Genomic DNA, 56,553 nt, shown 5'->3' with positions numbered 1-56,553 from the left:
GTCGCCGTCCGCCCGCCGCGTCGCGCGTCCCGCCACGCGGCGGCCGCGCGCTCCAGGGCGGCCTCCGGCGCGCCGCGGGCCTCGTCGAGCAGGGCGGACGTGATCGCGACGGCGGGGAGCCCGAACTGTTCCGGCACGTCCGCGGCACGGTCGAGCACCCCGGCCGCGGCCGGGAGGTCGCCCCGGTCGAGCTCGACACGCGCCCGGCCGGCGAGCGCGAGCGAGATCCAGCCGGTGCCGGTCCCCGCGGCGGCAGCGAGCCCGGCGTCCATCGCGGCCACGCCGTCGGCCCACCGGCCGGCGATCACGTGGATCCGCGCGGCGACGAAGTCGTGGTACGGCCCGAGCCAGAGGTGGCCGGCGCGGGCGGCACGGTCCCGGACCTCGCGGGCGTCACGGTCCGCCGCCCGGGGCCCCTCGGCCAGCAGCCGGCACCAGGCCGGCCACACCGTCGCCGTCGCCGCGTCCGCCCACGACTCCCCCGCCCGGGCCTCCACCGACGCGACGGCGAGCTCGGTCGCGCGGACCGTCCGCCCACGCAGGAACGCCGCCATGGCCGCGTTGAGCAGGGCCGTCGGGTTCCCCGCGACCGGGTCCGGGTCGGGCAGCGGACCGTCGCCGGCCAGCAGGTCGACCCAGGTCCGCAGGTGGGCCAGCCGCTCCTGCTGGTCGCGCGGCAGCGGCAGGGCGAGGACGGCGTCGATCTCCGCGCGGGCGTCGTCCACGCGCGCCGCACTGATCAGGGTGAAGATCAGGAACGAGCGGATGCGGGCCCGGACGGCGGGGTCCTGCGTCGCGGCGAGCTCCCCGCGCGCGACCCGGACCGCCTCGTCGACGCGGCCGGCGGCCGCCAGCGTCCCCGCCCGCGACAGCGCGTCCGCGCTCTCCAGCGCCGCCGCGTGGGCGGCGAGCAGGAGCCGGCGCAGCGGCGCGGGCACGTCCTCGGCCGCGGCCTCCCGGTCGGCGGCGTGCACGAACTCGAGCCGCTCGTCGTCGCGCCAGAGCAGGATCCCGGACCCGGTCGCCTCGCGGACCGCGCGCAGCATCGCCCCGGCCGGGAGCCCCGACACGGCGGCGAGGTGGTCGACCGGCGCGGCCCCGCCCCAGACGGCCAGGGCCGCGACCAGGTCCGCCGCCGGCCCGTCGAGCCCGCGGACCCGGTCGGGGGAGGACCCGCCGTCGGGAAAGGGCATCCCCCGATCCTGACGGGACGGGCGAGTTCCGTCAGATCGGTCACCCGGTCGGGCTAGCCCGGACGATCAGCCCGCGCGGCCCTCGCTGCGCGCCTTCACCGTCGCGAGCGTGCGCGCCATGCCCTCGCGGTTGTGCGACGGGCTGTCCGAGGTGCGGCCCTTGCCGACCAGCGACGCGATCGGGGTGCGCTTGTCGACCCAGCGCTGGGTCACCTTCGTCCCGGTGCCCTCGGGCTCGAGGGTGAAGCTCCAGCGAGCCACGGCCTGGCCGAGGACGTCGACGTCCCAGCTGATGTGGGAGGCCGGGTCGTACTCGGCGACGGTGCTGGTGGTCGGCCAGCGGAGCAGGCCCTTGCGGTTCCAGCCGATGAAGCGGGCTCCGGGCTTCGGGCCGGTCGCGCCGCCGAGCCAGCGGGTCGAGTAGCACTCCGGCGAGATCTCGCCCATGCGGGCGGGGTCGCCGACGAGCTCCCACACCTTCTCCGGCGGGGCGTCCACGGTCTCGCTGACGACGACGTCAGGCGCCTTCTCCGGCACGGTCGACCTCCTTCGGTACACGGTGGTACCGCTCGGTACCACCGCGCACCCTAGAGGATCAGTTGACCTTGACGAGGTCGACGACGAACACGAGGTGGGCGTTGCCCGGGATGACCCCGCCGGCGCCCTGCGGGCCGTAGCCCTGGTGCGGGGGCACGACGAGGATGCGGCGGCCGCCCTCACGCATGCCCGAGATGCCCAGCTTGAAGCCGTCGATGACCTGGCCGAGCGGGAACTCGACCGGGGTGCCGCCACGGCTCCACGAGGAGTCGAACTCGCTGGAGTTCGACACCAGCCGGCCCTCGTACTGCACCTGCACGGTGTCGCGGTGGCTCGCCTCGGCGCCGCCGCCGACCACCAGGTCGGTGATGTCGAGGTCGTTCGGGAGGGTGTCGGGGGTGACCGACGCGCCCGGGGCCCGGGTCAGGTCGTCGGCGTTCTCCACGGTGACTGCCATGCATCCACCGTAAGGGCCGCGCCCTCAGTGCTTCGTCGGGAGGCCCAGCAACGACCGGGCCTTGGCCCCGACCGTCTCCTTCACGCCGTTGGCGATGATCGAGAGCGCGTCGGGGTCCCCCGCGACCTGCGAGCGAGCGGTGTTGAACGCCTGCTGCAGCGTCACGTGCGGGGGAACCAGCGGGATGTCCTTGTCGACCTTCGCGTCGACGACGAACGGGCGGTCGGCCGCGAGCGCGCGGTCCCACACCGACCCGATCGCGTCCCGCTCGGTCAGCGTCGCCCCATCGAGCCCGAGCAGCGTGGCCCACTCCGCGTAGGGCACGTCGGGCACCGCCTGGGACTGCGGGTCGGGCGCCTCGCCGAGCATCCCGCGGGTCTCCCACGAGACGTAGGAGAGGTCGTCGTTCGACAGCACGAGGATCACCAGGCGCGGGTCGGCCCACGTCCGCCAGTACCGCTGGATCGTGATGAGTTCGTTGACGCCGTTCATCTGCATCGCTCCGTCGCCGACCAGCGCGACGACGGGCCGGTCCGGATGCGCGGTCTTGGCCGCGATCGCGTACGGCATCGCGCCGCCCATGGACAGCAACGTGCCGGAGAGCGAGCCGCGCTGACCGGGGCGCAGCGTCAGGTCGCGGGCGTACCAGGAGGTGGCGGTCCCGCAGTCGACCGCGATCTGGGCGTCGTCGGGCAACCGGTCGGAGAGTTCCCGGACGACGAGCTCCGGATTCAGCTTCTCCGTCCGCTCGTGCGCGCGCTGCGCGGAGTAGTCGTCCCACGAGGCCGTCCACCGCTCGACGTGCGCGCGCCACGTCGGGTCCGTCTTGTCCTCCAGCAGCGGGAGCAGCGCCTCCAAAGTGATCGCGGCGTCGCCGGTGAGGTTGACGTCGGTGTCGTAGCGGATGCCGCAGCGCGTCCCGTCGACGTCGATCTGCACCGCCCGCGCCTGCCCCGGGGCCGGGTAGTACTCGGTGTAGGGCATCGTCGAGCCGACGATCAGCAGGGTGTCGCACTCGCGCATCAGGTGCCACGACGCCGTCGTGCCGAGCAGGCCGATCGCGCCGCAGTTCCAGGGCGAGCGCTCATCGATCACGCCCTTGCCGAGCAGCGCGGTGGACAGGCCGGCGCCGAGCCGGTTCGCGACCTCGGTCAGCTCGGTGGAGGCCCCGAGCGCCCCGGCACCGGCCAGGATCGCGACCTTCTCCCCCGCGTTCAGCACCGCCGCCGCGGCCTCGAGCGCGGCGGGGGCCGGGGCACCCGGGTCGGACGACGGGACCGCGGAGGTCTGGTAGTAGCCGTGCGCGTCCGGCGGCTCGGGCACCGCCTTCTCCTCCAGCACGTCGCTGGGCAGGATCACGACGGCGACGGTGCGGTCGGCCAGCGCGGTGCGGCACGCCCGGTCGACGACGTGCCGCACCTGCGAGGGGTCCTTGACCTCGGCGACGTAGCCCCCGACGCCGGCGAACAGCGTCGGGAGGTCGACCTCCTGGTAGTAGCCGCCGCCCTGTGCGGTCTGCGCGGTGTGCCCGAGGAGGGCGACGACGGGCTGGTGGTCGAGCTTCGCGTCGTAGAGCCCGTTCAGCGCGTGGATCGCGCCCGGACCGCCGGTGACGACGCAGCACCCGATCGGCGACCCGCCGTACTTCACGTCCGCGCACGCGGCGAACGCGGCGGTCTCCTCGTGCCGGACCTGCACGAACTCGGCGTCGTCGCGCTCCGGCAGGGCGGTGAAGATCCCGCCGATGCCGTCGCCCGGATAGCCGTAGAACCGGTGGACACCCCAGGCGGCGAGACGGTCGAGGACGTGCTCGGCGACGTTCTTCGGTGTGCTCACACCGGTCGGCTACCCACTACATGTCGATCGGGCCCAGCGGTCGCAGGGGGCGCTCGAGCGGCTCCGGGGCCGTGCCCTCCGGTCCGAACGGCGAGCCGCCGAGCTCTTCGCGGTGGTGCGGGGTGAGCCAGACCGACGGCTCGGGCCCGAGCGGGACGATCTGCGTCGGGTTGATCGTCGTCTGGACCTGGTGGTAGTGCCGCTTGATGTGGTCGAAGTCGACCGTGTCGCCGAACCCGGGGGTCTGGTAGAGGTCGCGGGCGTAGGCCCAGAGCGCCCCGAACTCCGCGAGCTTCTGCCGGTTGCACTTGAAGTGGCCCTGGTAGACCGCGTCGAAGCGCGCCAGCGTGGTGAACAGGCGGATGTCGGCCTCGGTGATGTGGTCCCCGACGAGGTAGCGCTGGTTCTCCAGCCGCTCGTCGAGCTCGTCGAGGCGCGCGAACAACGCGGTGTAGGCCTCCTCGTAGCGGGACTGCCGCGTCGCGAACCCGGCCTTGTAGACACCGTTGTTCACGTCGTGGAAGACGCCCTCGTTGACCTCGTCGATCTCGTCGCGCAGCTCGTCGGGATAGAGCGTCGGCGCCACGGCGCGCTGGTGGGCGGTCCACTCGCGGCCGAGGTCGAGCGTGACGTTCGGGAAGTCGTTCGTGACGAGCTGTCCCGACGGCACGTCGACGATCGCGGGCACCGAGACGCCGTTCTCGGTGCCGTTCTCCGGGTCACGGGCGAGGTAGGCCTGCTCGAGGTGGGTGTAGCCCAGCACCGGGTCCACGCCGCCCTCGTCGAGGGAGAACCGCCACGAGCGGTCGTCCTGCAGCGGGTCGGTGATCGCCAGTGAGATCGCGTCCTCGAGGCCCATCAGCCGGCGCACGATCACCGACCGGTGCGCCCACGGGCACGCCAGGGAGACGACGAGCCGGTAGCGCCCGGGCTCGGCCGGCCACTCCCCCTCGCCGGTCGGGTTCGCGACGATGCGGTCGGTGAAGCGGGGCCCGCGACGCTTGAACGAGCCGCTCGAGTCGGCGTAGGCCTTCGTGTTGCCGGCAGTGGTGCTCACGGGATCCGAGGTTCCCGTCGACGGAGCTGTCGATTCCCGCGATCGGTCCGCGTCGACATGATGTGGGCCCCGGAGACGCCGGGGCCTCCTCCCCGAAGGAGCACCCATGGCCGGCTACCTGATCCTGTTCTACGTCGACGAGGCCGCCTACGCCGCCGACGCGCCCGCCGACCTGCTCGCCGCCCACCAGAAGTTCCAGGCCGCGCACGGCGACGTGCTCCGGGGCGGCGGCCAGCTCGCGCCGAGCACGACCGCCACGAGCCTCCGCGGGGGTGGGCGGTCGCCCGACTACGCCGCCGGGGACGACGCGGAGGTGACCGACGGGCCCTTCGTCGAGACCAAGGAGGCCCTCGGCGGCTACTACCTCATCGACGCCCCCGACCTCGACGCCGCGCTCGCCGTCGCCCGGGAGGTCCCGGCGGTGTTCGGCGGGGTCGAGGTCCGGCCCGTCATCTACCCCTGAGATGGGGCCGGCCGACGCGGCCCTCGCGGACGCGCACCGTCGCGAGTGGGGCCCGGTTCTCGCCGCGACGGTGCGCGTCACGCGCGACCTCGACGTCGCCGAGGAGTGCGTCGCGGACGCCTTCGCGCGGGCGGTGGAGTCCTGGCGCGCGGACGGCGTCCCGGCCCGGCCCGGAGCCTGGCTGACGACGGCGGCCCGGCGCCGGGCGCTGGACCGGCTGCGGCGGGACGAGGTCGCGGCCCGGGCGCTGCCGTGGCTCGTCACCGACGAGGTCGCTCCCGATGATCCGACGCCGGGCGAGACCGACCTGCTCGCGCTGGTCTTCACCTGCTGCCATCCCGCCCTGGCCGGCCCCGCCCGCGTGGCTCTGACCCTGCGGCTCCTGGGCGGCCTGACCACCGGGGAGATCGCGCGGGCGTTCCTCGTGCCGGAGGCGACGATGGCGGCCCGGATCACGCGGGCCAAGAAGAAGATCGCGGCCGCCCGCGTGCCCTACCGCGTGCCCGCGACGGCCGAGCTGCCCGAGCGGCTCGCGGCGGTCCTGTCCGTCGTCCACCTGGTCCTGACGACGGGTCACACCGCGCCCGAGGGCGACGCGCTGCTGCGCCGCGACCTCCTCGACCGGGCCCACGACCTCGCCCGCCTGCTCCGCACCCGCTTCCCGACCGATCCCGCCGTCACCGGCCTGCTGGCGCTGGTCCTGCTCACCGACGCCCGGTCGGCAGCCCGGACCGGACCCGACGGGGAGCTCGTCCTGCTCGCCGACCAGGACCGGACGCGCTGGGACGCCGGGATGATCACGGAGGGCACCGCGCTGACGAAGGAGGCGCTGCGCGGCCGTCCGGTGTCGCGGTACGCCGTGCTCGCGGCGATCGCGGCGGTGCACGCCGAGGCCCCGAGTGCTGCGGACACCGACTGGTCCGAGATCGTCGGGCTCTACGACGAGTTGCTCGCCCGCTGGCCGTCCCCCGTCGTCGCGCTCAACCGGGCCGTGGCGGTCGGGTTCGCCGAGGGTCCGGCGGCCGGTCTCGAGGCGCTGGAGCCGCTGCGTGCCGAGCCCGCCCTGGCGACCTACCACTACCTGGCGGCGGCCCGGGCGCGGTTCCTGCAGGAGCTCGGCCGGTCCGCGGAGGCGGACGCGGCCAGGGCCGAGGCGGCGCTGCTCACCGGGAACGCCGTGGAACGCGACTTCCTCGGACGTGGGTGAGCGGGCCCCGCACGATCATGTCGCGCTGGCCACGCGCGCGTTGCGTCCCGCACACGGCCGGCGCAGGTCGCACCCCGCCATACGCGCGTTGCGTCCCGCACACGGCCCGAGGGCCGCACGCCGAGCGGGCACCCACTGCTCCTCCGGGTGCGTCGGGGCCGCACTCGGGCGACGCCTACTATGGTGCGCGACGCAACGGCGCTCCGCCGCAGGACGACCCGCCCGAACCGTGCGCGCGAAGCAACGCCGAGCCGCCGCAGGACGACCCACCCGAACCGTGTGCGCGACGCAACGCCGACGCACCCCGGCACCGCCCCGCCGAGCCATCCGGCCCCCGTTGGTCGGCCCCGCCGTCGGGAAGGTTGCTGCAGCCAGGTGTAGCGGCACACCCCGTCGGGGCAGACAATCGGCCACGTCCCCGGTGCCGTGGGCGTCCCGAGCCCCGAGCCTCCGAGGAGATGCGCCAGATGAGCACCGGCCGTCGTTCCGATTCCGTGCCGACCGAGGGCAGCGTCTCCTCGGAGTCCGAGCACTCCGCGCTGCGCACCGACATCCGCCGGCTCTCCACGCTGCTCGGGCAGACCCTCGCGCGGCAGAACGGCGACGAGATGCTGGAGCTCGTCGAGCAGGTCCGGGCGATGGTGCGGGAGGTCCCCGAGCGGGGCGACACCGAGATCCGCGACCTGCTGGCCGACCTCGACCCGGGCACCGCCGCGGTGCTCGCCCGCGCGTTCGCCACCTACTTCCACCTGGCGAACGTCGCCGAGCAGACCCACCGGGCCGCCGAGCGCCGGGAGGTGCACGAGCAGGGCGAGGGCCCGATCCACCTGCTCGCGCAGCGGCTCGTCGACGAGGCCGATCCCGACGAGCTGCAGACCGCGCTGTCCCGTCTGGAGCTCAAGCCGACGTTCACTGCGCACCCCACCGAGGCGCAGCGGCAGTCGGTGCTGGGCAAGCTGCGCTCGATCGCCGCCATCCTCGGCGACGGGCTGCCCCCGGACGTCGCGGAGACGAAGCTGGAGCGCCTCGTCGACCTCATCTGGCAGACCGACGAGATCCGCCCGGAGCGGCCCACGGTGCTCGACGAGGCCCGCTCGGTGTCCTACTACCTCGAACAGCTCGGGCGGCACGCGGTGCCCGAGGTGCTCACCGTCCTGGACGAGGAACTCGCCCGGGTCGGCCTGCGCCTGCCCGACGGCGCCCGCCCGCTGGTGCTCGGCTGCTGGGTGGGGGGCGACCGCGACGGCAACCCGAACGTCACCGCCGAGCTGACCCGGGACGCGATGACGATCTACGCCGACCGCGGGGTCCGCATCCAGATCGGGCTCATCGAGGAGCTGGTGCAGGAGCTGTCGGTCTCGACCCGGCTGGCCGGGGTCTCCGACGACCTGCGCCGCAGCCTGGCCCGCGACCGCCGGCACCTCCCGGAGGTCCACGACCGCTTCGTCCGGCTCAACGCCGAGGAGCCGTACCGGCTGAAGTGCTCCTACATCCACGCGCGGCTGGAGAACACCCGCGCCCGCTACGCCGACGGGTCGGCGCACGTCCCCGGCCGCGACTACCTCGGCAGCGCGGACTACCTGCACGACCTGGAGGTCATGGACCGGTCGCTGCGCACCCACGACGGCGAGCGGATCGCCGACGGGATGCTGCGCGACGTCATGCGCTCCGCGAACGCCGTGGGCCTGCACCTGGCCTCGATCGACGTGCGCGAGCACACCAAGTTCCACCACACGGCGCTCGCGGCCCTGTTCGACCGCCTCGGGGAGCTCGAGACGCCGTACGCCGAGCTGGACCACGACGGGCGCATCGAGGTCCTGTCCACCGAGCTCGCCGGCCGCCGCGCGCTGACCCCGCGGCGGAACTGGCAGGAGATCGGCGACGACTCGTTCCGGGAGACCCTGGAGGTCTTCGACACCATCCGGTCGGTGCAGGACACCTACGGCGAGGAGGCCCTGCACACCTACATCATGTCGATGGCCCAGAACGTCGACGACGTCCTCGCGGTGGCCGTGCTCGCGCGCGAGGCCGGCCTGATCGAGCTCACCGTCGACGGGGCGCGCTCGTCGCTGGACATCGTCCCGCTGTTCGAGACGGCGACCGAGCTGAAGATCTCCGGTGACCTGCTGGACGGGATGCTCTCCGACCCGTCGTACCGCGCGATCGTGGCGGCCCGCGGCGACGTGCAGGAGATGATGCTGGGCTACTCGGACTCCAACAAGGGCGCCGGGATCACGACGAGCCAGTGGTCGATCCACCAGGCCCAGCGCCAGCTCCGCGACGTCGCCGCCAAGTACGGCGTGCGGCTGCGGCTGTTCCACGGTCGCGGCGGGTCCGTCGGCCGCGGCGGCGGCCCGTCCGCCGAGGCGATCGCGGCGCAGCCGCACGGCGTCGTCGACGCGGTGATGAAGGAGACCGAGCAGGGCGAGGTCATCTCGGACAAGTACTCGCTGCCCACCCTCGCCGAGGACAACCTGGAGATCATGCTCTCGGCGGTGCTCGAGGCGACGCTGCTGCACCAGACCAGCCGCGTGCCCGCCGACCAGCTGAAGCGCTGGGACGAGGCCATGGACGTCATCTCCGACGCCGCCCAGGCCGCCTACGAGGAGCTCGTCGGGCACGAGGGGCTGCCGAACTTCTTCACCCAGGCCACGCCGGTCGACGAGCTGTCGATGCTGAACGTCGGGTCCCGGCCCGGCAAGCGGCCGGGGGCCGGGGGCGACGCCTCGCTCGACGACCTCCGCGCGATCCCGTGGGTGTTCGGCTGGACGCAGACCCGCATGATCGTCCCGGGATGGTTCGGGCTGGGCTCGGGCCTGCGCGCCGCGCACGAGGCCGGGTACGGCGACGTCATCGACGAAATGCGCGACTGGGCGTTCTTCGCGAACCTGCTCTCCAACGTCGAGATGACGCTCGCGAAGACCGACATGCGCATCGCCGGGTTCTACGTCTCCGAGCTCGTCGACCCGGAGCTGCAGGACGTCTTCGAGATCATCAAGGCCGAGCACGCGCGGACCCTGAAGGAGGTCCTCGCCCTGTCCCCCGGCGACCAACTGCTCGCGGGCAACCCGCTGCTGCGCCAGACCCTCGAGGTCCGCGAGAGCTACCTGGAGCCGCTGCACCACCTGCAGGTCCACGCGCTCGCGGAGCGCCGCACGGTCGACGAGCCCGACACCGATCTGCAGCGCGCCCTGCTGCTCACGGTCAACGGCATCTCCGCGGGGATGCGCAACACGGGGTAGACCGCGCGAATCCTCGTCCGGACCTGTCCTGTCGACCCGTTGTGTTCGCCGGTGATGCCGATCACCATCGTCGGCGATCACATCATGTCGTACACATCGTGGCGATCAACGGCTCGGCGAGGAGCGCCTGCATGGAATCGATCATCCTGTTCGTCATCGGGATCGCGGTCCTGGTGTTCAGTGCCGAGAAGTTGATCGAATACCTCGTCGGGGTGGCGAGTCGCTGGACGATCTCGCTCTTCCTGATCGCCGTGGTGTTCACCGGGATCGAGTTCGACGATCTCGCCTTCGGGATCGTGCTGAACCTCGAGGACCTCAGCGAGGTCGCGCTCGGCACGGTGATCGGGACGACGGTCGCGATGACGGGCATCGTGCTCGCGATCGCGGCGATCATCGCGCCGTGCGCGGTCGACGTGCCGAAGGACTACCTCGCGCTGTTCGTCGCCGCCCCGATCCTCATGCTCGCGTTCGCGCTGACGGGCTTCCTCACCGTGGCCGCCGGGGTCGTGCTGCTGCTGCTCTTCGTCGCGTTCGTCGGCTACATCGCCTACCGCGAGTACGCCGCCCGCCGACCGGTGTTCCGCAACGCCGAGGTCTACGAGCAGCTGGAGAAGGTGGGCGCCGGGGTCGGCGGCGGGTCGACCGGTTCGGCCGGCCTCGGCGGCGACCGGACGACGACGGGCGGGACCGGTGGCGGCTTCGACCTCCCGCCCGACCTCCGCGTCGACCAGGGGTTCCTGCGGGCCCGCTCGCACTCCCCCGGCGTCGGGCTCGGGCTCGCCGTCCTGGCGCTGCTCGGGCTGATCATCGGCGCGGTGGCGGCCGGGCAGGCGACCGAGGGCGTCATCGAGACCCTCGGCATCGAGGGCACCGTCTTCGGCGTCACGATCGCGACGCTGGCCCTCTCGCTCGAGGACATCTTCCTCACCGCCGAGCCGCAGCGCCGCGGCGCCCCGGAGATCGCCGTCGCCAACGTCGTCGGCAGCGTGGTGTTCTCGGTGACCGGCAAGCTCGGGATCATCCTGCTGGCCGGCGGGGAGATCGAGGTCGACGACGACGTCCTGGCCTGGCACCTGCCCGTGCTCATCGTCATGACGGCGATCGCGGCCGGCTTCCTCGCCACGGGCCGCCTGCGCCGGTGGCACGGCATCGTCCTGCTGGCCTTCTACGTCGTGTACTTCGTGGTCAGCCTGGTGGCCTTCGGCGGGGTCCCGCTGGACGACTAGTTCCGCTGCCGTTCGCGGCGGGGCACGAGCGGCAGGTCGACGGGGGTGCGCTCCTCGTTGGCCTCCGCCACCGCCGCCTCGACGATCCCGTGGTCGGGGCTGAGGTGGCACACCGGGTCGGTGCGGGTGGCGTCGCCGGTCAGCGCGAACGCCTGGCAGCGGCACCCGCCCAGGTCGACCTCGCGCCGCGAGCACGACCGGCACGGGTCCTGCATCCAGTCCGTGCCGCGGTAGGCCGAGAACATCGGCGAGTCCTGCCAGATCCACGCGAGGTCGTGCTCGCGCACGTTCGCCGACGGCAGCGGCAGGCCGTGCGCGGCCAGGCACGGCAGGGCGTCGCCGGTGGGGACGACGACGAGCTGGCGCGCGCCCCAGCCGCCCATGCACGGCTTCGGGTACGTCGCGTAGTAGTCCGGGATCACGTAGATGATCTCCATGCGCCCCCGGAGCCGTTCCTTGGCCTCGCGGACCACGACCTCGGCCTCCGCCAGCTGCTCGCGCGAGGGCAGCAGCGCCGCCCGGTTCAGCGCCGCCCACCCGTAGTACTGGGTGTTCGCCAGCTCGATCCGGTCGGCCTCGAGCTCCTCCGCCGCCGCGAGGATCTCGGGGATGCGGTCGATGTTCTGCCGGTGCAGCACGACGTTCAGCGTCAGCGGCCAGCCCAGCTCCCGCACCCGCCGCGCGGCCTCGATCTTGCGCCGGAACGACGGCAGCCCCGCGATCCGGTCCGAGAGCGCCGGCTCGTCGGCCTGCAGCGACACCTGCACGTGGTCCAGGCCCGCGTCGTGCAGCTCGGCCGCCCGCTTCTCGGTGAAGCCCAGCGCGCTCGTGACGAGGTTCGTGTACAGCCCCTGCTCGGCGGCGGTCCGCACCAGGTCGGCGAGATCGCGGCGCAGCAGCGGCTCCCCGCCCGAGAGGTGGCACTGCAACGCGCCCAGCTCGGCGGCCTCGGTGATCACCCGCTGCCACTCGGCGGTGTCCAGCTCGTCGCGGTAGGCGGCCAGCTCGGTCGGGTTCGAGCAGTAGGCGCACGCCAGCGGGCAGCGGTAGGTCAGTTCCGCCAGCAGGCCGAGGGGTCCGTCAATCTCCATCGGTGATCTCCAGGTGTCGGCGCTCCGCGAGCTTCGCCAGGTACGCGACGACCTGCCCCTCGGGCACGTCCGCGTACTGCTCACGCAGCGCGGCGACGATGTCGGCCACGGTCCGCTGCCCGTCGCAGAGCTCCAGGATCGCGGTGCCGGTGGCGTTCAGGACGACGACCGTCTCGGGCAGCAGCAGCACGTGCCGCTCCCGCGAGCGGTCGAAGCGCAGCTTCACCCCGCGGGCGAGGCGGGGCACGCCCGACGTCGTGATCGGAGAGGTCATGTCGGGTAGGCCGCGTCGATGGCGTCCATCATCGACCACAGGACGTCGTTCTTGAACGCCAGCGCGTCGTAGGCCGCCTGCTCCGCCTCCGGCGTCCGGCAGTGCTCCAGGACCACCTCGAGGGCGTGCTCGGAATCGCGCGGCGCCTGGTGCAGACGGTTGCGGAAGTACTGCAGGCCGGCCGGGTCGATCCACGTGTAGTACTTCTCGAACGCCGCGAGCCGGGTCGCCATGAGGTCCGGCGCGAACAGCTCGGTCAGCGACGACGCCACCGCGATCGGCCAGGGCTTCGTCCGCGCGAAGGTCACGTAGGCGTCGACCGCGAACCGCACGCCGGGCTGCAGGTGGCGGTGGTCGGTCATCTCCTCGCGCGGCACCCCGCACGCCTCGCCCAGTCGCAGCCACGCCTCGATGCCGCCCGGGTCGTCCCCGACGCCGTCGTGATCGGTGATCCGCCGGATCCACCGTCGCCGCACCGCGACGTCCGGGCAGTTCGACAGGATCGCGGCGTCCTTGATCGGGATGGACTCCTGGTAGTGGAAGCGGTTCGCCACCCACCCGCGGATCTGGGCCGGGGACAGCTCGCCGTCGTTCATGCGCACGTGGAAGGGGTGCGCCGCGTGATAGCGCGAGGCCTGCGAGCGCAGGCGCTCGGTCAACGTCGTCTCGGCGACCGCCGTCATGCCTCGATCTCCCATCCGTCGTGGCCGATCTCCACCCCGGCCTTCCCGACGACGGGTGCCTCGTCGGAGTCGGGGAGCAGGATCGGGTTCGAGTTGTTCATGTGGACGAGCACGATGCGCGGCACGCCGAGCTCGGCGAACCGGTCCAACGAGCGTTCCAGCGCCACGTGGCCCATGTCCGCGGCGGTCTTGCGGCCGAGCCCGAGCCGGACGAGCTCGTCGTCGTGGAAGCAGGTGCCGTCGACGAGCAGCACCGACGCGCCCGCGCAGGCCGCCTCGAGCGGGGCGAGGTCGGCGACGCCGGGGGCGTACACGACGCTGCCGCCGGTCGCGTGGTCGTGGAACCGGAACCCGACCACCCGGCCCTCGGCGGGCCCGGAGGTGGCGAACCGCGGCGACTTGCCGGTGGGCAGGTCGAACGCGGTGTAGGACAGGGTCGGCGTGAGTGCCCGGGCCACGCCGACCTCGACCGGGACGACCTCCACGGGGCAGTACGCCTCCAGCGTCGTCAGGAAACCCGTTCCCTCCCGCAGGGTGGCCTCGGTCGCCGCCGTCGCGTGCACCGTCACCCCGGAACCCTCGCGCAGGATCAGCAGGCCCAGCGTGTGGTCGATCTCGGCGTCGGAGAGCAGGATCGCCTCGACCGGGCTCCGCCGGGCCGAGCCGGGGTGCAGGTCGGGCGCGGCGGCGAGCTGCTGGCGGACGTCGGGCGAGGCGTTGACCAGGAACCACGCGTCCCCGTCGCCGACCGCGATCGACGACTGCGTGCGTGGCGCGACGGTGCCCTCGCGGGCGCCCGTGCACCCCGGGCAGGAGCAGTTCCACTGCGGGAGCCCGCCGCCGGCGGAGGACCCCAGGACACGAACCCTCACGAGTCCTTCACCAGAACTTGATGCCGACGGACTTCAGCCGGCGCTTGTGCAGCTGCTCGACCTTCTCGATGTCCGCCCGCTCGATGAGCTCGCCCCAGGCGTTCGCGGCCTTCATGCCCTGCTGCAGCAGTTCCTCCATCTCGTCGGACACGACGTCGGCGCTCTGGATGACCCGGGACCCGAAGCCGATGTGCCAGCGCTCGTCACGCAGCACCAGCTCCATGCCCTTGTGCACGCCGGGCAGGCTCACCGAGCAGCGGTCGAGCGCGGCGAGCAGCGCGTGCTGCCCGGCCGTGAGGACCACGCCCTCCAGGATCATGTGGTAGAGGCTGACGGCCGCGGTCAGGTCCTTCTCCCCGGCGGCGAGGTCCGCGGCCAGGGTCGGCAGGCGCTCCTCGAACAGCTCGAGCAGCTCGGGGCTCACGCGGTCGCGGAGCGTCTCCAGCCGGTCGGCCAGGTTCTCGCCGGGAACGCCGACGACCTCGCCGGCGACCCGGTCGAAGAACCGGGCGTGGCGTGCCTCGTCGCGGGCCTGCGCCGCGAAGCAGCCCGCCATGGAGTCGTCCGTGGTCGCCTTCTCCTCGAACGAGCCCAGGTGGGTGGCGACCGACATCTCGCCCACGCAGAACCCGGCGATCAGGCCGAGGACCCGGTCACGCTCCTCGGACTCGAGCTTCTCCCACGCCTCGACGTCGGCGGTCAGGTCGATGTCCTGCTCGTCCCACTGCAACGACTCGGCCAGCTGGACGAAGTGGCCGTACCCGGTGATCATAGATCGAGATCCTCTCCCGGTTGCACCTCGCGGAAGTCCGCCTTCTCGGCGCCGCAGATCGGGCACATCCAGTCGTCGGGGATGTCCTCGAAGGGCGTCCCGGGCGGGATGCCGCTGTCGGGGTCACCCTCCTCCGGATCGTAGATGAGCCCGCACATCTCGCAGATCCACTTGTTGGCCACGGGCGGCGCACTCATCGGGTTCCCCGTTTCTCGTCGTACACGCCGACCAGGGGCGCCGGAAAGTGATTCCGACGCCCCTGGCGGCATTACTCGATCAGTCGTCCATCTGGGCGACGTACATCGTCACCTCAGGGGCGACACCGATTTCGGTGAACTCCGGGGTCTCCCACTCCATGTCCAGACCTCCCTTCCTCGAATTCGGCGGTCCGATTGTCCCGCGGACTCAGTCCTCGGGCAGTGCGAAACAGAACAGCGCGTCACCCGCGGCGGCACCGAGCAGGCCGGGCAGGAAGCCCTCGACCCAGCCGCCCCAGCCGGTGGGCACGGCGATGTACTGCCGGCCGTCCACGCTGTAGACGGTCGGGCTCGAGTGGTGCCCGCTGCCGCACTGGAACTGCCAGAGCTTCTCGCCGGTCTCGGCGTCGAGGGCCACGAACTCGCCGCTCGGCGTGCCCTGGAAGACGAGCCCGCCCGCGGTCGTGATGTTCGACGCGCACATCGGGTACTCGTGGTTCCAGCGCCACTTCTCCTCGCCGGTCGTCGGGTCGACCGCGCTGACGAAGCCGTAGTGGTCGTCGAGGTCGACGGCCACGCCCGCTCCCCAGTAGGGAATCGACTCCTTGAACTCCCGACGACGGCGGGTCGCGGTGGCCCCGACCTCCTGGACCGGGATGTAGATCAGCCCGGTCTGGGGGCTGTAGGACATGTGCGTCCACTCCTTGCCGCCGGCCGGGCCGGGCCAGAAGTGGACGGGGACGCCCTCCTCGTCGGGGTAGATCTTCGGCGTCACCTTGCCGTCGGGCGTGATCTCGCCCCAGGTGATGCGGTCGACGAAGGGGAAGACCCGCACGAGCTCGCCGTTGGTGCGGTCGAGCACGAAGAAGTAGCCGTTCTTGTCCGCGTGGGCGAGCAGCTTGCGCCCGTCCGGTGCGTCGAAGAGCAGGTTCTCCATCGTCGAGTCGTAGTCCCACAGGTCGTGGGGCGTGAACTGGTAGTGCCAGCGGATCTCACCGGAGTTCACGTCGATCGCGACGACGGAGTCGGTGTAGAGGTTGTCGCCCTCGCGGACGCCGCCGTCGAAGTCCGGCGCCGGGTTGCCCGTGCCCTGGAAGAGCAGCTCGAGGTCCGGGTCGTAGGTCGGGGTGATCCAGCAGTTCGCGCCGCCGCGCTGCCAGGCCTCGCCGTCCTCCGGCCAGGTCTCCGAGCCGGGCTCGCCCGGCTTCGGCACCGTGTAGCAGCGCCAGCGCCGCTCACCGGTCTGGGCGTCGAAGGCGTCGAGGTGACCGCGGACGCCGAACTCGCCGCCGGCGCTGCCGACCACGACCATGTCCTTGACGATCAGCGGCGCGGCCGAGCCGCTCTCCCCGGCGCGGACGTCACCGTTGGTGGTGTCCCAGACCTTCTCGCCGGTCGTCGCGTCGAGCGCGATCAGGTGGGCGTTCAGGGTGTACATGTACACCTTGCCGTGGCCCACGGCGACGCCGCGGTTGACGTTGCCGCAGCACAGCGAGGTGTCGAACGGCGACGCGTGCTTGTAGCGCCACAGCTCGTCACCGGTGGTGGGGTCGATCGCCCACACCTTGCCGTCCGGGCCGGAGACGTACATGACGCCGTCCACGACGAGCGGGGACGCCTCGAAGGAGTAGGTGGAGGCGCCGGAGTGCATGCCGGTCGACCCCGCCTGGAACACCCACGCGGGCGTCAGCTTGCGGACGTTGCTCTTGTTGATCTGGTCCAGGGGCGAGTACCGCTGGCCGTCGTAGCTGCCGTAGTAGGTCAGCCAGTTCTCGGGCTCGTTCTTCGCCTGCTTGATGCGGTCGTAGTCCACGTTCCGCGTCGCGGGCGCCTCGCCCTTGACGTTGGACAGTGTGCGGTGCGCGACGGCTTCGCCGGCGTCGACGTAGTCGGTCATGGTGTGCTCCTCTCGGGCGTCAGGGACGGGGCTGCGGCGGGCGGTCGAGCTTGGCCGAGTCGGGGACCTCGCCGCCCATGACGAGGGCGGCCGTCAGGCCGCGGCCCTCGTCGTTGCCGGTCGTGGAGCCGTACCAGTAGGCCCCGGGACCGTCGAGGTTCAGCCGCGCCGTGCCCTTGGAGTGGTTGACCAGCCAGATGATCTTGGGGTCACCGTTGTGCGGCAGGAGCGCGCAGTGGGTGTTCTTGTCGTCGTTGATGATCGTGAGCTCGATGTCCCCGCCGTGCGGGAACACGATGATGCTCGGGCTGAAGATCAGCTGGTCCTCGGGGATGGTGACCGTGGCGCGCATGACGCCGTCGTCGCCCTCCTCCGCGTAGCCGACGTCGCCGGTGCCGAGCATCCGCCCCAGTGCGGTCCGGTTCTGGCCGTCCAGACCCGCTTTGTGGAGGACATCCGCTCGTTCGTCTGCCGTGGCCGTCACTGGCCGTCCCCTCCTCGTCACGACTGCTTTCCTGACCTCCCCGCGCCGTCGGGGCGCGGTGGAGTGGGCGGCGTCGACCCCACGAGGCGCCTCGTGGACGTGGTCGTGCCTGCGCAGAGTCCCGGGAAGTGCGCGCACTGCCGCCACCGGTCGGAATCGACCGCTCGGCCGTCTGATACGGCCATTCGGCGGCAGGACACGTCGTTCAGCGCGACGACCGTGGGAGATCGGACGCCGAACGGTGTGTGCTGAGCCACTTCCGACCATAGATACCGGACCGGACGTCGGCAAGTCGATCGTCCGCGACCGCTCGATGTCGATCACGGCGATCCCCTCCACGTGACCCCGGACACCCCCTAGAGTCGGCCACGACGCGTCGACGACGACCGGACGTCGCGCGCCGGGTGCGGAGGTGCTCCTCGACGTGGCGAGATTCGGCCCGCCCGAGGCGCTGCTGCACCTCAGCACGCAGACCGCGCTCGCCGACAGCGTCGAGCTGAAGACCTCGCTCTCCTCCGCCGCCGGCCCCGCCGCGGAGGCGCTCACCGGTCGCCCCGCGCCCACCTGGAGCACCCGCGCGAGCTACCTGGTGGACACCGCGGGGCTCGACCTGCTGCGGGCCGGGATCGAGGTGCGCCTGCGTCGGCGGACCCGGGGCCGCTACGACCTCGCGGTCTCGGCCCGGCGCACCGGCACGGCCGCCCGGTGCCGCGCGCCGAAGGGCGGACGGGTGGAGCTCGACGTCGTGCCGGGCGGGTTGTGGCTCGACGTGGAGGTGCGGAGCGAGGTCGACCCCGCGGCCGCGGCCGAGGCCATCGAGGGGGCGGTGGCGTGCGGGCGCCTGCTCTCCTCCGCGCAGCGGGCGTGGGCGTGCCGCGGCGGTGAGGGCGCCGTCGACCCGGCGTGCCTGCGCGACCTGCGGGTCCACGGGCCGCTGGTGGTCAGCCGGGTCAAGGTCGCCTCCGCGCGGTGGGGGCTACCCCGGGCCGACCTGGAGCACTTCCGCTTCCCGAGCGGGCGCGAGCTGGTCGAGCTGTCCACGCACTGCGGTCCGCGCGACGTGGCCGCGACCCTGCCGGCCTTCGAGCGGATGCTCGACGAGCAGGCCGTGGACGTCGCCCCGGACTACCGGCACCGCACCGCGGTGTGGCGCGACGACCTCTCAGCGTCCTGACGGCTCCGGGGCCGGCAGCCCCTCGCACGCCGCGGCCAGCACGGCGGCGGCGCGCCGGACCTCCGGACCGCTCCCGGGGTGCGCGCCGAGCCGCTGCCAGGCGGCGCGCTGCTCGCGGGCCACGCGGGTCACCTCGCCGGGCCCGGCGGCCAGGTCGAGCCCGAGACGGGTGCGGGGGTCGGTGCCCGCGAGCAGCCGGACGGCCGCCTCGTGCCGGGCCGCGGGCAGCACGACGCGGCCGTTCCCGAGGTCGTCGGCCAGGGCGGCCTCGGCGAGTTCCTGCCTGCCGCCGGCCCGCACCCGGTCCACCTCGACGCCCAGCCACCGGCGCCACGGACCGTCGGCGTCGCGGGCGAGCAGGTCCGCGGTGGCGGCCAGCGCGTCCAGGGCCCGGCGGCGCGCCGCCCGCGGGCGGCCCTGCTCGACGACCGCCGCGGCGAGCCGCCCCAGGTTCTTCCCGCCGGTCGCGCCCGGCCCGGGCAGCGCCACCCGGACCACCCCGGTCAGCGGGTCCTCCACGCTCGCCGACACCGCGGGCACCACCCGGGCGCCCACGGTCGGGACGGCGGCGAGCCAGTCCGGCACCCGGGTGCCCTCGTCGTCCTCGGCCAGCAGGACCAGGACGTCGACGACCTCCTCGGGGTCGAGCGGCCCGAGAGCGGCCCGGCCCGCGAGGTCGACGACCACCCCGGGGCGCTCGACGATCCCGGCGAGCGCGGCGGTGACCGCGGCGGCGTCGACCGGCGTCGGGCCGGTCACCCCGAACCGCCACGGCGCGGCGAGCCGCGCCGCGATCCCCTGCACCCGGGCCGCGGCCCGGTGGCCGACCGGCACCTGCTCGACGGCCCGGCGCAGCAGGGCCTGCGTGGCCTCGAACAGGCCCGAGCCGGGCGGCGGCAGCGGCGGCGGGACGGGTGGCGGCGGGCGGTGTCCTCCCGGTCCGAGCGCGGGCACGACGGCGAGCAGCCGGGTGTCCGGCGGGGGCGGCGCCGGGAGGCCGGTGGGCGGGGTGGGTGGCTCCGCGCGCGTCACCTCGTCGATCAGCGCGCGGGCGCCGGCGGCGACGCGGTCCTCGGAGGCGCCGCGCTCCTCGCGGGCGAGCGTCCCGGCGTGCGCGACGAAGGCCGTGACGAGTCCGGTGGCCGCCTCGGTGCCGGGGCTCTCGGGGCTCTCGGGGCTCCCGGCGATCTCCGGCAGCGGGATCTCCCCGCGGACCACCGTGCCCTCGCCGGGGGCGGAGGTGACCGTGACGTGCCCACCGACCCGGGCCAGGCGGGCGGAGAGGTTGCGCATCCCGCGCCCGGGGCCGTCCCCGGAGACGACGAAGCCGGGGCCGTCGTCGGCGATCTCGAGGTGCAGCGACGGCCCGCGCCCGCTCAGCTGCACCCGCACCGCAGCGCCGTCGGCGTGCTTGCGGGCGTTGTTCACCGCTTCCAGGCACACGAAGTACGCGGCGGCCTCGACCGCCTCGTCGTACCGGTCGACCCCGTCGGCCACGACCGTCACCCCGGCCGCGTCCGCGAGGTCCGCCCGCAGCGTCGCCACCGGCCCGAGCCGCGCGAGGGTCGCCGAGGACACCCCGGTGGCGGTCTCGGCGAGCACCGCCTCGGCGGTGTCGAGCTGCTCGCCGAGCCGGGTCAGCTGCTCGCGGGCCTCGGCGAGCCGGCCGGCGCCGGCGAGGTGGACGACCAGCCCGAGCGTGAGGCGCAGGGACACGAGGTGGTGCTGCGCGCCGTCGTGCAGGTTCCGCTCGATGCCCCGGCGCTCGGCGTCCATCTCCGCGACGAGCGCGCGGCGGGCCACCGCGATCCGCTCGGCGTCCGCGGCGGCGGCGCGCAGCTGGCGCTCCAGCTCGATCTCGACGCGGTGGGCGGCGAGCACCGGGCCGAGCCCGTCGGCCACGTCGGCGACGAGCCGGTGGCGGTCGCCGGCGCCGTCGAGGGCCTCGGCGTCCACGGCCAGCGACCCGACCTCGACCCCGGCGTGCCGGATCGCGACCTCGACCTCCTCGGTGCCCGCCCCGGCGACCGACCAGCGCAGGACGCGGTCGCGCATCCCGTCGCGGTGCACGGTCAGGCGGACCGCCCGGGCGCCGAGGGCCTCGCCGAGGGCCTCGGGGATCCCCTCGATGGTGGCGTCGCCGCGGGCCAGCGCGGAGACCCGGGCGAGCACCCCGGCCGGGGTCGCGCGCCGCCCCGAGAGCAGCAGCTCGGCGAGGCGGTCGGTCGCGCCGGAGACCGGGAGCCACAGCGCGGCGACGACGACGGTGGCCGCGACCCAGCCGGCCACCGCACCCAGGAGGGTCCCGACGGTGGTCGAGACCAGCACCGCGAGCCCGCCGAGCGCGACGACGGCGAGCAGGGCGGCCAGCCCGCGGTGCAGGCCGCGTTCCGCCGACCGCGCCCGCCGGGCGGCGAGCACGGCCAGCGCGAGCACGGCGGCGGTGATGCGGGCGAACCAGAACAGCAGTGCGAGCGGGGCGTCCGCGCCGAGGCCGCCGTGGCGGGCGGTCGGGTCGTCGAGCGTCAGACCCGGCCGGCCGAGCAGCGCGAGGACCAGCGTGAGCAGGGCCAGCACGACCGCGACGCCGAGCGCGGCCACCAGCACGCTGGTCAGCAGCCGGGCGCGGGCCCGGGCCTCGGGGGTCGGCGCGCGGCGCACCGCGGGCCCGATCGCGACCACGCCGAGCAGCGGCACGCCGAACCCGAAGAACACGACGCAGCTGACCGTGTGCGGGAGCAGGGCGGTGCCGAACCCGGCCACGAACAGCGCGGCGCCCACCACCGGGACCAGCACCCGCCGTCGGGACGAGGTCCCCGTGACCAGCAGCAGCCCGCCGGCGTACGCGGCGCCGGCGACGCCGTGGAGCAGCACCTGGTGCAGCTCCCCGATCTCGAGCCCGGTCGCGTCGCGGACCGCGAGGGTCGCGGCGTGCGCCTGCAGGTTGAACGCCCCGCCGGAGCCGACCATGGCGAGCGCGAGCAGCCGGGTGGGCCACGCCGATCCCCCGAGGCGCAGCAGCACGACCGCCACGACGAGGTTGACCGCGCTCGCGAGGTAGTCGACCGCGGCCTGCCCGGGCGGCTCGTCCAACGGCGTGCTGACGAGCGCGCCGACGACCAGCCAGACCACGGTCATCGTCGTCACGACCGCGAACACGACCCAGTACGCGATGCGGGTCGCGGCGGTGCTCACCGGGCCTCCACCGCGGGCGAGAGCTCGACCGGCAGCCAGGCGCGGAGCCCCTCGGGATCGGCGTCGAGGGCTCCGCCCAGGGCGGCCAGGCGGTCGGCGTCGTCGGCGAGTGCGTCCCGGACGTCGTCGGCGTTCTCCGGCACCGTGACCGCGACCGAGGCGCGGTCGCCGGCCTGCGCGAGCACCAGCTCGAGCGGGTCGTCGCCGGGCACGGCCGACAGCGCGGCGACCGCGGCGTAGTACAGCCCGGACTCGACCTCCCACGGCAGCCGCGGGAGCCGGCCGGTGAGCGACACCGGCCGCGGCAGGTCCGCGACGACCTCCTCGAGCGCGGCCCGCAGCCCCTGGTCGCGCAGCACGGCGGGGTGCACGCCGCGGGCGATCAGCCGGAAGCGGTCCAGCAGTTCCTCGAGGCGCTCGCGGGCGGTGTCGAGGTGGTGGGCGGCGAGGTCGGCGGCCTCGGCCCGGTCGGCGTCCGTCGAGTCGTCCTCGAGGCCCTCGTCGACCACCTCCGTCGCGTCCTCCACCGCGCGGCGGAACGCGGCGAGCCGGTCGGTCGTGGCCTCCGAGAGCTCGCCGACCAGCCGCCGCCGCTCGAGCTCCCGGGCCCGTCCCAGGCGGCGTCGGGACTCCTCGGTGCCGCGGGCCAGCTCGGCGGCCCGCGCGACCCGGGCGCGGAGCTGCTCGCCGCGGGCGAGGCCGCGCACGAGCAGGCCGGCCGCGTCCGCGACGTCGGCGACGAGGGCCCGGTCCGCCGCGCTGACCGCGCGACCGGGCTTGCCGAGGGTGAGCACGGCGCGCAGCTCGGGGTGGTCGCCCGCGTCGGTGTCGAGGACCGGGTGGGCGTGGTCGACGTCGTCGCGCGCGAGCAGGGCCGCGAGGGTCCCGGCCCGGTCCGTGCCGGCCTGTGCGGCCAGTCCGTCCGGACCGGCGAGCCACACCTCGGCGTGGTCGGCGCGCGTGCCCTCGCGGAGCACCCCGGCCAGCGTCGGCAGGGAGTCCGTGCCGCCGGTGGCGGCGGCCAGCACCGCGGACTGTCCGGCAGCCGACGTCCCGCGGTGCCCCGGCCGGGCGAGCCCGGTCGCCGCGAGCACCGCGGCGGCCAGCCCGGCCCCGGCGAACGGGGCGAGCACCGGCCCGGCCGCCCCCAGGACGAGGTCGCCCGCCACCACGGCGGCCAGCAGGCACGCGCCCACCACGCCGCCGACCGCGAGCGCCCGCCCCGCCACGGGTCAGCCCTCGCCGCGCTGCGAGCGCAGGTAGGTCAGCACCGCGAGCACGCGCCGGTTGCTCTCGGTCGCGTCCGCGTGCAGCCCGAGCTTGTCGAAGATGCTGGCGATGTGCTTCTCGACGGCCTTGCCGCTGACGTAGAGCTCGCCCGCGATCGCGCCGTTCGCCCGGCCCTCGGCCATCAGCTTGAGGACGTCGCGCTCGCGCTCGGAGAGGGACGCCACCACGTTCGCCCGGTCGTTGCGGGGCTTCTCGACGAGGCGGCGGGCCAGGACCGGCTCGATGACGATCTCGCCGTCGGCGATCCGGGTCAGCGTGTCGGACAGGACGTCGACGCTGCCGACCTTCTCCTTGAGCCGGTAGCCGATGGCTTCGGTGCCGATCTCGAGGATGCGGACCAGGTAGTGCGACTCCGCGTAGTGCGAGAGGAACAGCAGGCCCGTGTCCGGGTGGCTCGCGCGGAGCCGCTCGGCGGTGACGAGCCCGCCGTCGGGTTCCGGGGGCATGCGGATGTCGAGCACCGCGACGTCCACCGGCTGGTCGGCGAGCGCGCGCAGCAGCTCGTCGCCGCCCGGCTCGCACGCCACCACCTCGTGCCCGGCCGCCTCGAGCAGCATCACCAGGCCCTGCCGGAACAGGGCGCCGTCCTCGGCCAGCGCTACCCGCACGGGAACCTCGCGACGATCGTGTCGGGCCCGGCCTCGACGGTCCCGCCGAGCGGGGCCGCCTCGTCGCGGACCACCGCGGCCAGCGCCGGGTCGGCCCCGCCGATCCGGACGACGAGCTCGGTGCCGTCCCGGTGGGCGCCGACCGCGAGCGGCCCGGGCGACCCGGTGAGGACCTCGACCAGCGCGAAGTACGCGGCGCCCTCGGCGGCGGGGCCGCAGCGGTCGTCGGCGACGTCGAGGGCCACGTCGGCACCGGTGGCGCGCACCCGCTCGAGCAGGGCCGGACCGAGCCCGGCCTCGTGCAGCAGCGGCGGGTAGATCCCGGCGGCCACCGCTCGCAGCTCGTCCAGCGCGTCCGCCACCTCGCCCTGCAGGGCGTCGATCTGCTCGCGCGGCGCGTCCAGCACCCCGAGCCGCAGCGCCAGGGAGGAGATGCGCAGCGCCGCGCCGTCGTGCAGGCGGCGCTCCAGCCGGCGGCGCCGCTGCCAGTGGTCCCGCCGGCGCTCGCGGCCGGCGGTGGCGTCGGTGGCGTCGGTGGCGTCGTCCGCCGTCGTCATGACGGCGAGTGTGCGGCGGCCGCCGGGCCGGCCGCGAGGGGGCGCACCCTCCCGCGAGGTAGGGCTGGCCCCCTTGACGCGGGGAGGCGATGACGATCCGTGGCGCATGGAGGGATCGTGCCCCAGATCCTCGCCCGTCCGCACCATCGATGGTTACGATCCGTCGAGATCGACATCGTGGGTGGGAGGCGCCGTGCCGTCGTACGTCCTCGGGGTCGACCTGGGGACGACCACGATCGCCGCCGCGGCCGGCGACGCGGACCGGGTGGACATGGTGCCGCTCGGCGACCGTGCCGTCCTCGCCCCCGCGGTCGTGGCCCGCCGTCCGGACGGGGCGCTGCTGACCGGCGACCGGGCCGCCCGCCGGGTGGTCACCGAACCCGACCGCGTCGCCCGCGAGGTCCGCCGCCGGCTCGGCGACCCGACCCCGGTCCTGCTGGGCGAGCGCGGTGAGCCCGCCACCGACCTGCTCGCGGCCATGCTGCGCGGGGTGCTCGACCGGGCCGTCGCCGTGCGCGGCGACCGGCCCTCGCGCGTGGTGCTGACGCACCCCGGGTCGTGGGGTCCGTACCGGCGCGGGGTGTTCGAGGAGGTCGCCGCCGCGGCGGGACTCGCGGACGCCCTGACCGTGCCGGACGCCCAGGCGGCCGCCCGCCACGTCGGCGCCGCCCGCCGGCTGGACGCCTCGGCGCCGGTGGCGGTGCTCGACCTCGGCGGGACGTCGTGCGAGGCGTCCGTGATGCGCGGCGGCGCGGTGGTCGGGACGCCGGTCGCGGACGAGCGGCTCGGCGGCGCGGACCTGGACGAGGCCGTGGGCGCCCTGGTCGACGAGGCCTCCGGCGGCCTGCTCGCGGAGTTCGACCCGGAGGACCCGTCGTCGGGACCCGCCCTGGCCCGCTTCCGGGCGGACTGCGTCGCGGCGAAGGAGGCGCTGTCGGTCGACGACGAGGTGCCGGTGCCGCTGCTCCTGCCCGGTCGCCACGTCGACGTGACGCTCACCCGGGCCGCGTTCGAGGCCCGGGTCGCGCCGGTCGCGGCCCGGGCGGTCGCCGCGCTGCGGGAGGCGCTGGACGGCGCGTCCCTGCGGCCGGACGAGCTGGCCGCGGTCCTGCTGGTGGGCGGGTCCGCCCGGGTGCCGCTGGTGGTGTCGGCGGTCCGCGAGGCCGTGGCCGCGCCGGTGGTGGTGGAGGCGAACCCGGACCACGTCGTCGCGCTCGGGGCGGTCCGTGTCGGGGCCGGGGCCGCCGCCGCGCCGGCGGCCGCCCCGGAGCCGATCGAGGACGGCCGGACCACGCTCACCCCGCTGCGCCGGGACGCGGACGCCGAGGACCGCACCACCGCCGTGCGGCGTCCCGCGGCTCCGCCGCCCCGGGCCCGTGTCGCAGGTCCGCCTCCGGGACGCCCCGGAGCGGCGCCGCCACCGACCGGGCCCTTCCGGCCCGGGCCACCTCCCGGGTCGGTGCCGGGGCCGCCGGCGTTCCGCCCGCCGGGGCCGCCGTACCCGTACCCGCCCCGGCAGGGTGTGCCGCCGCCGTCGCCACCGGCCGGCCCGCGGCGGTCCCGGCGGGTCGTGCTGCTCGTGCTCGTCGTGCTGGTCGTCGTCGTGGCCCTCGGGGCCGGGCTCGTCCTCCTGCTGGGGGGTTGACCCCACCCGGGAGGAGGGTTCGCTCCACCGCGGCGCAACCCGGAGGTCGGCCACGCTTCTCTCACCACAGCAGCACTCCCCGAGGAGCCCGCCATGAGCACCGACATCACCCCCCGCGACCGCGCCGTCCTCGCCGCCCTCGCCGCCGGCCGCGGCACGATCGTCGCCGGCCGCATCCTGATCGACGGCGTCCCGCTGGCCGACCAGTTCGTCGCCGCCCGGCTGCGGGCCGCCGGCCTGCTCGTCGAGCCGCGCCGGGCCGCGTGATGCTCCCCGCGGCGCTCGAGGAGGCCCGACGCGGCGGCGCCCGGGTGCTGGTCCTCTCCCCCCACCTCGACGACGCGGTGCTGTCCTGCGCCGGTCTGCTCTCCGGTCTCACCGACACCACGATCTCGGTCCTGACCCTGTTCACCGACTGCTCGCCCGGCCCCCACACGCGGGCGGCCCGGTCCTTCCTGCGCCAGTGCGCCCACCCCGACGCCGCGACCCTCTTCGCCGCCCGCCGGGCCGAGGACCTCGACGTGGTGGCCCGGCTCGACGCCCGCGCCGAGCACGCCGGCCACACCGACGCCCTGTTCCGGCGGCGGGCCGTGCCCGAGGCCGTCGGCCGGGTGCTGCCCGAGCTCGCGCACCGCTACCCGACCTACCGCTTCGACATCGCCCGGGGCCGGGTCTCGCGCGGTGACCGCGCCCTGCGCCGCGCGCTCGCCGACGACCTCGCCTCCCGGGCCCCCGACGTCGACCTCCTGCTCGCTCCCCTCGGTGTGGGGCGCCACGTCGACCACCTGATCACCCGCGACCTCGGCCCGACGTGGCCCGGGCGGGTCGTCTACTACTCGGACTTCCCCTACTCGCTGACCCACGCCCCGGACGCCGCCTTCGTGCGCCGCGAGGGCCTGCGGCCCCACCAGCTCGACGAGCGGCCGGGCGTGAAGGAGTCCCTGGTGCGCGGCTACCGCACCCAGGTCGACGCCCTCTTCCCCGGCGGCGACGTCCCGCGCGCGCCCGAGACGTACTGGAGCGCCTGAGCCGGTTCCGCCCGCCTGGGCCCGCTCCCGAGTGCTCCACCACGCAGCTTCCGCGGCGCCGCAACCTGCGCCACGTCGCACTCGCCGAACGACCACTCTGGGGATGGTGGCGCCGCCCTCCCGAGTGCCACACCACGCAGCTTCCGCGGCGCCGCAACCTGCGCCACGTCGCACTCGCCGCAGGAGGTCGACCAGGTGCGCCACGCAACGCCGCAGCGTCACCGGACGACCAGCACCGACCGTGTGCGCCACGCAACGCGCCCCGCCCATGGGGGCCAGCCGCCTCGACGCTTCCACGCCCGCTCCCGAGTGCTACACCACGCATCTTCCGCGGCGCCCGGACCTGCACCACGTCGCACTCGCCGAGCCTCCGCGACGCCCCCTCACCCCCGCGCCCGCCCCGCGAACGCGGCGAGCGGGAGCGTGCCGTCCCAGAGCTGGCGGCCGTGGGCCCACGAGAGGGTGCGCAGCCCGCACGACCGGGCCTGCCGCCACGCGACCGCCGCCATGCCGTCGTCGGACTCGTCCCGGTACGCGGCGTCCAGCTCCGGGGAGGACCCGAAGCCCGGGTTCTCCCCCGTGACCGCGAGGCCGTTCGCCGCGGCCACCCGCGTGATCCACCGGGTCGCCGACCACGAGGACACCGTCGGGTCCGACAGCGCCACCCCGGCATCGTCGGGGGTGCACGTGTCGTTGTCGCCCGACCCGTCGGCCACCGACGTCACCGACGCGACCACGCGCCGGTCGCGACCGAGTCCCGCGTACACCGTCGCCCACGCCGCGCCCGTCCCGAGCTGTCCGCGCGGCAGGCCGCGGTCGACCGCCGACGCGTAGGCCGAGGGCACCACCCCCACACCCGGCGTCAGGACCTCGAACGAGCCGCCGAACCCCAGGCGCGAGAGCGTCGCCATCTGCCACCGGACGACGTCGACCAGCGCCCCGACGTACCAGTCGGCCCACGCCCGCACGCCGTCCTCGGACAGGCCGCCCGACCCGGGCACCCAGCCCGGGGCCGGGTTGCGCGGCATCGAGGGCGGCAGGTCCGGGCCGTTCTGCGCGTTGCGGTCGAAGGCCCACCAGCCGCCGCCGTCGGGGTAGAGCACCTCGCCCAGGCCCCCGGCGCCGAGACGCACCGTGGCGAACGACCCCAGATCCACGACCCGGGCGACCTGCGCGAGATAGTCCTCCGCGAGCTCACGCAGCCGCTGGTCGAACACCAGGGAGGCGTACGGGGAGTCGGTGCCGGACTCGTCGACCAGCCGGGCGTCGGGCAGGGCGAGCACCCACTCCGGGGTCTCGTGCAGCCCGAGCCCGAGCGAGACCGTCCGGCCGTCGCGGCGCAGGGCGGCGACGTCGGCGGCGAACGCGCGCAGGGCGGCCGTGTCGACGCGTCCGGGGGCGGGCTCGATCCGGGCCCAGGACAGTTCCACCATCGCGCCGCGCACCCCCGCGGCCGCCTCGGCCGGCGAGCGCTCGACCACCGAGAGCAGGGTCGCGGGCACGGGCGCCCCGGCGACGGCGGGCGTTCCGACCACCGCGGCCCCGCAGCCGACGAGCATGCACCCGGCGAGGAGCCCCGCGAGCAGCCAGCGCATCACTTCCCCCGCACCGACGCGTAGGCGCCGTCCGACCCGCCGACGGCGTCGCTCACCGCGGCGAGCGCGCGGCGCTGCTCCGGGGTCAGCTTCGCGGCCTCGGCCGGGGTGAAGCGGGCGGCCACGTCCGCGGCCGGGACCCCGCGCACGAGCTGCACCATCCCGGCGAGCACGACGACGGGGCCGTCGCCGGTGTCGTCGTGCAGGAACACCGGGCCGGGCAGGCCGAGGACGGTGTCGAGCTGGGCCGGCGTCGGCACGCCGTCGCGGACCCCGAGCTCGACCAGGCGCAGCCCGAGGGCCTGCGCGGTCGCCTGCTCCTCCGCGCTCGCGCGGCCGACCGCGACCACGGTCCGCACGCCGAGGGAGTCCCGGAGCAGGACCAGGTCGGACTCGCCGGGCGCGGTGGCCCGGACCATCCCCGGCACGACGACCGCGCCACCGGGCATCGGGGGCGCCTCGGGCGGCGGCGAGGACAGCACGCCGCTCGCCTTCACCACGAGCACCAGCACGGCCAGCGCCGCGAGCACGGCGAACCGGAGCAGCATCGTGCGCCGCGGCGGGCGGGCGACGACGCCGAGGGCGGGGGTCACGGCCGGTACTCCTTCGGTGGGGTGCCGCGGGTCGGGCGGCGGGCGAGCAGGACGACGGCCGGCACCCCGGCCGCGGACACGAGCAGGACGAGCAGCGCACCGGCGAACCCGCGCAGGTTCGACGGCTGGTCGGGGGCGGTCTCCCCGGCGAGCGGCGGGGGCGGCACGGTCGCGGTGGCCTCGGGCGGGAGCGTGACGAGCCCGCTCGACACCGCGAGGTCGCCCACCGGGGCGGCCCGCACCACGTCGGACCCGGCCGCCCGGGTGAGCACGACCCCGGCGAAGGCCTGGGACACCGAGCCGTCTGGGCCCGTCGTCGGGACCCCGACCGGCGCGCCGTAGCGGGCCACCGCGGACGTGAACGCCCCCGCCGTGCCCTCCGGGGCCCGCAGGAACGCCGCGCGGATCGCCGGGTCGCTCAGCGCGGCGTCGTCGAGCCCGCCGGCGTCGGTGACCGGGGGCAGCCCGGCGCCCGTGTAGGCGTCCGGCCGGTCCGCGGCCAGCTCGCGGACGACCGGGCGCATGCCGGCGTCGGTGAGCACGGCCCCGGCGAACACCTGGGTGGTGCCGGTCGCCGACCCGCGGGGAGGGCCCAGGACCCCCTTGCCGCCGCGCTCCTCCCACCGGGCGGCGAGCGCGCCGAGCACCGGGTAGCCGCCGCAGCGGGAGCCGACGGTGGTGACGAACACGCCGTCGCGCATCGGCTCGACGTCGGCCAGCGGGTCGAACGGGTCGGTGGGGACCTCCCACAGCTCCAGGCCGCCGTAGGTCGCGCTCGGGAAGCTCGCGAGCCGGGTGCCCCGGGACGTGATCCACGCGGGCAGCTCGGGCAGGGCGTTCCCGACGGCGGGGTCCTTGCCGGAGACGAAGAACAGGTGCACCCCGTGGCTGGCCGCGGCCTGCCCGGTGCCGAAGTCGGTCAGCTCGCGGCCGGGGAGCAGCGGAGCCCACTTGCCCGAGTCGCCGATGCCGTTGACGACGTCGCACGCCGCCCGGGTGTCGCGCAGGAACGCCGCCGAGCGGAACACGCCGTCGCCGTCGATCGCGTCGTTGCGCACCCACCCGCCGAGGGAGAAGCCGACGGCCACCACGACGAGGGCCAGGGCGGCGATCCGGGCCGGGCGGGTGCGGGCGACGACCGCGTCGCCGACCAGCACGGCCCCGACGACCGCGGCCGGGACGAGGTAGACGAACAGGTGCTCGTTCAGGCTGCCGAAGGCGACCATGTAGACGCCGAACCCGTAGCTGGTGACCAGCCACGCGAGCAGCCACCGCGACCCGCCGTCGGGACGGCGCAGCAGCAGCCAGGCCAGGGCGAGCCCGCCGCCGAGCAGCACCAGGTAGGACGTGCCGTAGTCGCGGCCGGCGATCGCGGTCGCCTCGAGCAGCGAGCCCGAGGAGAACCCGGGACGGTTCCAGCCGGTGGTCTGGACGATGCCGAGCAGGCGGTAGAACAGGAGCAGTTTCTCGTCGGCGAACGCCCGTCCCAGGCCGAGGCCGATCGCCCACGCCGGGAACGCGAGCCAGACGGCTCCCCCGACCGCGAGCGCACCGAGCGCCCGCTTCGCGCGCCGGACGTCGCGGGCGAGGACCGCGGACACCAGCGGGGTCGCGACCAGGAAGACCGACATCTCCTTGGTCAGCAGCGCGAGGCCGGTGAGGCTGCCGATCAGCGGGACGTAGACCGCCGGGCGCCGGGTGTCGAGGCGCATCGCGAGGTAGAGCACGAGGAGCGACAGCGCCACCGAGAACGGCTCGATGATCGCCATCCGCAGGTAGCGCAGCATGATCGGGTCGGTGGCGGCGAGGGCCACGACGATGCCCGTGAGCACCGCGCGGCGGCGGGGCGAGGCGTGCGTCATCAGGCGGCGGGCGATCAGGGCGGTGAGCACGACGATGCCGACGGTCGCCAGGCCGGCGAACACGCGGGCCCCGCGCACCGAGCTCTCGAGGTCGGCGTCCGCGAGACCCCACAGCCACTGCCAGCCGCCCTGGAGCACGAACGACAGCGGCGGGTGGACGAAGACCGGCTGGTTGGACCAGGTGTAGTCGCCGCCGAGGGCGATGTTGCGCATCGCCATGACGTAGGAGACCTCGTCGAACATCGTGTCCGGCGAGGAGCCGATGTTCCACAGGATCGGCACCGCGGACACCGCGGCGACGACGAGCGCGACGGCCCACTCGGGCAGGTGCCCACGACGGCGGAGCAGGGCCGGCATGCGCATCACTGTCGGGGGCCGCCGACCGGCCCCGGGAGGGGGCGCAACCCCCCGTGACGGGGGAGATCCGACGGGCGCACGCACCGTGATCACTGCCCGACGACGGCGCCGGTCGAATACGCCGGGCCGACGCTGAAACCGACGTAGGCGGCGATCCCGCCGCCGACGAGCAGGACGAACAGCAGCACCGCCATGACGAGCGCGGTGGCGGGACGACGGCGCGGGGCGGCCGGCCCGGGGCGCGGCGGGACGGGGCGCGGCGGGACGAGATGCGCCGGGACGGGGTACGGCGGGACGGGGCGCGCGACCGGCAGCGGCCCGGACGGCGGACCCCACGGCACCGGCACCCCGCCGGTCCCGGCGGGCGCGTACGGCGTCTGCATCGGCGGCACCGGGTAGGCGGCGGGCACCGGATAGCCGTAGCCGGGAGCAGGCACCGGCCTGTGCACCGGCGGGACCGGGCGGGGCCCGATCGGCACCGTGTCCTCGACCGGCACCGAGACGGTCGGCGCGTCCAGGGCGGACGGGGCGGGACGGGCGGGCGGCTGGGGGAAGGCGATGACGGTCACGGCGGGCTCCTCGGGCGGTGGCGGCCCTCGGTGGACCGGCCCCTGAAGCGTCGTCCGCCGCGGCCCGTGCTCCCAGGGTGCGGCCCCTGCGCCGGGGGTGGGGCCAGCCCTACGTCACGCTCCCCGCAAGCTCCGCCACGGAGGGCAACGTCGCTGGTCAGCGGCGTGCGCGGGCACTACGGTCCGGGCGGGTGGCGAGCCTGGACCTCCGTGCCCCCGACCCGGATCTCGCGGCGCGCTGGGACGCCCTGGCCGTGTCCACCGCCGTCCCGCCCTTCGTCCGCCCCGGGTGGCTCACCGCGTGGGCCCGGGCCTTCGGCCGCGCGGACGCGCTGCGGCTGCTGACCGTCGAGCGCGGCGGCGAGCTCGTCGCGGTGCTGCCGCTGACGGCGGGCCGGCTCGGGGTCCGCTCCCCCACCAACCACGAGACCGCGCTGTTCACGCCGATCGCGTCGGACGCCGACGCCGCGGCCGAGCTGGCCGACCGGGTCGCCCACCTCCGCCGTCCCGTCGACCTGTCCGCCCTGCCCGCCGAGCACCCCGTCACGGCCGCGTTGCGCTCCACCGGGCTGCCCACCGTGGAGCAGCCCGTCTGCGCCTCGCCCTGGATCGACACCACCGGCACGCCGGAGGAGTTCCTGCGCCGGCTCTCCAAGAACCGCCGGCACGGCCTGCGCCGGCTGCGGCACCGGATGGCCGACGCCGGCGAGGTCACCCTGGAGCTCGCCGACGGGACCGAGGGGCTCGACGACCGCCTCGCCGAGGGGTTCCGCCTGGAGGCCCGCGCCTGGAAGCTCGCCGCGGGCTCGGCGATCCTCTCCTCCCCCGCGAGCGTCCGCTTCTACACCGACGCCGCCCGCTGGGCCGCCGAGCACGACCTGCTCCGCCTCGCCTTCCTGCGCATCGACGGCCGGGCGGTCGCGTTCGGCTACTGCCTGCGCGCCCACCGCACGCTGCACTTCCTCAAGCTCGGCATGGCCGACGACGCCGCGAAGCTCGGGCCCGGCGTGGTGCTCACCCACCACCTGGTGGACGTCGCCTGCGCCGACCCGCAGCTGCACGACCTCGACCTGCTCGGCGACGCGGAGTCCTACAAGGCCGACCTCGCGAGCGGGGTCCGCGAGCAGGTGCGCCTGCAGCTCTTCGGTCACCGCCTCACCGGCCCGGCCCACCGCAGCGCCCTCGCGGCCACCGCCCGGGCCCGCGCGGAGATCGTCGCCCGGCTGCCCCAGGAGACCCGCGACCGGCTCTCCGCGGTGCGCAACCGGCTCCGCTCGGCCGCGACCAGGTCGGCGACGAGCGCGGACCAGCGCCCCTCGGTGATACGCCGGTCGTAGTCCAGGCTCCGGACGCGGGCCGCCGCCCCCAGCGCGGCCCGGCGGTCCGGGTCCGCGAGCAGGTCCGCGAGCGCCGCCCGCAGCGCCGGCACCGAGAACGCGGGCACGGCCAGGCCCCCGTCCCCGATCCACCCCAGGCGATCCAGGTCGAAGTGCACGACCGGCCGGCCGTGGGCCATCGCCTCCAGCGCGGTCAGGCAGAACGTCTCGTACCGCGAGGGCACCACCATCACCGCACACCGGCGCAGCGCCGCGTCCTTGGCCTCCCCGTCCACCCGTCCCAGCCGCCGCACCCGCGGGTCGTCGCCGACCAGCGCCGCGAGCCGCGCCTCCTCCGCCGGTGTCCCGGACCCCGCGATCTCGAGCGACCCGCCGTCGGGAAGGGCCTCGAGGAGCAGGTCCAGGCCCTTCTGCCGCACGTCGACCCGCCCGAGGAACAACAGCCCGTTCCCGACGGCGGGCGTGGTCGCGTCGGGCAGGTCGATGCCGTTCGGGACGACGGCGACGGTCGCCGCGGGGCTGGAGGAGGCGACGAGCGCGGCGTCGACGTCGTTCAGCACGACGAAGTGCCGGTAGAGCGCCAGCCCGCGCCGCTCGACCGCCTCGAACGGCAGGTGGTAGCGGCGCGCCATGTCCGCCCCGCACAGCATCTGCACCAGCCCGACGACGGGGCAGCGCGCGACCAGGGGCAGCAGGCTCGCGGACACCGGCGGGGTGAGGCTCTCGATCCACACCGCGGGGCGCACGACGAGCGCGAGCAACGGCACGAGCAGCGTGAACAGGACCTGCCCACCGCGCGGCCCGGCCCAGCCGACCGGGAGGTGCACGTAGCGGACGCCGTCGCGGTCGCCGGAGACCGCGCCGCGGTAGGAGCCGCAGTAGACGGTGACGACGTACCCGTCGTCGTGCAGCCGGGCGGCGATCCGGGCGACGACGGCCGCGCCGCCCCCGCCGTAGTGCGGGTTGCCGACGTCGTCGTAGATCGAGAGGACGACGTGGGTGCTCATGCCGACCGCCGCAGCCGCGACACAGCACCGAATGCCGCGCGGGCGGCGGACTCGGTGCGGGAGAACGGCAGCCGCTCGTAGCGCAGGGCGGAGTACGGGACCGCCTCCGCGCCGAAGTACCGCTTGAAGTGCTCCGACCCGGAGCCCGCCTCGGACTCGCCCATGTGGAACCACCGGGCGCCGGCCGCGCAGGCGTCCTGGATCGCGAGCGAGTGCAGCAGATAGGTCGCGAGGGTCTCGCGGGCGATGCCGGTGGTGTCCATCGCGCACATCCAGCCGAGCGCGTGGCGGGTGCCGGGCTCGTGGAGGACGACGTTGGCCGCGACCGGCTCGCCGTCGCGCAGCACCGACCACACCACGCACCGCTCGCCCAGTGCCGCGGCGACGGCCGCGACCTGACCCGGCCGGTCGCGGTGGGCCGCGATCCGTCGCGCGATCGCCAGCGGCTGACCGCGGTCGGTGGCCCAGCGGTCGACCGACTGCGCGTAGAGCGTGCGGAAGACGTCCAGGCCCCGCCCCCGCGCGCCGGTCTCGCGGCGCACGTCGAGGGAGAACCGCTCCGCCTTGCGCACGGAGTTGCGGGCCTGCCGCCTGAACCCCTTCGCCCACAGCTCGTCCCAGCCGGCGGCGAGGTCGACGACCGACGCCGTGTACGGCACGCGGCCGACCTCGGCCCCGGCGGCCTCGTCCCACACCGCCCCGCGCAGCGGCATCGGGACGACCGTGCGGAGCAGCGCCGGCCGGCGACGGAGGTCGTCCAGGACGTACCGGGCGTCGGCGACGGTGAGCTCGCCGCCCTCGACGACCGCCCCGCCGTAGCCCCAGGCGTAGGGGAACGACTGCTCGGCGAGCCCACCGCGGCGGGACACCAGCGGGAGCACGAGGCGCCGGCCGTCCGCCAGCGTGTACAGCCGCGAGGCGTCCCGGTACCCGCGGGTGGCGAGCGCGTCGGCGAAGGCGGGCGACTGCGTGACGACGGCGTCCGGGTCGGCGTCGTAGACCTCCTGGTGGACGGTGCGGGACGACATCATGAGGTCACCTCGGTGGCGGGCGAGCAGGAACGGGCGAGCAGGAGCGGGACGGCCAGGACGGCGTAGGCGACGAGCCCGGCCGCCACGACCGCCAGGGCGGGCGCGGTGGGCAGCGTCGTGGCGACGAGCAGCAGCGCGACGAGGACGGCGACGGCGGCGGCCCAGCGGGTGGGGACCGGGGTGGACCACGTCGGCCGCAGCAGCCGGACGTAGAGCACGCCGAGGAGCGCGACCGTGGTCCAGGTGCCGACCGCGAAGGCCCAGGCGGCGCCGGCCGCGCCCGAGGTCGGGACGAGGACGACCAGCGCCGCGACCTGCGCGAGCACCGCGACCGGGACCCGGCGGGCCACCGCGGCGGCCGCGCCGCGGGCGAACAGCGCCTTGAGCAGCATGTCCGCGAGCAGCAGGCCGGTGGTGCCCAGCGAGAGGATCCGGACCGGGCCGGCGGCCGGGGCGTAGGAGTCGGGCAGGACGACGTCGAGCACCGGGCCCGGGACGACCACCAGCACCAGCTGGCAGGGCACGAGCACCAGCGGCACCCAGCGCAGCGCGCCGAGCAGCGCCCGGTGCGCCGCCGCGGCGGTCGGGGCGCCGGCGATGAACGGGAACGCCGCGTCCGAGAGCGCGGACCCGACGAAGAACGGGGCGCGGGCGAGGACCGCCGCGGCCTGGTAGACGCCGACGACCGCGAGCGGGACGCCGGCGGCGCCCAGCGCGAGCACGTCCAGCGTGCCGAGCAGGCCGAAGCACGTGGTGCTCACCGCCATCGGCACCGCGGCGGCGAGGGTCCCCGGGCGCGGCCGGCGGGGCTGCCGGGATCCACGGGGCAGCCGGTCGGCCGCCGCCAGGTACGCGACCAGCGCGGAGGCGACGGCGGCCGCGAGCAGCGCGGCCGCGACCCCGCCGATGCCGTAGCCGGCGAGCCCGACGGCGCCGAGCGCGGCGACGACCTTGACGACGATCTCGCTGACCCGGGCGGCGCCGACGGCGTCGAAGCGCCGCGCCCCCTGCAGGGCGCCGATCAGGACCGCCACGACGGCGAGGACGACGATCGTCGCGGCCGCCAGCAGGGTCGGGACCGGTCCGACCCCGGGCAGGACGGCCCCGGAGGTCAGCTGCACCGCGGCGAACGCGCCGCCGAGCACCGTCCCGAGGACGACGTTGCCGACCAGGGCGACCCGGACCGACCCGGCCTCCTCCCCGCGGGCGGTGTCCCGGGCGAGGGCCCAGGGGAAGCCGGCGGCGAGCACCGAGGTGGCGAGCAGGAGCAGGTTGAGCAGGACGCCGACGGCGCCGAACGCGTCGGTCGGGAGGAGCCAGGCCAGGGCGAGCCCGAGGCCGTAGTTCATCGCGGCGGTGAGCGCGACGGCGCCCAGCAGGACGACGCTCCCGCCGCCGGCGCCGCGCTCGGTGCGCAGGGTGTGCAGGACGGTGCCCATGTCAGCCCGCCCGGCGGATCGTCGGGACGGCGGTCCGCAGGACCCGGCCGCGGGCCCGCAGCGTGGCGGTCACGGCGGCCTCGTACCGCTCGACGCAGGCGTCCCAGCCGAGGCCCTCGGCCCGGCGGCGGGCGCGGCGCGAGAGGACGCCGAGGCGGGTGCGGTCGGCGGCGAGGCCGGACAGGGCGGCGCCGAGGGCGTCGGCGTCGCGGGTCGGGACGACGACCCCGGTCGTGTCGACGAGGTCGCGCACCCCGGGCAGGTCGGACACCACCGGGACGCACCCGGCCGCCATGCCCTCGAGCACGACGAGACCGAACGCCTCCGCCTGGGTGACCGACGGGAGGACGACCACGTCGTGGGTGTCGTACGCACGGTGCAGATCGTCGTCGCTCACGCGCCCGAGGAACAGCACGTTGTCACTCGTTCCGGCCAGTCGCTCGTAGTCGGCCCGATGCGCTCCGTCACCGATGAGGGTCAACGCCAGGTCGGCGCGCCCGGCGACGGCGGGGATCAGCCACTCCAGGCCCTTGTACGGGCGCATCTGGCCGACGAACAGGACCTTGAGCGGGCCGGCCGAGGACGCAGCGCGCGGGCGGGCCGGCAGCGGCCGCAGGTCGACGCCCCACGGCACGACCTCGACCGGCGGGCCGCCGGCGCGGCCCTGCTCGTCCGCGTAGTACCGCGAGGTGGTGAGGATGCGGTCGGCCCGGCCGGCGAGCACCCGGTGCAGGCGGTTGTAGACCGTCGACAGGGTCTCGGCACCGCGCACGGCCAGCGCGCTGTGGTGGGTGTAGACGATCGGGACGCCGCGGCGGGCGCCGGCGAGGAGCAGGACGACGTCGCTCATCGTCGGGACCGGGCCGTGCAGGTTGACCACGTCGTAGCCGGCGATCATGCGCGAGACCCGGCGCCAGTGGGCGATCAGCGGGCTGAAGCGGTACTCGCCGAGGACCAGCCGCGGGATGTCGACCGAGGAGAGGACGTCCACGGTGTGGCCGCGCTCGCGCAGGCCGACCGTCAGGCGCTCGACGCAGCGGGAGATGCCGGAGACGATCGGCGGCGCCTCGCTGGTGACGACCAGGATGCGCATCGCGTCGGCGTCCACCGTCGTCGCGACCTCCGCGCGGCGCAGCACCCGCAGGTGGCGCAGGAAGCGCAGGCCCTCCTTCGCGGTGGACTTCGAGGCCTCGGCGTGGCGCGGGGCGAAGGTGAACGGCACCTCGGCGACCCGGGTCAGGCCGGAGCGGACGACCAGCTCGAGCAGGATCTTGTAGCCGATGGGGTCGACGGCGTCGAGGTCGAGCGCGGCGAGGCGCACCGCGAAGAACCCGGAGAGCGGGTCGCTCATCCGGCCCACCGCACCCCCGAGCAGCCGGGCCGCGAGCACCTTCGAGGCCCGCGAGACCACGTGCCGGTAGGTGGAGCCGAGGCCGGACCCGTCGCCGTCGCCGGCGTAGCGGGTGGCGACGACGACGTCGTGCCCGGGGGCCGCGGCCAGGAGCCGGCGGATCGTCGCGGGCGGGTGCTGCAGGTCGCCGTCCATCACGACGGCCCAGTCCGCGCGGGCGGCGCGCAGGCCGACGACGACCGCGCCGCCGAGACCGCCGGTGGGCTCGTCGCGGTGGATCACCGTGAGCCGGAACGGGACCCGGGCCGCGGCGGCACGGGCCCGGGCGGCGGTGTCGTCGCGGGAGTCGTCGACGACGATCACCTCGGCGTCGGCGGGGAGGGCCTCGGCGAGGCGCGTCATGAGCTCGTCGACGTTCCCGGCCTCGTCGAAGGTGGGGACGACGACGGTGACGGACGGGGCTCCGGGAGCACCGACGACGGTGGGGGCGTGGGGGTGCGGGGCGGTCGCGGTGAGCATGGTGTCGGGCCTCCTCGGTGGTCGTCGCGATCCGGCGGTGACGAGGAGAACTCTGCTGGTCAGCGGCCTGCGAGCCGATCGGGTCGGCCCCCGTTCCGGCGGGGTGGGCCCCCGGATCCCGGGTAGGGCTGGCACCCTGGCGGCGGTGATCACCTGTCCGAAGCGGATGCGGTACGGGCCGTGCGGCGGCGTGCGGCGCTCGGGGGCGTGCGAGCTCGACGAGGACCTGCCGTGCCCCTGGACCTCCGGCACCCCGGTGGCGCCGTGGGACGGCCCGGAGCCGGCCGCCCCCGCCGTCGGGAACCCGCCCCTGGTGCTCTCCGACCTCTCCGTCCCGGCGCGTGACCCGGCGACGCTGCGGGCGGTGGCGCCGCGGCTGATGGCCGGGTCGGACGCCGTGCTGGTCGCCGACCTGCACGACCGCGCCGACTACCCGCCGACCATGCTCGCCGCCTGGTTGCTGGAGCTCGGTGCGCGGCCGTGGGTCACGCTGACCTGCCGCGACCGCAACCGGGTGGTGCTCGAGCAGGAGGTCGTCGGGCTCGCGGCGCTCGGGGTCGAGGGCGTGCTGTGCGTGACCGGCGACAGCCGGCCCGGCAGCGGCGCGGCCACGACCGTCGGGGCCGGGGCGACGCAGGTCTTCGACCTCGACGCGACCCGGCTCGCCCACCTCGCCGCCAACACCGGGCTCGTCGCCACCGTCTCCGTGGCGCCGGCCGCGCCGCCAATCGACGCCCGCGTCGCCGCGCTCGCGGCCAAGCAGGCCGCGGGGGCGCGGCTCGTCGTCGCGAACCACGTCGCGTCCCCGGCGGTCCTGGACGCGTTCCTGACGGCGGGTCGCGCGGCCGGGGTGCGGCTCCCGGTGGTGGCCGGGGTCGCGGTGTTCACCGACCCCGCGACCGCACGCGGGCTGGGCGACCTCCCCGGGCTGGACCTCGACCCGGACGCGGTCGCGGCCGTCGTCGACGCGGACGACCCGGTGGAGGCCGGCATCACCGCCGCCGTCGAGGAGGCCCGGGCGCTGCTGGCCGTCGAGGGCGTGGTCGGCGTGAATCTCTCCGGTGTCGGCTCGAGTGCCGGGTGGGTACCTGCCGCCGAACTGAAGGCGGAGGTGGGCAGGCGGGTCCGTGCCGCCCACGGCAGGTGAGGGAGCGCGCGGTGCAGGAGGCGTTGGAGGCCGAGTTCGACACCGTCGCGGCGTGGACCGAGCGGGCGGTCGCGGAGCTGGGGTCCGACCACGCGATCCCGGCCGCGTGCCGCGGCTCCGGGCGGCCCGCGGACCTGGCGTGGCTCGCCGACGGCCTCGAGCTCCACGACGGCGACCGCTTCCTGGACGCCGGGTCCGGGCTCGGCGGGCCGACCGCCTGGCTCGCCACCGAGTACTCGTGGCGCTGGCGCGGCCCGGTGGTCCTGGCCGAGCCGATGGTGCACGCCGCGGCGGCGTCCGTGCGGCTCTTCGGGCGGCCCGCGCTCGCGGCGTGGACCGAGGAGCTCCCGCTGCGCGACGACTGCGTCGACGCCGCCTGGGCGCTCGGGGTGCTCGACACGGTCCCGGACAAGCGCGCGGTGCTCACCGAGCTGCACCGGGTGCTGCGACCGGGGGCCCGGCTGGGCCTGCTCGTGCTGGTCGCGCGGGGCGAGCGGGCCGCGGAGATGGAGTCGAACTCCTTCCCCACCGACGTCGACCTGCACCGCGACCTCGCCGCGACCGGGTTCCGGGTGCACGACCGGATCGAGGCCGCCGCCCTCCCCGACGCGCCGCCGGAGTGGACGCGGCGGGCGGAGGCGGTGGACGAGGTGGTGGCCCGCGACCACGCCGACGACCCGCGCTGGCAACAGGCCGAGGACCAGACCCGGCTGCTCGGCGGGCTCCTGGACTCCCGCGACGTCGTGATCGTGCTGCTGCGCTGCTCGGCGGAGTGACCCGGCCCGCCATCGCCCGCCGGTACGCCCGGTCGGGTGACGGCCGGTGGGGTGGACCGTCGGACGCGGAATCGCTCCGGCCCGGCGCGGGGTCTGCGTGTCGGCTGGCCCGCGGGGGCCCCGGACCGTTGTGCTGGACGGACCACGCGCTCCCGTCCGGGGGCCGGAGGAGGAGGAGTGTCGTGAGCTACGACGCGGTCAGCGCCTACACCGTGCTGCTCGGTGACGGTGTCGGCCCGACGACGGTGAGCGTGCACGGCAGCGCCGTGGACGCCTGGGCGGCGCTCGCCACCGCGCTCGAGGTGGCGCCGTCGCCGCGGCGCCGGTTCACCCTCCGCTCCCCGATGGCCGTGGTGCCCCGCACCGGGCTCGCGCAGGACGAGGTGCACGAGGCCGCCGAGACGTGGCGGCGCGTGGACCCGGAGCGCCGCTTCTGGCAGGTCACCTCGCACCGGCTGCAGGTGACGGTGCCCGCGATCAACACCGGCCCGGTGGTGAGCAGGAGCGCGTAGCGCCCGGCTCGCCCCCGACCGGAACGAACGACTCGTTCGTGCATCTAGAAGCCACGAACGGGTCGTTGGTTCCGGCGGAGAGCCGACCGGCGATCCGGACTACGCGAACGCGCGGTCCGTCGGGTCGATCGGCCGCGGCAGCACGGTGCGGCCGGTCAGCTTCTCGTCGACGCCCCGGGCGGCGGACCGGCCCTCGGCGATCGCCCACACGATCAGCGACTGCCCGCGGCCCGCGTCGCCCGCGACGAACACCCCGGGCACGGTGGTCTCGTAGGACACGTCGCGGCGGACGTTGCCGCGCTCGTCGTACTCCACCCCGAGGGAGTCCAGCAGCCCGGCCTTCTGCGGGCCCAGGAAGCCCATCGCGAGGAACACGAGGTCGGCCTCGAGCTCCCGCGCCGAGCCCTCGACCGGCTCGAAGCGCCCGCCGACCCGCTGGACGTCCACGAGCTTCAGGGCGCGCAGGTTCCCGTGCTCGTCGCCGAGGAACTCCTCGGTGTTGACCGAGAACAGCCGCTCGCCGCCCTCCTCGTGGGCCGAGGAGACGCGGAAGATCGCCGGGTAGGTCGGCCACGGGTTGGTGGCCGGCCGCTCGGACGGCGGGATCGGCATGATCTCGAGCTGCGTCACCGAGGCCGCCCCCTGGCGGTGCGCGGTGCCGACGCAGTCCGCGCCGGTGTCGCCGCCGCCGATGACGACGACGTGCTTGCCCGCCGCGTCGATGTCCGACCGCGAGTAGTCGCCCTGCTGCACCCGGTTCGACGGGGGCAGGTACTCCATCGCCTGGTGCACGCCGTGGTACTCCCGGCCCGGGATGGGCAGGTCACGCCAGTCGGTGGCCCCGACGGCGAGCACGACCGCGTCGAAGCGCGAGCGCAGCTCCTCGACGGAGATGTCGTGCTCCCCGCTGCCGCCGACCTCGACGCCCGCCACGAAGTGCGTGCCCTCGGCGGACATCTGCTCGAGGCGGCGGTCGAGGCGCCGCTTCTCCATCTTGAACTCGGGGATGCCGTAGCGGAGCAGCCCGCCGATGCGGTCGGCGCGCTCGAACACGGTGACGTCGTGCCCGGAGCGGGTCAGCTGCTGGGCGGTGGCCAGGCCCGAGGGCCCGGACCCGATGACGGCGACCGAGAAGCCGGTCCGCGCCTCGGGCGGCTGCGGGCGGACCCAGCCCTCCTCCCAGGCCTTGTCGATGATCTCGATCTCGACCTGCTTGATGGTGACCGGGTCGGAGTTGATCCCGAGCACGCACGCCGCCTCGCACGGGGCGGGGCACAGCGTCCCGGTGAACTCCGGGAAGTTGTTCGTGGCGTGCAGGCGCTCGATGGCCTCCGACCAGTCGTCGCGCCACACCAGGTCGTTCCACTCCGGGATCATGTTCCCGAGCGGACAGCCCTGGTGGCAGAACGGGATGCCGCAGTCCATGCAGCGCCCGGCCTGCTTCTTCAGGGTCGTCTCGTTGAGCTCCTCGTAGACCTCGTGCCAGTCCTTGAGGCGCAGGTCGACGGGCCGGCGGCGAGGGAGCTCGCGGCCGGTGGTCATGAAACCGCGGGGGTCAGCCACGAGCCGCCTCCATGATCGCGTCGTTGACGTCGCGGCCGTCGCGCTCGGCGTCCGCGGTCGCTTCCAGGACCCGCTTGAAGTCCACCGGCATCACCTTGGTGAACCGCAGCGAGGCGGCCTCCCAGTCGGTGAGCAGCCCGTGCGCGACGGCGGAGTCGGTCGCCGCGTAGTGCTTCTCGACGAGGGCGCGCAGCTCCTCCAGGTCGGAGCGGCCCGGCACCTCGAGCTCGACCATCTGGTGGTTGACCCGCCGCTCGGCGAGGTCGAGCACGTAGGCGATGCCGCCGGACATACCGGCCGCGAAGTTCCGCCCGATCGGCCCGAGGACCACCGCGCGGCCACCGGTCATGTACTCGCAACCGTGGTCGCCGACGCCCTCGACGACGGCGTGCGCCCCGGAGTTGCGCACGCAGAACCGCTCGCCGACCTTCCCGCGCAGGAAGATCTCGCCCTCGGTCGCGCCGTAGGCGATGACGTTGCCCGCGACGATGTTCTCCTCGGCGACCAGCGGGGCGTCCGGGTGCGGACGGACGCTGATCCGCCCGCCGGACAGGCCCTTGCCGCAGAAGTCGTTCGTGTCGCCGACCAGCCGCAGGGTCACCCCACGGGGCAGGAACGCCCCGAACGACTGGCCGCCGGAGCCGGTGAAGGTGACGTCGATCGTGTCGTCGGGCAGGCCCGCGCCGCCGAAGCGCCGGGTCACCTCGGAGCCGAGCATCGTGCCGACGGTGCGGTTGACGTTGCGCACCGGCAGCTCCAGGCGCACGGGCGACCCGTCGGCCAGCGCGCCCTCGGCGAGCTGGATCAGGGTGTGGTCCAGGGCCTTGTCCAGCCCGTGGTCCTGGCTCTTCGAGCAGTACAGCGTCTGCTCGGCGTAGGCCCCGGAGAGCTCCGGGCGGTGCATCATCGGCGAGAGGTCGAGCCCCTCGGCCTTCCAGTGCGCCTCGGCCGCGCGGGTGTCGAGCACCTCGGTGTGCCCGATGGCCTCGGACAGCGACCGGAAGCCCAGCGCCGCCAGGTGCTCGCGCACCTCCTGGGCGATGAACTCCATGAAGGCCACGACGTAGTCGGCCTTGCCGTCGAACTTCGCGCGCAGCGTCGGGTTCTGCGTCGCGACGCCGACCGGGCAGGTGTCCAGGTGGCAGACCCGCATCATGATGCAGCCCGAGACGACCAGCGGCGCCGTCGCGAACCCGTACTCCTCCGCGCCGAGCAGCGCCGCGATCATCACGTCGCGCCCGGTCTTCAGCTGGCCGTCGGTCTGCACGACGATGCGGTCGCGCAGGCCGTTGAGCAGCAGCGTCTGCTGGGTCTCGGCGAGCCCGAGCTCCCACGGTCCGCCCGCGTGCTTGATCGAGGACAGCGGCGAGGCGCCCGTCCCGCCGTCGTGACCGGAGATCAGCACGACGTCGGCCTTGGCCTTCGACACGCCTGCCGCGACCGTGCCGACGCCGACCTGGGAGACCAGCTTGACGTGGACCCGGGCCCGGTCGTTGGCGTTCTTCAGGTCGTGGATGAGCTGGGCGATGTCCTCGATCGAGTAGATGTCGTGGTGCGGGGGCGGGCTGATCAGGCCCACACCCGGCGTCGAGAACCGGGTCTTCGCGATCCAGGGGTAGACCTTGTGGCCGGGCAGCTGCCCGCCCTCGCCGGGCTTCGCGCCCTGCGCGATCTTGATCTGGATGTCGTCGGAGTTGACCAGGTACTCGCTGGTGACCCCGAAGCGTCCCGAGGCCACCTGCTTGACCGCCGAGCGGCGGGAGTCGCCGCTCGGGTCGCGGGTGTAGCGGCCCGGGTCCTCGCCGCCCTCGCCGGTGTTGGAGCGCCCGCCGAGGCGGTTCATGGCGATCGCGAGGACCTCGTGCATCTCCTGCGAGATCGACCCGTAGGAGATGGCCCCGGTGTTGAACCGCTTGACGATCTCCGAGACCGGCTCGACCTCCTCGATCGGGATCGACGGCCGCTCCCGGAAGCCGAACAGCCCGCGCAGCGTCAGCAGCGACGAGCTCTGCTCGTCGACCGCGCGGGTGTACTCCTTGAACGTGTCGTAGTTCTGCGTGCGGGTGGAGTGCTGCAGCTTGAACACCGTGTGCGGGTTGAACACGTGCAGCTCGCCCTCGCGGCGCCACTGGTACTCGCCGCCCACGATCAGCTCGCGGTGCTGGGCGCGCACGCCGTCGGCCGGCCACGCCACACGGTGGCGGATCGCGACCTCCTCGGCGAGGACGTCGTACCCGATGCCGCCCAGGCGCGAGGTGGTCGCGGTGAAGCAGTCGTCGACGACGTCGGCCCCGAGGCCGATCGCCTCGAAGATCTGCGCCCCGATGTAGGACGCCACCGTGGAGACGCCCATCTTGCTCATCACCTTGCGCACGCCCTTGGCCAGCGCCTCGACGACGTTGCGCGTCGCGGTGGGCACGCCGACGCCGGTGATGACGCCGCGGTCGATCAGGTCGGCGACGGTGTCCAGCGCCAGGTACGGGTTGACCGCGGAGGCGCCGTAGCCGAGCAGCAGCGCCACGTGGTGGGTCTCGCGCACGTCCCCGGCCTCGACGACGAGGTCGACGCGGGTGCGGGTCTTCTCCCGGACCAGGTGCTGGTGCACCGCGCCGGTGAGCAGCAGCGACGGGATCGGCGCGAACCGGCCGTCGGAGTTGCGGTCGGACAGGACGATGACCCGCGCACCCTCCTCGACGGCCGCGGAGACCTCGGCGCGGATCTCGGCGAGGCGCCCGCGCAGCGCGTCGCCGCCGCCGGAGACCTCGTAGAGGCCGGACACCACGTGCGGGGCGAAGCCGGGGAGGTTGCCGTCGTCGTTGATCCCGACGAGCTGCGCGAGCTCGTCGTCGTCGATGACCGGCAGCGGCAGCACCACGCGGCGACAGGAGGCCGGCGAGACCTCGAGCAGGTTGGTCTCGGAGCCGAGCTGGACCTGCAGCGAGGTGACGAGCTCCTCGCGGTAGGCGTCCAGCGGCGGGTTCGTCACCTGCGCGAACAGCTGGATGAAGTAGTCGAACAGCGAGCGGCTGCGGGAGGAGAAGGCGGCGAGGGGCGCGTCGTTGCCCATCGAGCCGGTGGCCTCGGCCCCGCCGGTGGCCATGGGGCGCAGGAGCAGGGTGAGCTCCTCGCCGGTGTAGCCGAAGGTCTGCTGGCGGCGGACGAGCACGTCGTGGTCGAACGGCACGCGGTGGCGGGCCGGCAGGTCGGCCAGCTCGATCATCCCGGCGTGCAGCCACTCGGCGTACGGGTGCTCGGCGGCCAGCTCGCCCTTGATCTCGTCGTCGTCAACGATGCGCCGCCCGACGGTGTCCACCAGGAACATGCGGCCCGGCTCCAGGCGGCCCTTGCGCACGATCGACGACGGCTCGATGTCCAGCACGCCGACCTCGGAGCCCAGGACGACCAGGCCGTCCTCGGTGACCCAGTAGCGGGCGGGACGCAGGCCGTTGCGGTCGAGCACCGCCCCGATCACGGAGCCGTCGGTGAACGCCGCCAGCGCCGGGCCGTCCCATGCCTCCATGAGCGTGGAGTGGTAGCGGTAGAAGGCCCGGCGGGCCGGGTCCATCTCGTCGTGGTTCTCCCACGCCTCGGGGATCATCATCAGCACCGCGTGCGGCAGCGTCCGCCCGCCGAGGTGCAGCAGCTCCAGGACCTCGTCGAAGCTGGCCGAGTCGCTGGCGTCCGGCGTGACGATCGGGAACAACCGGTCGAGGTCGTACTTGGAGAACGCCCCGGTGGAGAGCATCGACTCGCGCGCCCGCATCCAGTTGCGGTTGCCGCGCAGGGTGTTGATCTCACCGTTGTGCGCCAGGTAGCGGTACGGGTGCGCGAGGCCCCAGGCCGGGAAGGTGTTCGTCGAGAACCGGCTGTGCACCAGGGCGATCGAGCTGGTGGTCCGCGCGTCGGTGAGGTCGGCGTAGAACGGGCCGAGCTGCTCCTCGGCGAGCATGCCCTTGTAGACCACGGTCCGGCTGGACAGCGACGGGAAGTACGTCTCGCAGCCCGCCGCGCGGGTCTCGTGCTCGGTGCGCTTGCGCAGCGCGAAGGCGCGCCGCTCCATCGTCAGCTCGATGCCGGCCTCGTCGTCGCCCGCGTTCGGGGTGTCGACGACGGTGTCCACGTCCGCGGGGAGACCGACGAAGAGCTGGCGGAAGGTCGGCATGACCTCGCGGGCGGTCGGGCCGATGCCCGCGCCGTCCGGGTCGACCGGCAGGTCGCGCCAGGCGAGGACCTCGACGCCCTCCTCGGCGGCCAGGCGCTCCACGATCGCGGTCGCCTCCGCGGCGGCGTCCGGGTCGGCGGGCAGGAAGGCGATGCCCGCCGCGTAGCGGCCGACGTCGGGCAGGGTGACGCCCTGCTCGGCGAGCACGGGACGGTAGAGCCCGTCCGGGAGCTGGATCAGGATGCCCGCGCCGTCGCCGGTGGCGTGCTCCGCGCCGCGGGCGCCGCGGTGCTCCAGGTTGATCAGGGCGGTCAGGCCCTTGGCGACGATGCCGTGGTCGCGGCGGCCCGCGATGTCGGCGACGAAGGAGACGCCACAGGCGTCGTGTTCCTGCGCCGGGTCGTAGAGGCCCTGCGGCGCGGGTACGCCCGTGGGGGTCGTCCTGGCGGCGGTGCCGTCGGCTGGTGTCCCGGAGGTGATGGTCACGGCCTCGTGCCCTCCCGTCGTCGTCGTGTGGTGGTCCGGACGTGGTCCGGAGCGGCGGGGCACGCTCGCGTGCGCCCGGATGGGCGGAGGTCTCGAGGGGGGTGGGCCGTCGCGACGGGGGGCGGGGGTCCCGTCGGGTGGTGTGGTGGCCCGAAGCAACCTGACGTTAACGGTGGCGATCGCCCCGCGCACGCGTCCGAGGTCGATTCGGAGCGTGCTGATCGACACGTTCCGGCAACCCGCCGGACGTGTCCCGGACCGATCCCGCAGCACGTCGTGACGACGCTGTCACCGAGGGTGCTGACCTGGCGGGCGGTTCGGCGGCCGGCGACGCGCGCGGGATCGCCGCGGCGTGGAGCCGGTCCCGATCGGCCGACGGGACGCGCCGCAGCCCGATCTGCGGGGTCCGCCGGGTATCGGAGCCCCGATGTCGGGGTATGCCGTTACCGTGTCGAACGGGTGTTCGACCGTTCCGGGGGTCTGAACCGACCCGCGATGCGATCGTCACCCGTCGACGGACGACCACGCCGCACGACGGCCGAGACCTCGGGAGCCATCATGAGCGAGACCGACACGCGCGACAGTCTGCCGTCCGACACGCCGTCCGGCCAAGACCCCGGACGTCACACGGATGACACGGGGGTCGGCGGCGCCGCTCCCGACCCCCACGAGGTGAAGGCCCAGGGCGAGGGATCCGCGGCGGAGAAGGACCCGGCGCAGTGGGTCACGGGCGACGAGCCGATGACCGGGCCGCAGGCCAGCTACCTCGAGACCCTGGCCCACCAGGCGGGCGAGGAACCGCCCACCGGGCTGACGAAGGCCCAGGCGCACGACGAGATCGAGCGGCTGCAGGGCTCGTCGTCCGATCCGGCCGGCGACCCGTCGCGCCAGGAGCGCCCCACCACCGAGTGGGTCACCGGCGAGGAGCCGATGACGGGGCCGCAGGCGAGCTACCTCGAGACCCTCGCGCAGCGGGCGGGCGAGGAGCCGCCGAAGGACCTCACCAAGTCGCAGGCCTCCCGCGCGATCGACGACCTGCAGAAGCGCACGCAGGAGTGAGGCACGTCTGGCCGGAGGGCGGGCCGGCGGGCGAGCTCGACCGGGCGGCGCTCGCCGACCTGCACGCCTACCCGGAAGCGTCCGGCCGTCCGTGGGTGCGGGCGAACCTCGTGGCCAGCGCGGACGGTGCGGTCAGCGCCGGCGGCCTGTCCACCGGTCTGCACGCCCCCGGCGACCGGGCGCTGTTCGGGGTGCTGCGCGAGCTCGCGGACGTGATCTTGGCCGGCTCGCGCACCGTGGCCGCGGAGGACTACCGCGGGGCGCGCACCTCGCCGGAGCGGCGCGCCCGCCGGCGCGGGCGCGGCCAGGACGAGGTGCCCCCGGTCGCCGTGGTCACCGCGTCCGCGGACCTGTCGCCGGACGCCGCGCTGTTCACCGACACCTCCGTCCCGCCGATCGTCGTCACCACCGACGCCGCCGCCCCGCGCGCCCGGTCCCGGTTCGGGGCGCTCGCCGACGTCGCGGCGGCGGGCGACCTCTCCCCCGCGGCCGTGCTGGCGGCGCTGGCCGACCGCGGGTTGCACCGCGTCCTGTGCGAGGGCGGCCCGACCCTGCTCGGCGCGTTCGCCGCCGCCGGCCTGCTCGACGAGCTGTGCCTGAGCCTCGCGCCGCAGCTGGTCGGCGCCGGACCGGGCCGGATCCTCGACGGAGCACTCCTGGACGGCCCGCTCCCGCTGCGGGTGGCCGGCGTCCTGGCCCACGACGACGGGCTGTTGGTGCGCTATCGAGTGGCCCGCGATTAGTCCGTTCGAGTGACATCGCGTGACGATTCCGCCCGAGGCGCAGTCGTAGGGGTAGTCGGCCGCGCACGGCGGACGCACGACCCACGAGCGCAGAGGAGCGCCCCTCATGACGACCCCTTCCGACTCGGCGAGCACCCCGGTGACCACCCCGGCCACGCCCCGGACCGGCGGCGCCACCCCGTCGCGGCTGGCCGACGACTCGGGGCAGGGCAAGACCACGATCGCCTCCGGCGTGGTCCAGAAGATCGCCGGCATCGCCGCCCGCGAGGTCTCCGGCGTGTACTCCATGGGCGGCGGCGTCTCGCGCGCCTTCGGCGCGATCCGCGAGCGGATCCCCGGCGGCACCGGCACCTCGCAGGCCGCGGGCGTGCAGGTCGAGGTCGGCGAGAAGCAGGCCGCGATCGACCTGGACATCGTCGTCGAGTACGGCGCCGGGATCGTCGAGCTCGCCCGCGCGGTGCGCCGCAACGTGATCGGCGCGGTGGAGCAGATGACCGGCCTCGAGGTCATCGAGGTCAACATCGCCGTCAACGACATCCACATGCCCGGCGACGACGACGACTCGGGCGAGCCCGCGCCGGCCCAGCCCGCGCGGGTCGAGTGAGCAGGCCCGACCCGGCCGTCGCGGCAGCACCGGGGGTGCGCGCGACCTCACCGGGCTCCGCGGAGGCGCCCGGCCGCGGCTCGCTGTCCGAGCGGGTCGCGGGGGCGCTGCTCGCGCACCCGGACGTCGTCCGGCTCTCCGGCGGCACCTTCGGGTCGATCGCGACCTACCTGCCCGGGCGCCGGCTCGTCGGGGTCTCCCTCGGCGACGGCGACGAGCCGACCCGGATCAGCGTGGTCCTGCGGCTGGGCGCGCGGGTCCGGCCCACCGCCGACGCGCTCCGCGCGCTGGTGGCCGCCCAGACCGGAGCCCGGCGGGTCGACGTCGTCGTGACCGACGTCGCCGACCCGACCGCACCGGACCCCGCGTGACCGCCGAGTTCCGGGCGTTCGTCCGGCGTCACCACCCCGACGTCGGCGGCGACCCGGAGACCTTCCGCCGGGGCCTGGAGGCCTTCCGGGCCGGGCGGGCGCCCGCCCCCGGACCGTCCCCGTCGTGGCACGTCGCCGACGACGACCCGCGCCTGGACGCCCCGGTCGTCGCCGTGTCCGGCCACGTCGTGCCCCGCACCCTGCGTGCGGGCCGGCGCTGGCTCGGCCGCGCCCCCCTGAGCCCGGTCCGTACGCGCCGGGTCGTCTGACACCGCACTCGAGAGGAACACCAGCACCATGAGCGCCACCACGGCCGGTCTGTTCGTCGGCCTCCTGCTCGGCGTCGCCGCCGCCGCGGGCGGTCTCGTCGGGTTCTTCATCGCCCTCGTCCTCGGCATCCTCGGTCTCGTCGTCGGCCGGGTTCTCGACGGCGAGCTGGACCTGACCCAGTTCACCGGCCGCGGCCGCGACCGATGAGCAGCCCCGCCACGGACGCGACCACGCCGGTGCCGGTGGTCCCGTCCTCCCCCGTCTCCGGCTCCGTTCCCGACGACGAGGCCGCGGAGCGCGGCAGCCTGCACATCGGCTTCGGCGTGGTGCGCCGGATCGCCGAGCACGCCGCGGACTCCACCGACGGCACCATGCGCACCCAGCGGCGCGTGGTCGGCCTGGGCCTCGGCGAGGCCGGCGCCTCGGCGAAGATCTCCGGCTACGGCGACCAGGTCGACGTGCGCCTGGAGGTGCCGCTGGCCTACCCCGCACCGATCGCGCTGACCGTCGAGGCCGTCCGCGGCAACGTCCGCGAGCGCGTGCAGACCCTCACCGGGTACGCCGTGCGGTCGCTCGACGTCACCGTCTCCGCCCTGACCTCCCCGGCCGGTGCCCCGGCCCCGACCTCCCGGGTGGAGTGATGCGCTTCCTGCTGCGGCTGCTCTCGCCGCTCATCGCCCTGGTCGTCGCGGCGGTCGGCGTCGTGACGACGATCGAGGTGGTCACGGCGTGGCTCGCGCCGTCGTCCTCCCCGCTGATCGTGCCGTGGCCCACCTGGCGCGCCGGGCTGGAGGGCCTGACCTGGTCCTCCGCGACGGTGCGCACGATCGCGATCGTGATCGGCGTCGTGGGGCTGCTGGTCCTGCTCGTCGGGCTCGTCGCCCGTCGGCACGACGTGGAGCTCACCGACCCGGTCCCCGAGGTCACCGTCACCACCTCGCCGCGCTCGCTCGCCCGCGCGGTCGGCCACGAGGTCCGCTCGCACGCCGACGTCGTGTCCGCGTCGGTCGTGGCCTCGCAGAAGAAGGTCGTGGTCAAGGCCGGCACGCTCGACGCGCCCGACGCCGTCCGCGGCGCGGTCCGCGAGCGGGTCGACGAGGTCCTCGCCCGCCTGCCGCTCGCGCACCGCCCGCGCGTGTCGGTGTCCGTCGCGCCCACGAAGGGGGTCAAGTGAGCCGCCGCTCCCGCGCCGCCGTCGCCCGGTCCACCGCGGGCGACCGCGCCCGCGTCCTGCTCACCGGGCTGGTGCTGCTCGCCGTCGCCGTCCTGGTCGTCCTGCTCGGCGCCGGGGTGTTCGGGTCGAACCGGGCCCAGCGCCCGGTGGTCGACCCGATCGTCGGCGACTGGATCGCCGCGAACGCCGACCTCACCCGGTGGATCGCGATCGTCGGCGGCATCGTCCTGCTCGTCGTCGGGCTGACGTGGGCCGTGCGCTCGCTGCGCCCGGAACCGCGCCCCGACGTGCTGCTCTCGGAGGCCCCGGGGCAGCGCCTGACCGTCGAGCACTCCGCGATCGCGGACGCGGTCCGCGCCGACGCCGAGGCGATCGACGGGGTGAGCCGCGCCCGGGTGCGGATGGTGGGCACGCAGCGCCGGCCGGCCCTGCGGATGTCGCTGTGGCTGGTGGAGGGCACCGACGTCCGCGACGTCTGGGCCGAGATCGACGGCCGGGTCCTCGCCCGCGCCCGCCAGGCGTTCGCGGTCGACGCGCTGCCGACCGCGGTCCGCATCGAACTGGACGCGTCGGCCTCCCACGCCCCGCGGGTGCAGTAGGGGCAGACTGGCGCGGTGGACCTGCCCGTCATGCCCCCGGTGCTGCCGATGCTGGCGAAGCCCGTGAAGTCGATCCCGGCCGACGAGTGCTTCGAGCCGAAGTGGGACGGGTTCCGGGCGATCGTCTTCCGCGACGGCGACGAGATCGAGATCGGCAGCCGGAACACCAGGCCGATGACGCGCTACTTCCCGGAGGTCGTCGAGGCGCTGCGCGGGCACCTGCCGCCGCGGTGCGTGGTGGACGGCGAGATCATCGTCGCGACGCCCGACGGGCACGGCCTGGACTTCGAGGCCCTGCAGCAGCGGATCCACCCCGCGGTGTCGCGCGTGACCCTGCTCGCCGGGCAGACGCCGGCGTCGCTCGTGGCGTTCGACCTGCTCGCCCTCGGCGACGACGACCTCACGCGGCGTCCGTTCAGCGAGCGCCGCGCGCTGCTCGAGGAGGCGCTGCCGGGGACGGCCCCGGTGCACGTCACCCCGATGACCACCGACCAGGACGAGGCGCGGGACTGGTTCGTGCGCTTCGAGGGCGCGGGGCTGGACGGGCTGATCGCGAAGAAGCCGTCCCTGACCTACCAGCCCGACAAGCGGGTGATGAGCAAGATCAAGCACGAGCGGACCGCCGACTGCGTCGTCGCCGGCTACCGGGTGCACAAGTCCGGTCCGGACGCGCTCGGCTCGCTGCTGCTCGGGCTCTACACCGACGACGGGACGCTCGCGAGCGTCGGCGTCGTCGGCGCGTTCACCATGGCCCGGCGGCGGGAGCTGTTCGCCGAGATGCAGCCGCTGGTGACCACCTTCGACGAGCACCCGTGGAACTGGGCCGCCCACGAGCAGGGCGAACGCACGCCGCGCAAGAACGAGACCAGCCGGTGGAACGCGGGCAAGGACCTCTCCTTCACCCCGCTGCGCCCGGAGCGGGTGGTCGAGGTCCGCTACGACTACCTGGAGGGCGAGCGGTTCCGGCACACCACGCAGTTCGTGCGCTGGCGGCCGGACCGCGACCCGTCGTCGTGCACCTACGACCAGCTCGAGCGCCCGACGAGCTTCGACCTGGCCGACATCCTCCCGACGGGCTGACCACCCGCACCACCCGCGGCCCCTCACCGCGGGGCGACCCGCGACGCGGCAGGATGGGCGTCCTCGCCCCGTCCGGGAAGGTGTCGCCATCCGTCCTGCCGTCCGGGCCGTCCTCGGCCTGCTCGTTGTGCTGCTCCTCGCCGGTTGTGCCGTCGGGCCCAGCCGCCGGCCGCCGGTCGCGACGATCAACAGCGACGAGCCGCCCGCGCCGTCGTCGACCCCTCCGGCCGCCCCGGCCCCGCCGCCGTCGCTGCTGCCGCCCCTGCTCCCGACGACCCCGCAGGTCGACTTCACCGAGTGCACCGCGGGCCAGGTCGCCCGCCTCGGCGGCGGAGGCGTCCTGAACGGCCGGGACCTGCGGCTGGGGTGCACGAGCGTGCCGGTCGGCGGCGGGTACGGCAGCGGGTCGACCACGGGCGCCGCCGAGGTGGACGTGACCCGGGTGACCCTCGGTCCCCCGACGGGGCTGCCGACGGTCCCGATCGCGGTGCTCGGCGACCCCGGCCGCCGCTCCGGCACCGAGCAGGCCGTCCGCCTCGCCGCCCGTGCCCCGGCCGACCTGCTCGCGGGGCGGACGCTCTACGGGGTGGACGTGCGCGGGGCCGCCTCGGGCGGGGTCGACTGCATCACGCCCGGCACCCGCGCGGCGATCGACGACGCCGACCCGGCGGCCGCGGACGCCCCCGCCCTGGCCCCGCTCGCCACGGCCGCCGCGACCGCGGCCCGGACGTGCTCCCAGCTGCTCGAGGACTCCCTGACCGAGTACGGCACGGCCACCGACGCGACGGACCTGGACGAGGTCCGGCGGGCGCTCGGCGCGGTGCGGCTGCACGCGATCGGGCTCGGCGGCGGCGCCGGGACCCTCGCCCGGTGGGCGCAGGACCACCCCGACCAGCAGGGCCGTCTCGTCCTCGACGCGCTCCCCGACCCCACCGCTCCCGTCGGGGTCACCGCCGACCAGCGGGCCGCCGGGGCGCGGGCGGCGCTGGACGCGTTCGTCACGAACTGCGTCGCGACCGCGTGCGCGCTCGGGGCGGACCCGCGCGGCGCGGTGACCGACCTGATCTCCCGGCTGCGCAGCGCGCCGCTGCCCGCCGCCGCGAGCGCGACCGGGACGGTGCCGGGCCGGCGGGTCACGGCGGGCACGGTGGTGAGCCTGCTGGCGACGCGCCTCGGGGAGCCGGACACGTGGCCGGCCCTCGCCACGGCCCTGTCCCGGGCCCGCGCCGGGGATCCCGCCGGGGTCCTGGCGCTGGTGGACGAGGCGGAGAACGACGGCGGGTTCGACCTCGCGCTGGTCTCGACGTGCAACGACCAGGCGGAGCGCCCGACGGTGGACCAGGTGGCGCAGGCGTCCGCCCGGGCCCGCGGCGTCGACCCGGTGTTCGGCGGGTGGTTCGCGCAGCGGGCGCTGGTGTGCTCGTCGTGGCCCGTCCCCACCACCCCGGCGGCGCCGTTCGGCGGCACCGCGGTGCCCACGCTGCTGCTGGGGACGAGCGCGGACCCGCTCGTGCCGCTCGCGGAGACCGAGCGCGTGGCGGCGGGGATGCAGTCCTCGGTGCTGGTGTCGTGGCTCGGGGCGGGACACGGCGCCTACCCGGCGACACCGTGCATCAGCGGGGTCGTCGAGGACTACCTGCTGCGCGAGGACATCCCCCGGGAGGGATTGGTGTGTCCCCCGTGAGTGACGTCCGGGTGATGCCGGGTGATCATGGTCCTGCCGACCGGACATCCCGCCCGTAGGGTGCACGGCGTGCCGTTCCCGTCCCTCCCGCGACTGCTCGACACCGCGCTCGACCGCCTCGTGGTCCCCGGCTACTCGAAGCTGGGCTACCTCGTCCGGTCGGCGGGGTGGGAGTCCCCGCCGTCCGACGCCCTCGCGGGGCGCACGATCGCGGTGACCGGGGCGAGCTCCGGGCTGGGGGCGGCCACGGCGGTCGGGCTGGCCGGTCACGGCGCGGCCGTGGAGCTGGTGGTGCGCGACCGGGGCCGCGGCGAGGCGACCCGGGACGCCGTCCTCGCGGCGCACCCGGACGCGCAGGTGACGGTGGCGCGCTGCGACCTCGCCGACCTGGCCGACGTCCGCCGCTACGCGCTCGACGCGCGGGACCGGCTGCTGGCCCTGCACGGACTGGTGCACAACGCCGGGGTGCTCCCGGACGCGCGGGCCGAGACCGTCGACGGGCACGAGCTCTGCCTCGCCACCCACGTGCTGGCGCCGTTCCTGCTCACCCGCGAGCTGCTCCCGCTGCTGCGGGCCGGTTCGCTGCCGGACCGGCCCGGCGACCCCGCCCGGGTCGTGTTCGTGTCCTCCGGCGGGATGTACACCGCCTCGCTGCGCACCGACGACCCCGAGTACGCCGAGGGCCGCTACTCCGGCGGCGCGGCCTACGCCCGGACCAAGCGCATGCAGGTGGTGCTGGCGGAGCTGCTCGCCGACGACCTCGCGCCCGCCGGGGTCGCGGTGCACAGCATGCACCCCGGGTGGGCCGACACCCCGGGCGTCGCGGACTCGCTGCCGGGCTTCCGCCGCCTCACCGGCCCCCTCCTGCGCACCGCGGCGCAGGGCGCCGACACCACCGTGTGGCTGCAGGCCGCGACCGAGCCGGGCCGGTGCAGCGGGGTGTTCTGGCACGACCGCACGCCCCGGCCGACGCACTGGCTGCCCGGCGAGGAGTCGGCCGCGCAGCGGGCCGCGCTGTGGGCGTTCTGCGTGGACGCCACGGCGGCCGCCCCCACCCGCTGAGTCACCCGATCCGGCATCTCCCGCGCGGTCCGGTTAACGCCGGGCGGGGTCGCGACGATGCGCCCGACGAGAACCCCGTGACGGAGCGGGGGACGGCGCCATCGGGGGCGAGCATGAGCCAGGAGACGGGACAGCCGGGCACGGCCGGACCCGCACCGCGACCGACGGGCCCGCAGCCCTGGGGTCCGCCGCCCCCCGGGCCCTCCTACGGCCCGCGTCCCATGACCGGCGGCCCGCGCCACGCCCCCCACCCGGGCATGCCCCGGCAGGGCCCGACCGCCTACGGCCACGCGCCGGGCTGGGCGCCGATCGAGGAGCCGGCGTACGACCCGTCCTACGACCCGTCCTACGACACCGACGACCCGCGCCCGCCCGGCAACGGGGCCGCGGCGTTCTCCGCGGTCCTCGGGGTGCTGGCGCTGCTGGTGAGCCTGCGGCCGCTGGCGTTCGGCAGCATGGCCCTGTCCTGGGACACGTTCGTCGGGATCGGCATCGCCCTGGTCGCGCTCACCGCGGGCGCGGTCGGCCTGCGCACGCCGGTGCGCCGGCCGGTCGCGGTCGTCGGGATGGCCCTCGCCGTCGTCGCCCTGCTCGTCGTGGCGGTCCTGCCGACCTT

General features: G+C 75.2%; 52 protein-coding genes and 1 pseudogene (1 of these 53 only partly in view). 25 read left to right on the top strand and 28 right to left on the bottom strand.

The features are described from left to right. The 5 genes from WCD74_RS22705 to WCD74_RS22685 form a co-directional block, all read right to left on the bottom strand. Positions 1-1,193, bottom strand: partial view of a LuxR C-terminal-related transcriptional regulator gene (locus tag WCD74_RS22705; protein ID WP_337697163.1) — the 5' portion only. Its footprint begins 610 nt before the window's first position; 1,193 of the gene's 1,803 nt are visible here — the first part of the coding sequence; the start codon lies at positions 1,191-1,193; its stop codon lies beyond the left edge, outside the window. A 66-nt stretch (positions 1,194-1,259) separates the two neighbouring features. Further along, positions 1,260-1,730: an SRPBCC family protein gene (locus tag WCD74_RS22700; protein WP_337697162.1), complete on the bottom strand. Its 471-nt coding sequence runs from the start codon at positions 1,728-1,730 to the stop codon at positions 1,260-1,262. 58 nt (positions 1,731-1,788) lie between these two features. Further along, complete coding sequence (locus tag WCD74_RS22695) at positions 1,789-2,187, bottom strand: FKBP-type peptidyl-prolyl cis-trans isomerase (RefSeq protein ID WP_337697161.1); 399 nt, start codon at positions 2,185-2,187, stop codon at positions 1,789-1,791. A gap of 24 nt (positions 2,188-2,211) precedes the next feature. Next, the gene (locus WCD74_RS22690) at positions 2,212-4,023 is read right to left on the bottom strand and encodes a thiamine pyrophosphate-requiring protein (RefSeq protein ID WP_337697159.1); all 1,812 of its coding nucleotides are present in this window, start codon (positions 4,021-4,023) and stop codon (positions 2,212-2,214) included. A gap of 16 nt (positions 4,024-4,039) precedes the next feature. Then, a complete protein-coding gene (locus WCD74_RS22685) occupies positions 4,040-5,080 on the bottom strand; it encodes a glutathione S-transferase family protein (protein WP_373696116.1) in 1,041 nt (346 codons plus the stop codon). 106 nt (positions 5,081-5,186) lie between these two features. Here WCD74_RS22685 and WCD74_RS22680 point away from each other — a divergent pair, with 106 nt between their 5' ends. The 4 genes from WCD74_RS22680 (at position 5,187) to WCD74_RS22665 (ending at position 11,218) form a co-directional block, all read left to right on the top strand. After that, positions 5,187-5,543, top strand: a complete 357-nt coding sequence (locus tag WCD74_RS22680; RefSeq protein ID WP_337697158.1) for a YciI family protein — start codon at positions 5,187-5,189, stop codon at positions 5,541-5,543. Between the two features lies 1 nt (position 5,544). After that, positions 5,545-6,750: an RNA polymerase sigma factor gene (locus WCD74_RS22675; protein WP_337697157.1), complete on the top strand. Its 1,206-nt coding sequence runs from the start codon at positions 5,545-5,547 to the stop codon at positions 6,748-6,750. Between the two features lie 467 nt (positions 6,751-7,217). Continuing rightward, the gene (gene ppc, locus WCD74_RS22670) at positions 7,218-9,992 is read left to right on the top strand and encodes a phosphoenolpyruvate carboxylase (RefSeq protein ID WP_337697156.1); all 2,775 of its coding nucleotides are present in this window, start codon (positions 7,218-7,220) and stop codon (positions 9,990-9,992) included. 131 nt (positions 9,993-10,123) lie between these two features. Beyond that, on the top strand, positions 10,124-11,218 hold the full coding sequence (locus WCD74_RS22665; protein WP_337697155.1) for a sodium:calcium antiporter: 1,095 nt from the start codon (positions 10,124-10,126) through the stop codon (positions 11,216-11,218). Here WCD74_RS22665 and pqqE read toward each other — a convergent pair. The 9 genes from pqqE to WCD74_RS22620 form a co-directional block, all read right to left on the bottom strand. Further along, entirely contained in the window at positions 11,215-12,309 is a 1,095-nt protein-coding gene (gene pqqE / locus WCD74_RS22660) for a pyrroloquinoline quinone biosynthesis protein PqqE (protein WP_337697154.1), read from the bottom strand. The genes WCD74_RS22665 and pqqE overlap by 4 nt on opposite strands. Further along, positions 12,299-12,583 (bottom strand): pyrroloquinoline quinone biosynthesis peptide chaperone PqqD, encoded by a 285-nt coding sequence (gene pqqD, locus WCD74_RS22655; protein ID WP_337697153.1) that lies wholly within the window; start codon positions 12,581-12,583, stop codon positions 12,299-12,301. The genes pqqE and pqqD overlap by 11 nt, the downstream gene beginning before the upstream one ends. Next, on the bottom strand, positions 12,580-13,266 hold the full coding sequence (gene pqqC, locus WCD74_RS22650) for a pyrroloquinoline-quinone synthase PqqC (RefSeq protein ID WP_337697152.1): 687 nt from the start codon (positions 13,264-13,266) through the stop codon (positions 12,580-12,582). The genes pqqD and pqqC overlap by 4 nt, the downstream gene beginning before the upstream one ends. After that, positions 13,263-14,138, bottom strand: coding sequence for a pyrroloquinoline quinone biosynthesis protein PqqB (gene pqqB, locus WCD74_RS22645; protein WP_337697151.1), 876 nt, complete (start codon positions 14,136-14,138; stop codon positions 13,263-13,265). Before pqqB ends, pqqC begins: the two co-directional genes overlap by 4 nt. Positions 14,139-14,145: 7 nt before the next feature. Further along, positions 14,146-14,910 carry a ribonucleotide-diphosphate reductase subunit beta gene (locus WCD74_RS22640; RefSeq protein ID WP_337697149.1) on the bottom strand — a complete coding sequence of 255 codons (765 nt, stop codon included), beginning with the start codon at positions 14,908-14,910 and terminating at the stop codon, positions 14,146-14,148. Further along, positions 14,907-15,107: a rubredoxin gene (gene rd, locus WCD74_RS22635; RefSeq protein WP_286052946.1), complete on the bottom strand. Its 201-nt coding sequence runs from the start codon at positions 15,105-15,107 to the stop codon at positions 14,907-14,909. The genes WCD74_RS22640 and rd overlap by 4 nt, the downstream gene beginning before the upstream one ends. A gap of 79 nt (positions 15,108-15,186) precedes the next feature. Then, positions 15,187-15,267 carry a pyrroloquinoline quinone precursor peptide PqqA gene (pqqA, locus tag WCD74_RS22630; RefSeq protein ID WP_230753680.1) on the bottom strand — a complete coding sequence of 27 codons (81 nt, stop codon included), beginning with the start codon at positions 15,265-15,267 and terminating at the stop codon, positions 15,187-15,189. A 48-nt stretch (positions 15,268-15,315) separates the two neighbouring features. Then, the gene (locus tag WCD74_RS22625; RefSeq protein ID WP_337697148.1) at positions 15,316-17,004 is read right to left on the bottom strand and encodes a PQQ-dependent dehydrogenase, methanol/ethanol family; all 1,689 of its coding nucleotides are present in this window, start codon (positions 17,002-17,004) and stop codon (positions 15,316-15,318) included. A 19-nt stretch (positions 17,005-17,023) separates the two neighbouring features. Next, on the bottom strand, positions 17,024-17,488 hold the full coding sequence (locus WCD74_RS22620; RefSeq protein ID WP_337697147.1) for an MSMEG_3727 family PQQ-associated protein: 465 nt from the start codon (positions 17,486-17,488) through the stop codon (positions 17,024-17,026). Between the two features lie 424 nt (positions 17,489-17,912). Between WCD74_RS22620 and WCD74_RS22615 the strand changes: the two genes are divergently transcribed. Next, entirely contained in the window at positions 17,913-18,662 is a 750-nt protein-coding gene (locus WCD74_RS22615) for a hypothetical protein (RefSeq protein WP_337697146.1), read from the top strand. Here WCD74_RS22615 and WCD74_RS22610 read toward each other — a convergent pair. Genes WCD74_RS22610 through WCD74_RS22595 form a run of 4 tightly spaced genes read right to left on the bottom strand, consistent with a single transcriptional unit; the run spans position 18,651 to position 24,312 of the window. Next, positions 18,651-21,857 (bottom strand): ATP-binding protein, encoded by a 3,207-nt coding sequence (locus tag WCD74_RS22610; RefSeq protein WP_337697145.1) that lies wholly within the window; start codon positions 21,855-21,857, stop codon positions 18,651-18,653. The genes WCD74_RS22615 and WCD74_RS22610 overlap by 12 nt on opposite strands. Then, the gene (locus WCD74_RS22605) at positions 21,854-23,086 is read right to left on the bottom strand and encodes a hypothetical protein (protein WP_337697144.1); all 1,233 of its coding nucleotides are present in this window, start codon (positions 23,084-23,086) and stop codon (positions 21,854-21,856) included. Before WCD74_RS22605 ends, WCD74_RS22610 begins: the two co-directional genes overlap by 4 nt. Positions 23,087-23,089: 3 nt before the next feature. Next, entirely contained in the window at positions 23,090-23,755 is a 666-nt protein-coding gene (locus WCD74_RS22600) for a LuxR C-terminal-related transcriptional regulator (RefSeq protein WP_337697143.1), read from the bottom strand. Beyond that, positions 23,746-24,312 (bottom strand): histidine kinase, encoded by a 567-nt coding sequence (locus tag WCD74_RS22595; RefSeq protein WP_337697142.1) that lies wholly within the window; start codon positions 24,310-24,312, stop codon positions 23,746-23,748. Before WCD74_RS22595 ends, WCD74_RS22600 begins: the two co-directional genes overlap by 10 nt. A 193-nt stretch (positions 24,313-24,505) precedes the next feature. On the opposite strand from WCD74_RS22595, the gene WCD74_RS22590 reads away from it, so the two are divergent. The 3 genes from WCD74_RS22590 to WCD74_RS22580 all read left to right on the top strand — a co-directional run bounded on the left by WCD74_RS22590 (position 24,506) and on the right by WCD74_RS22580 (position 26,985). Further along, positions 24,506-25,957, top strand: coding sequence for an Hsp70 family protein (locus WCD74_RS22590; protein ID WP_337697141.1), 1,452 nt, complete (start codon positions 24,506-24,508; stop codon positions 25,955-25,957). Between the two features lie 93 nt (positions 25,958-26,050). Further along, positions 26,051-26,224 (top strand): hypothetical protein, encoded by a 174-nt coding sequence (locus tag WCD74_RS22585; protein ID WP_337697140.1) that lies wholly within the window; start codon positions 26,051-26,053, stop codon positions 26,222-26,224. Continuing rightward, the gene (locus WCD74_RS22580) at positions 26,224-26,985 is read left to right on the top strand and encodes a PIG-L family deacetylase (protein ID WP_337697268.1); all 762 of its coding nucleotides are present in this window, start codon (positions 26,224-26,226) and stop codon (positions 26,983-26,985) included. The genes WCD74_RS22585 and WCD74_RS22580 overlap by 1 nt, the downstream gene beginning before the upstream one ends. Positions 26,986-27,368: 383 nt before the next feature. On the opposite strand, the gene WCD74_RS22575 is transcribed toward WCD74_RS22580, so the two are convergent. The 4 genes from WCD74_RS22575 to WCD74_RS22560 all read right to left on the bottom strand — a co-directional run bounded on the left by WCD74_RS22575 (position 27,369) and on the right by WCD74_RS22560 (position 31,961). Next, a complete protein-coding gene (locus WCD74_RS22575; protein ID WP_337697139.1) occupies positions 27,369-28,580 on the bottom strand; it encodes a hypothetical protein in 1,212 nt (403 codons plus the stop codon). Further along, entirely contained in the window at positions 28,580-29,173 is a 594-nt protein-coding gene (locus WCD74_RS22570) for a protein-tyrosine phosphatase family protein (RefSeq protein ID WP_337697138.1), read from the bottom strand. The genes WCD74_RS22575 and WCD74_RS22570 overlap by 1 nt, the downstream gene beginning before the upstream one ends. After that, positions 29,170-31,392, bottom strand: coding sequence for an ArnT family glycosyltransferase (locus WCD74_RS22565; protein ID WP_337697137.1), 2,223 nt, complete (start codon positions 31,390-31,392; stop codon positions 29,170-29,172). The genes WCD74_RS22570 and WCD74_RS22565 overlap by 4 nt, the downstream gene beginning before the upstream one ends. A gap of 89 nt (positions 31,393-31,481) precedes the next feature. Next, a complete protein-coding gene (locus WCD74_RS22560) occupies positions 31,482-31,961 on the bottom strand; it encodes a hypothetical protein (protein WP_337697136.1) in 480 nt (159 codons plus the stop codon). Between the two features lie 17 nt (positions 31,962-31,978). Between WCD74_RS22560 and WCD74_RS22555 the strand changes: the two are divergent. Next, positions 31,979-33,046: pseudogene (locus WCD74_RS22555) on the top strand (GNAT family N-acetyltransferase); the annotation flags it as partial. 62 nt (positions 33,047-33,108) lie between these two features. On the opposite strand, the gene WCD74_RS22550 reads toward WCD74_RS22555, so the two are convergent. From WCD74_RS22550 to WCD74_RS22535, 4 genes are read right to left on the bottom strand one after another with little or no spacing between them, the layout of a single operon-like run. Next, entirely contained in the window at positions 33,109-34,305 is a 1,197-nt protein-coding gene (locus WCD74_RS22550; RefSeq protein ID WP_337697135.1) for a glycosyltransferase family 4 protein, read from the bottom strand. Further along, complete coding sequence (locus WCD74_RS22545; protein WP_337697134.1) at positions 34,302-35,336, bottom strand: GNAT family N-acetyltransferase; 1,035 nt, start codon at positions 35,334-35,336, stop codon at positions 34,302-34,304. The genes WCD74_RS22550 and WCD74_RS22545 overlap by 4 nt, the downstream gene beginning before the upstream one ends. Then, entirely contained in the window at positions 35,333-36,775 is a 1,443-nt protein-coding gene (locus tag WCD74_RS22540; protein ID WP_337697133.1) for an oligosaccharide flippase family protein, read from the bottom strand. The genes WCD74_RS22545 and WCD74_RS22540 overlap by 4 nt, the downstream gene beginning before the upstream one ends. Before the next feature lies 1 nt (position 36,776). Next, complete coding sequence (locus WCD74_RS22535) at positions 36,777-38,645, bottom strand: glycosyltransferase (protein ID WP_337697132.1); 1,869 nt, start codon at positions 38,643-38,645, stop codon at positions 36,777-36,779. Between the two features lie 103 nt (positions 38,646-38,748). On the opposite strand from WCD74_RS22535, the gene WCD74_RS22530 reads away from it, so the two are divergent. From WCD74_RS22530 to WCD74_RS22520, 3 genes are all read left to right on the top strand, one after another. Beyond that, complete coding sequence (locus tag WCD74_RS22530) at positions 38,749-39,792, top strand: methylenetetrahydrofolate reductase C-terminal domain-containing protein (protein WP_337697131.1); 1,044 nt, start codon at positions 38,749-38,751, stop codon at positions 39,790-39,792. Positions 39,793-39,803: 11 nt separating this feature from the next. Then, positions 39,804-40,568, top strand: coding sequence for a class I SAM-dependent methyltransferase (locus WCD74_RS22525; RefSeq protein ID WP_337697130.1), 765 nt, complete (start codon positions 39,804-39,806; stop codon positions 40,566-40,568). A gap of 182 nt (positions 40,569-40,750) precedes the next feature. After that, the gene (locus tag WCD74_RS22520; protein WP_337697129.1) at positions 40,751-41,080 is read left to right on the top strand and encodes a hypothetical protein; all 330 of its coding nucleotides are present in this window, start codon (positions 40,751-40,753) and stop codon (positions 41,078-41,080) included. Positions 41,081-41,179: 99 nt separating this feature from the next. Here WCD74_RS22520 and WCD74_RS22515 read toward each other — a convergent pair whose 3' ends face one another. Further along, positions 41,180-42,643 carry a glutamate synthase subunit beta gene (locus WCD74_RS22515; RefSeq protein ID WP_337697128.1) on the bottom strand — a complete coding sequence of 488 codons (1,464 nt, stop codon included), beginning with the start codon at positions 42,641-42,643 and terminating at the stop codon, positions 41,180-41,182. Further along, entirely contained in the window at positions 42,636-47,285 is a 4,650-nt protein-coding gene (gene gltB / locus WCD74_RS22510) for a glutamate synthase large subunit (RefSeq protein ID WP_337697267.1), read from the bottom strand. Before gltB ends, WCD74_RS22515 begins: the two co-directional genes overlap by 8 nt. A gap of 564 nt (positions 47,286-47,849) precedes the next feature. On the opposite strand from gltB, the gene WCD74_RS22505 reads away from it, so the two are divergent. From WCD74_RS22505 to WCD74_RS22445, 13 genes are all read left to right on the top strand, one after another. After that, the gene (locus WCD74_RS22505; protein WP_337697127.1) at positions 47,850-48,350 is read left to right on the top strand and encodes a DUF3072 domain-containing protein; all 501 of its coding nucleotides are present in this window, start codon (positions 47,850-47,852) and stop codon (positions 48,348-48,350) included. After that, positions 48,347-49,093 carry a pyrimidine reductase family protein gene (locus WCD74_RS22500; RefSeq protein ID WP_337697126.1) on the top strand — a complete coding sequence of 249 codons (747 nt, stop codon included), beginning with the start codon at positions 48,347-48,349 and terminating at the stop codon, positions 49,091-49,093. The genes WCD74_RS22505 and WCD74_RS22500 overlap by 4 nt, the downstream gene beginning before the upstream one ends. Before the next feature lie 106 nt (positions 49,094-49,199). Continuing rightward, a complete protein-coding gene (locus tag WCD74_RS22495; RefSeq protein ID WP_337697125.1) occupies positions 49,200-49,697 on the top strand; it encodes an Asp23/Gls24 family envelope stress response protein in 498 nt (165 codons plus the stop codon). Next, positions 49,694-50,068 (top strand): hypothetical protein, encoded by a 375-nt coding sequence (locus WCD74_RS22490; RefSeq protein ID WP_337697124.1) that lies wholly within the window; start codon positions 49,694-49,696, stop codon positions 50,066-50,068. Before WCD74_RS22495 ends, WCD74_RS22490 begins: the two co-directional genes overlap by 4 nt. Continuing rightward, positions 50,065-50,337 carry a hypothetical protein gene (locus tag WCD74_RS22485; protein WP_337697123.1) on the top strand — a complete coding sequence of 91 codons (273 nt, stop codon included), beginning with the start codon at positions 50,065-50,067 and terminating at the stop codon, positions 50,335-50,337. Before WCD74_RS22490 ends, WCD74_RS22485 begins: the two co-directional genes overlap by 4 nt. A gap of 28 nt (positions 50,338-50,365) precedes the next feature. After that, positions 50,366-50,545, top strand: a complete 180-nt coding sequence (locus WCD74_RS22480; protein ID WP_286052920.1) for a hypothetical protein — start codon at positions 50,366-50,368, stop codon at positions 50,543-50,545. Further along, positions 50,542-50,979, top strand: coding sequence for an Asp23/Gls24 family envelope stress response protein (locus WCD74_RS22475; protein WP_337697122.1), 438 nt, complete (start codon positions 50,542-50,544; stop codon positions 50,977-50,979). The genes WCD74_RS22480 and WCD74_RS22475 overlap by 4 nt, the downstream gene beginning before the upstream one ends. Next, a complete protein-coding gene (locus tag WCD74_RS22470) occupies positions 50,979-51,512 on the top strand; it encodes a DUF6286 domain-containing protein (protein ID WP_337697121.1) in 534 nt (177 codons plus the stop codon). Before WCD74_RS22475 ends, WCD74_RS22470 begins: the two co-directional genes overlap by 1 nt. After that, a complete protein-coding gene (locus WCD74_RS22465; protein ID WP_337697120.1) occupies positions 51,509-52,111 on the top strand; it encodes an Asp23/Gls24 family envelope stress response protein in 603 nt (200 codons plus the stop codon). The genes WCD74_RS22470 and WCD74_RS22465 overlap by 4 nt, the downstream gene beginning before the upstream one ends. A 15-nt stretch (positions 52,112-52,126) precedes the next feature. Beyond that, positions 52,127-53,191, top strand: a complete 1,065-nt coding sequence (locus tag WCD74_RS22460; protein ID WP_337697119.1) for an ATP-dependent DNA ligase — start codon at positions 52,127-52,129, stop codon at positions 53,189-53,191. A gap of 127 nt (positions 53,192-53,318) precedes the next feature. Next, positions 53,319-54,875 (top strand): alpha/beta hydrolase, encoded by a 1,557-nt coding sequence (locus WCD74_RS22455; RefSeq protein ID WP_337697118.1) that lies wholly within the window; start codon positions 53,319-53,321, stop codon positions 54,873-54,875. A 69-nt stretch (positions 54,876-54,944) separates the two neighbouring features. Beyond that, a complete protein-coding gene (locus WCD74_RS22450) occupies positions 54,945-55,937 on the top strand; it encodes an SDR family NAD(P)-dependent oxidoreductase (RefSeq protein WP_337697117.1) in 993 nt (330 codons plus the stop codon). Positions 55,938-56,158: 221 nt separating this feature from the next. Next, positions 56,159-56,553: hypothetical protein (locus tag WCD74_RS22445; protein ID WP_337697116.1), on the top strand; the 395-nt coding region annotated here is incomplete at its 3' end.

Source organism: Actinomycetospora aurantiaca, from assembly GCF_037401875.1.
In the GTDB taxonomy this organism is placed as follows: Bacteria; Actinomycetota; Actinomycetes; order Mycobacteriales; family Pseudonocardiaceae; genus Actinomycetospora; species Actinomycetospora aurantiaca.
The sequence above is the reverse complement of the archived record's forward strand: the minus strand, read 5'-3'. Positions and strand labels throughout refer to the sequence as shown.

What these genes read in the sequence shown, in the direction of transcription:
- WCD74_RS22585 (WP_337697140.1), top strand. Translation starts at nt 26,051, where the DNA reads ATGAGCACCGACATCACCCCCCGCGACCGCGCCGTCCTCGCCGCCCTC.
- WCD74_RS22545 (WP_337697134.1), bottom strand. Translation starts at nt 35,336, where the DNA reads ATGATGTCGTCCCGCACCGTCCACCAGGAGGTCTACGACGCCGACCCG.
- WCD74_RS22540 (WP_337697133.1), bottom strand. Translation starts at nt 36,775, where the DNA reads ATGGGCACCGTCCTGCACACCCTGCGCACCGAGCGCGGCGCCGGCGGC.
- WCD74_RS22580 (WP_337697268.1), top strand. Translation starts at nt 26,224, where the DNA reads ATGCTCCCCGCGGCGCTCGAGGAGGCCCGACGCGGCGGCGCCCGGGTG.
- WCD74_RS22470 (WP_337697121.1), top strand. Translation starts at nt 50,979, where the DNA reads ATGCGCTTCCTGCTGCGGCTGCTCTCGCCGCTCATCGCCCTGGTCGTC.
- WCD74_RS22680 (WP_337697158.1), top strand. Translation starts at nt 5,187, where the DNA reads ATGGCCGGCTACCTGATCCTGTTCTACGTCGACGAGGCCGCCTACGCC.
- WCD74_RS22595 (WP_337697142.1), bottom strand. Translation starts at nt 24,312, where the DNA reads ATGACGACGGCGGACGACGCCACCGACGCCACCGACGCCACCGCCGGC.
- WCD74_RS22535 (WP_337697132.1), bottom strand. Translation starts at nt 38,645, where the DNA reads ATGCTCACCGCGACCGCCCCGCACCCCCACGCCCCCACCGTCGTCGGT.
- WCD74_RS22575 (WP_337697139.1), bottom strand. Translation starts at nt 28,580, where the DNA reads ATGCGCTGGCTGCTCGCGGGGCTCCTCGCCGGGTGCATGCTCGTCGGC.
- WCD74_RS22640 (WP_337697149.1), bottom strand. Translation starts at nt 14,910, where the DNA reads ATGATCACCGGGTACGGCCACTTCGTCCAGCTGGCCGAGTCGTTGCAG.
- WCD74_RS22675 (WP_337697157.1), top strand. Translation starts at nt 5,545, where the DNA reads ATGGGGCCGGCCGACGCGGCCCTCGCGGACGCGCACCGTCGCGAGTGG.
- WCD74_RS22665 (WP_337697155.1), top strand. Translation starts at nt 10,124, where the DNA reads ATGGAATCGATCATCCTGTTCGTCATCGGGATCGCGGTCCTGGTGTTC.
- WCD74_RS22480 (WP_286052920.1), top strand. Translation starts at nt 50,366, where the DNA reads ATGAGCGCCACCACGGCCGGTCTGTTCGTCGGCCTCCTGCTCGGCGTC.
- WCD74_RS22505 (WP_337697127.1), top strand. Translation starts at nt 47,850, where the DNA reads ATGAGCGAGACCGACACGCGCGACAGTCTGCCGTCCGACACGCCGTCC.
- WCD74_RS22475 (WP_337697122.1), top strand. Translation starts at nt 50,542, where the DNA reads ATGAGCAGCCCCGCCACGGACGCGACCACGCCGGTGCCGGTGGTCCCG.
- ppc (WP_337697156.1), top strand. Translation starts at nt 7,218, where the DNA reads ATGAGCACCGGCCGTCGTTCCGATTCCGTGCCGACCGAGGGCAGCGTC.
- pqqE (WP_337697154.1), bottom strand. Translation starts at nt 12,309, where the DNA reads ATGGAGATTGACGGACCCCTCGGCCTGCTGGCGGAACTGACCTACCGC.
- pqqC (WP_337697152.1), bottom strand. Translation starts at nt 13,266, where the DNA reads ATGACGGCGGTCGCCGAGACGACGTTGACCGAGCGCCTGCGCTCGCAG.
- WCD74_RS22495 (WP_337697125.1), top strand. Translation starts at nt 49,200, where the DNA reads ATGACGACCCCTTCCGACTCGGCGAGCACCCCGGTGACCACCCCGGCC.
- pqqD (WP_337697153.1), bottom strand. Translation starts at nt 12,583, where the DNA reads ATGACCTCTCCGATCACGACGTCGGGCGTGCCCCGCCTCGCCCGCGGG.
- WCD74_RS22625 (WP_337697148.1), bottom strand. Translation starts at nt 17,004, where the DNA reads ATGACCGACTACGTCGACGCCGGCGAAGCCGTCGCGCACCGCACACTG.
- rd (WP_286052946.1), bottom strand. Translation starts at nt 15,107, where the DNA reads ATGAGTGCGCCGCCCGTGGCCAACAAGTGGATCTGCGAGATGTGCGGG.
- WCD74_RS22695 (WP_337697161.1), bottom strand. Translation starts at nt 2,187, where the DNA reads ATGGCAGTCACCGTGGAGAACGCCGACGACCTGACCCGGGCCCCGGGC.
- WCD74_RS22550 (WP_337697135.1), bottom strand. Translation starts at nt 34,305, where the DNA reads ATGAGCACCCACGTCGTCCTCTCGATCTACGACGACGTCGGCAACCCG.
- pqqA (WP_230753680.1), bottom strand. Translation starts at nt 15,267, where the DNA reads ATGGAGTGGGAGACCCCGGAGTTCACCGAAATCGGTGTCGCCCCTGAG.
- WCD74_RS22565 (WP_337697137.1), bottom strand. Translation starts at nt 31,392, where the DNA reads ATGCCGGCCCTGCTCCGCCGTCGTGGGCACCTGCCCGAGTGGGCCGTC.